30 protein-coding genes and 1 pseudogene (1 of these 31 running past the window's edge) are annotated in these 57,671 nt (G+C 46.9%); 9 read left to right on the top strand and 22 right to left on the bottom strand.

Features of this window, described 5'->3' with window-relative positions; genetic code table 11:
• From nuoG to hexA, 7 genes are all read right to left on the bottom strand, one after another.
• Nucleotides 1-2,245, bottom strand: partial view of an NADH-quinone oxidoreductase subunit NuoG gene (nuoG, locus tag LGZ99_RS13250; protein WP_023045487.1) — the 5' portion only. Its footprint begins 482 nt before the window's first position; 2,245 of the gene's 2,727 nt are visible here — the first part of the coding sequence; the start codon lies at nucleotides 2,243-2,245; the stop codon falls past the left edge of the window.
• 75 nt (nucleotides 2,246-2,320) lie between these two features.
• On the bottom strand, nucleotides 2,321-3,685 hold the full coding sequence (nuoF, locus tag LGZ99_RS13245) for an NADH-quinone oxidoreductase subunit NuoF (RefSeq protein ID WP_036837463.1): 1,365 nt from the start codon (nucleotides 3,683-3,685) through the stop codon (nucleotides 2,321-2,323).
• Entirely contained in the window at nucleotides 3,682-4,230 is a 549-nt protein-coding gene (nuoE, locus tag LGZ99_RS13240) for an NADH-quinone oxidoreductase subunit NuoE (protein ID WP_021325720.1), read from the bottom strand. The genes nuoF and nuoE overlap by 4 nt, the downstream gene beginning before the upstream one ends.
• 2 nt (nucleotides 4,231-4,232) lie before the next feature.
• Nucleotides 4,233-6,032, bottom strand: a complete 1,800-nt coding sequence (nuoC, locus tag LGZ99_RS13235; protein WP_196815169.1) for an NADH-quinone oxidoreductase subunit C/D — start codon at nucleotides 6,030-6,032, stop codon at nucleotides 4,233-4,235.
• A 90-nt stretch (nucleotides 6,033-6,122) separates the two neighbouring features.
• Nucleotides 6,123-6,797, bottom strand: coding sequence for a NuoB/complex I 20 kDa subunit family protein (locus LGZ99_RS13230; RefSeq protein ID WP_036837461.1), 675 nt, complete (start codon nucleotides 6,795-6,797; stop codon nucleotides 6,123-6,125).
• Nucleotides 6,798-6,812: 15 nt separating this feature from the next.
• Nucleotides 6,813-7,262, bottom strand: a complete 450-nt coding sequence (locus LGZ99_RS13225; RefSeq protein WP_023045489.1) for an NADH-quinone oxidoreductase subunit A — start codon at nucleotides 7,260-7,262, stop codon at nucleotides 6,813-6,815.
• A 706-nt stretch (nucleotides 7,263-7,968) separates the two neighbouring features.
• Nucleotides 7,969-8,901 carry a transcriptional regulator HexA gene (gene hexA / locus LGZ99_RS13220; protein WP_021325724.1) on the bottom strand — a complete coding sequence of 311 codons (933 nt, stop codon included), beginning with the start codon at nucleotides 8,899-8,901 and terminating at the stop codon, nucleotides 7,969-7,971.
• Nucleotides 8,902-9,711: 810 nt separating this feature from the next.
• On the opposite strand from hexA, the gene LGZ99_RS13215 reads away from it, so the two are divergent.
• Both LGZ99_RS13215 and yfbR read left to right on the top strand, forming a co-directional pair.
• Entirely contained in the window at nucleotides 9,712-10,926 is a 1,215-nt protein-coding gene (locus tag LGZ99_RS13215; RefSeq protein WP_021325725.1) for a pyridoxal phosphate-dependent aminotransferase, read from the top strand.
• 706 nt (nucleotides 10,927-11,632) lie between these two features.
• Nucleotides 11,633-12,226 carry a 5'-deoxynucleotidase gene (gene yfbR / locus LGZ99_RS13210; RefSeq protein WP_262979189.1) on the top strand — a complete coding sequence of 198 codons (594 nt, stop codon included), beginning with the start codon at nucleotides 11,633-11,635 and terminating at the stop codon, nucleotides 12,224-12,226.
• On the opposite strand, the gene LGZ99_RS13205 is transcribed toward yfbR, so the two are convergent.
• Nucleotides 12,223-14,055: an SLC13 family permease gene (locus LGZ99_RS13205; RefSeq protein WP_262979188.1), complete on the bottom strand. Its 1,833-nt coding sequence runs from the start codon at nucleotides 14,053-14,055 to the stop codon at nucleotides 12,223-12,225. The genes yfbR and LGZ99_RS13205 overlap by 4 nt on opposite strands.
• Before the next feature lie 121 nt (nucleotides 14,056-14,176).
• Complete coding sequence (yfbV, locus tag LGZ99_RS13200) at nucleotides 14,177-14,632, bottom strand: terminus macrodomain insulation protein YfbV (RefSeq protein ID WP_031281206.1); 456 nt, start codon at nucleotides 14,630-14,632, stop codon at nucleotides 14,177-14,179.
• Between the two features lie 392 nt (nucleotides 14,633-15,024).
• Between yfbV and ackA the strand changes: the two genes are divergently transcribed.
• Both ackA and pta read left to right on the top strand, forming a co-directional pair.
• Nucleotides 15,025-16,227, top strand: a complete 1,203-nt coding sequence (gene ackA / locus LGZ99_RS13195; RefSeq protein WP_021325729.1) for an acetate kinase — start codon at nucleotides 15,025-15,027, stop codon at nucleotides 16,225-16,227.
• A gap of 84 nt (nucleotides 16,228-16,311) precedes the next feature.
• Complete coding sequence (gene pta / locus LGZ99_RS13190) at nucleotides 16,312-18,438, top strand: phosphate acetyltransferase (RefSeq protein WP_200875268.1); 2,127 nt, start codon at nucleotides 16,312-16,314, stop codon at nucleotides 18,436-18,438.
• 101 nt (nucleotides 18,439-18,539) lie between these two features.
• Here pta and LGZ99_RS13185 read toward each other — a convergent pair whose 3' ends face one another.
• Together LGZ99_RS13185 and LGZ99_RS13180 are read right to left on the bottom strand one after the other, a co-directional pair.
• Complete coding sequence (locus LGZ99_RS13185) at nucleotides 18,540-19,322, bottom strand: TSUP family transporter (protein ID WP_023045493.1); 783 nt, start codon at nucleotides 19,320-19,322, stop codon at nucleotides 18,540-18,542.
• Nucleotides 19,323-19,576: 254 nt separating this feature from the next.
• Entirely contained in the window at nucleotides 19,577-20,671 is a 1,095-nt protein-coding gene (locus LGZ99_RS13180; RefSeq protein WP_262979187.1) for a hypothetical protein, read from the bottom strand.
• A 296-nt stretch (nucleotides 20,672-20,967) separates the two neighbouring features.
• On the opposite strand from LGZ99_RS13180, the pseudogene LGZ99_RS13175 reads away from it, so the two are divergent.
• The 3 genes and pseudogenes from LGZ99_RS13175 to LGZ99_RS13165 form a co-directional block, all read left to right on the top strand.
• A pseudogene (locus tag LGZ99_RS13175) lies at nucleotides 20,968-21,099 on the top strand (phosphate acyltransferase); the annotation flags it as partial.
• Nucleotides 21,100-21,301: 202 nt separating this feature from the next.
• Nucleotides 21,302-21,529 carry a type II toxin-antitoxin system Phd/YefM family antitoxin gene (locus tag LGZ99_RS13170; protein ID WP_023045495.1) on the top strand — a complete coding sequence of 76 codons (228 nt, stop codon included), beginning with the start codon at nucleotides 21,302-21,304 and terminating at the stop codon, nucleotides 21,527-21,529.
• A 23-nt stretch (nucleotides 21,530-21,552) separates the two neighbouring features.
• Complete coding sequence (locus LGZ99_RS13165) at nucleotides 21,553-21,900, top strand: type II toxin-antitoxin system RelE family toxin (RefSeq protein WP_262979185.1); 348 nt, start codon at nucleotides 21,553-21,555, stop codon at nucleotides 21,898-21,900.
• 151 nt (nucleotides 21,901-22,051) lie between these two features.
• On the opposite strand, the gene LGZ99_RS13160 is transcribed toward LGZ99_RS13165, so the two are convergent.
• From LGZ99_RS13160 to LGZ99_RS13150, 3 genes are all read right to left on the bottom strand, one after another.
• Entirely contained in the window at nucleotides 22,052-22,450 is a 399-nt protein-coding gene (locus LGZ99_RS13160; protein WP_262979184.1) for a hypothetical protein, read from the bottom strand.
• 30 nt (nucleotides 22,451-22,480) lie between these two features.
• The gene (locus LGZ99_RS13155) at nucleotides 22,481-22,732 is read right to left on the bottom strand and encodes a hypothetical protein (protein ID WP_262979183.1); all 252 of its coding nucleotides are present in this window, start codon (nucleotides 22,730-22,732) and stop codon (nucleotides 22,481-22,483) included.
• Nucleotides 22,733-23,192: 460 nt separating this feature from the next.
• Nucleotides 23,193-23,822, bottom strand: coding sequence for a hypothetical protein (locus LGZ99_RS13150; protein WP_023045498.1), 630 nt, complete (start codon nucleotides 23,820-23,822; stop codon nucleotides 23,193-23,195).
• Between the two features lie 643 nt (nucleotides 23,823-24,465).
• Here LGZ99_RS13150 and LGZ99_RS13145 point away from each other — a divergent pair.
• A complete protein-coding gene (locus LGZ99_RS13145; RefSeq protein ID WP_021325733.1) occupies nucleotides 24,466-25,233 on the top strand; it encodes a hypothetical protein in 768 nt (255 codons plus the stop codon).
• 156 nt (nucleotides 25,234-25,389) lie between these two features.
• Nucleotides 25,390-25,731, top strand: coding sequence for a hypothetical protein (locus LGZ99_RS13140; RefSeq protein WP_036837456.1), 342 nt, complete (start codon nucleotides 25,390-25,392; stop codon nucleotides 25,729-25,731).
• A 103-nt stretch (nucleotides 25,732-25,834) separates the two neighbouring features.
• Here the strand turns inward: LGZ99_RS13140 and LGZ99_RS13135 are convergent, their stop codons facing one another.
• The 8 genes from LGZ99_RS13135 to LGZ99_RS13100 all read right to left on the bottom strand — a co-directional run.
• Nucleotides 25,835-27,277, bottom strand: coding sequence for an amino acid permease (locus LGZ99_RS13135; RefSeq protein ID WP_023046084.1), 1,443 nt, complete (start codon nucleotides 27,275-27,277; stop codon nucleotides 25,835-25,837).
• Between the two features lie 100 nt (nucleotides 27,278-27,377).
• On the bottom strand, nucleotides 27,378-28,370 hold the full coding sequence (gene astE, locus LGZ99_RS13130; RefSeq protein WP_051769207.1) for a succinylglutamate desuccinylase: 993 nt from the start codon (nucleotides 28,368-28,370) through the stop codon (nucleotides 27,378-27,380).
• Between the two features lie 12 nt (nucleotides 28,371-28,382).
• Nucleotides 28,383-29,726 carry an N-succinylarginine dihydrolase gene (gene astB, locus LGZ99_RS13125; RefSeq protein ID WP_262979182.1) on the bottom strand — a complete coding sequence of 448 codons (1,344 nt, stop codon included), beginning with the start codon at nucleotides 29,724-29,726 and terminating at the stop codon, nucleotides 28,383-28,385.
• A gap of 26 nt (nucleotides 29,727-29,752) precedes the next feature.
• Nucleotides 29,753-31,228 (bottom strand): succinylglutamate-semialdehyde dehydrogenase, encoded by a 1,476-nt coding sequence (gene astD / locus LGZ99_RS13120; RefSeq protein ID WP_262979181.1) that lies wholly within the window; start codon nucleotides 31,226-31,228, stop codon nucleotides 29,753-29,755.
• A gap of 3 nt (nucleotides 31,229-31,231) precedes the next feature.
• The gene (gene astA, locus LGZ99_RS13115) at nucleotides 31,232-32,263 is read right to left on the bottom strand and encodes an arginine N-succinyltransferase (protein ID WP_023046081.1); all 1,032 of its coding nucleotides are present in this window, start codon (nucleotides 32,261-32,263) and stop codon (nucleotides 31,232-31,234) included.
• Nucleotides 32,264-32,284: 21 nt separating this feature from the next.
• On the bottom strand, nucleotides 32,285-33,493 hold the full coding sequence (locus LGZ99_RS13110; protein ID WP_023046080.1) for an aspartate aminotransferase family protein: 1,209 nt from the start codon (nucleotides 33,491-33,493) through the stop codon (nucleotides 32,285-32,287).
• Nucleotides 33,494-34,332: 839 nt separating this feature from the next.
• Nucleotides 34,333-53,826, bottom strand: a complete 19,494-nt coding sequence (pdtS, locus tag LGZ99_RS13105) for a photoditritide non-ribosomal peptide synthetase (protein ID WP_262979180.1) — start codon at nucleotides 53,824-53,826, stop codon at nucleotides 34,333-34,335.
• Nucleotides 53,827-55,109: 1,283 nt separating this feature from the next.
• Nucleotides 55,110-57,671 (bottom strand): non-ribosomal peptide synthetase (locus tag LGZ99_RS13100; RefSeq protein ID WP_262979179.1); only part of this gene is annotated, 2,562 nt, incomplete at its 5' end.

Genomic DNA, 57,671 nt, shown 5'->3' with positions numbered 1-57,671 from the left:
GACGAAAGGCATCAGGGCTATTGTTGCCTTCCATTGAGAAAGCAAACGGTGAGTCAATATCCTGAGGCTGACGCTGCTCATGGACACTGAGATTCGCCAGCATCGCAGTACGGCCACTGTAACGATGCGGTGAACGCGCCAGTTTCTGACCACGGATGCGGAATGTGGAATCAGGCGCAGCATCAATAATGCCCTTAAGCTGTGGCATCACGTCAACACAGGCATCAATAACATGGTCAAGCTGAGTCCAATCCAAATGACATTCGGTATAAGTCATGTGCAAGGAGTGCAGCCAACGCCAGCTCTCCAGCATCACCACGGATTTGTCGTAGAAAGAGGGCTGGAAAACCTGGAAATAACGCTGCGCCCGGCCTTCCTGATTCACCAGCGTGCCGTCGCTTTCTGCAAAGCTGGCAGCCGGAAGAATCAGATGAGCTTTATCCATGATAGCAGTACGCTGATGGTCAACCACAATCAGGTTTTTCAGCTTGTCCAGTGCGTCATCGACCTTATCGGCTGCCGCATGTCGATAGAGATCATTTTCCATCACGATAGCCGTATCAGATTGACCACTGCTGATACGTTGCAAAGCAACATCCAGTGGCTGGGCCTCCATCATTCCCAATCCAATGCTGTTCGCATAGATCGCGACAAACGACAGGCCGACATCTGAGCCTTTATCTTTCAGCGCCCAGGCAACATTGGCCGCCGCCTGAATGATCGCATCACTACCCACGTTACTGCCGCTGATAATCAGTGGTTTCTTCGCGCCAATCAGTGCCTGCGCAACCATTTCCACTTTCGCTTTCAGTTCGTCAGGTAAATTTTCGACCACCGGCGCAGTGCTATCCAATGCATGAGCGACTGCGAAACCAAAACGAGCCTGATCATCAACTGGCGCACGGTAATTCCACGCCGCGATATCATCCAGATGGGTATCATCCACGTTAGTCACAAACAGGGGATATTTAGCACGCTGGCCGATATTCATCACCGCGGCAATCTGCCAATCAGCGACTTTCTGAGCTGCCGCCATTTCGCGGGCTTTGCCTTTCACCGCCTGACGAACGGACAGTGCCATACGGGCGCCGGTCTGAGTCAGGTCTTCACCTAAAATCAGTACCGCATCATAGCTTTCAATTTCACGCAGCGACGGCGTATAAACGCCACCCTGCTGGAGAATTTCCAGCATCATATCAAGACGTTGCTGTTCAGCAGCAGCAATCCCGCTATAGAAGTTTTCCGCCCCCACCAGTTCACGCAGGGCAAAGTTGCTTTCCAGGCTGGCGCGTGGTGAACCGATACCAATGGCATTTTTGGCCTGACGCAAAATATCCGCCCCACCCTGCATGGCCTGTTCAGCGTTAAGCGAGATCCAATGATCACCGCGCAGTTGCTGTGGTTGACGAGGGCGGTCTTTACGGTTGACATAACCGTAACCAAAACGACCTCGGTCACACATAAAGTAGTGGTTTACCGTACCGTTATACCGGTTTTCAATACGGCGTAATTCACCATAACGCTCCCCCGGGCTGGTGTTACAGCCAATACTGCACTGCTGGCAGATGCTTGGCGCAAACTGCATGTCCCATTTACGGTTATAACGTTCAGAATGGGTTTTGTCCGTGAATACCCCGGTCGGGCAGATTTCGACCAAATTACCGGAGAACTCGCTTTCCAGCGTGCCGCTTTCAGGGCGACCGAAATAGATGTTATCGTTAGCGCCATAGACACCAAAATCCGTGCCGTCAGCGTAGTCTTTGTAGTAGCGCACACAGCGATAACAGGCAATACAGCGGTTCATTTCATGAGAAATAAACGGCCCCAATTCCTGGTTATTATGAGTTCGCTTAGTGAAACGGTATTTACGGAATGTATGGCCGGTCATCACGGTCATATCCTGCAAATGACAGTTGCCCCCTTCTTCACACACGGGACAATCATGCGGATGGTTGGCCATCAGCCACTCAACCACACTCGCACGGAATTGTTTGGCCTCTTCATCATCAATAGCGATGAAAGTGCCATCCGTTGCCGGAGTCATACAGGACATAATCAGACGACCGCGCGTATCATCCGCGTTTTGATATTGCTTTACCGCACATTGGCGGCAAGCGCCAACGCTTCCCAGCGCTGGATGCCAGCAAAAATAAGGAATATCTAGCCCTAAAGAGAGGCAAGCTTGTAACAGGTTATCAGCCCCGTCTACATCATATTTTTTGCCGTCTACATGTATCGTAGCCATAGTCAGCATGCTTCCAAGTGACCTGCTTTTCAGCAAGTGTTAATCAAAAATTCTGCTAATTTCGTGAAGAATCCATTACCAACGCTGCTTTAACAGGTTTGGCTGGATACCCGCAATCAGGCGAGTGTTCCCATAGTCTTGGGTCACAATTCCAGCTTCGAATTCATCACGGAAATATTTGATGGCACTCTGTAAGGGTTCCACAGCCCCGGGTGCGTGAGCACAGAATGTATTACCCGGCCCAAGGAAGCGGCAGAGCTGTTCCAGCGTTTCGATATCCCCTGGCTGCCCTTCGCCACGTTCTAATGCCCGCAGAATTTTCACGCTCCACGGCAGTCCGTCACGGCATGGCGTACACCAACCACAGGATTCACGGGAAAAGAATTCTTCAAGATTACGGGTCAGAGAAACCATGTTGATTTCGTGGTCAACAGCCATTGCCAATGCAGTACCCAGACGGCTGCCCGCTTTAGCGATATTTTCGAAATCCATTGGCAGATCCAGATGTTCAGCGGTCAGGAAGTCTGTCCCTGCGCCCCCCGGTTGCCACGCTTTGAATTTCAGGCCGTCACGCATGCCACCAGCATAATCTTCAAGAATTTCACGGGCAGTCACACCGAATGGCAATTCCCACAACCCCGGATTTTTCACCCGACCAGAGAATCCCATCAGTTTAGTACCGGCATCTTTACTCTTGCCCGCACTCAGGCCGATATACCACTCTTTACCGAATTCAAGAATTGAGGGAACGTTGCATAAGGTTTCAACGTTATTAACACAAGTGGGTTTGCCCCATGCGCCGGAAGTGGCTGGAAATGGCGGTTTTGAGCGAGGGTTAGCCCGGCGGCCTTCCAGGGAATTAATCAGCGCGGTCTCTTCACCACAGATATAACGCCCTGCGCCAGTATGAACAAACAGCTCAAAATCAAAGCCGCTGCCCATAATGTTTTTACCCAGTAAACCTGCCGCTTTAGCTTCTTCAATGGCTTTACGCAGATGCACCGCCGCTTCTACATATTCACCACGCAGGAAGATATAGCCACGATAAGCTTTCAGGGCAAACGCACTGATCAGCATCCCTTCCACCAGCAGGTGAGGAAGTTGCTCCATTAACAGGCGATCTTTGTAAGTACCCGGCTCCATTTCATCTGCGTTACACAGCAGATAACGGATATTCATGCTTTCGTCTTTTGGCATCAGACTCCATTTCAGACCGGTGGAGAAACCGGCGCCTCCACGGCCTTTCAGCCCGGCGTCTTTTACCAGAGAAACCACTTCAGCCGGAGCCATGCCTTTCAGTGCTATTTCAGCACCGCGATAACCACTTTTGCTGCGGTACTCATCCAACCATACCGGCTGTTTGTCATCACGCAGGCGCCAGGTAAGAGGATGGGTTTCCTCAGTACGGATAATTTCTTTTATTCCTGAATGTGCTGTCATGGATACTGCTCCAGTAACTTCTCAATCTCTTCAGGTTTGACCGAACTGTGAGTATCGTCATCGATCATCATGGTCGGACCTCTATCACAGTTACCCAGACAACAGGTTGGCAGCAGCGTAAAACGCCCATCTTGCGTCGTCTGGCCCGGACAGATTTTCAAATGCCTTTCAATAGCGGCCTGGACATCCTGATAACCGGTAATGTGGCAAACCACGCTGTCACAGTAACGGATAATATGGCGGCCCACTGGCTGGCGGTAAATCTGGCTGTAGAACGTCGCCACACCTTCCACATCACTGGCGGGAATACCTAGAACATCAGCAATCGCGTAAATGGCGCCATCCGGCACCCAACCACGATGCTTCTGCACAATTTTCAATGCTTCGATAGAAGCGGCACGCGGGTCTTCATAGTGGTGTTTTTCATGCTCAATCGCATCGTGCTCTTCGGTGCTCAGTACAAAATCTGCTTTTGCCTGAGACTCTGTCACGTTAACCACATCAAGGCGCGCCTGTTGAGCATTCGCGTTAATTTCACTTTGCATAGTTAGCGATCCACATCAGACATAACAAAATCAATACTGCCCAGATACACGATCAGGTCAGAAACCAAGCTACCGCGGATCACCGAAGGAATCTGCTGTAAATGAGGAAAACTCGGTGTACGGACACGGGTACGATAACTCATGGTACTGCCGTCACTGGTCAGATAGTAACTGTTGATACCCTTAGTTGCTTCAATCATCTGGAAAGACTCATTTGCCGGCATTACCGGTCCCCATGACACTTGCAGGAAGTGGTTAATCATGGTTTCAATATGCTGCAAAGTACGTTCTTTCGGTGGCGGTGTCGTCAGTGGGTGATCGGCCTTGAATGGGCCTTCAGGCATATTTTTCAGACATTGTTTCAGGATCCGCATGCTTTGGCGCACTTCTTCAACTTTCAGCATCACACGGTCATAACAGTCGCCGTTATTACCAATCGGCACGTCGAACTCAAAATTTTCATAACCAGAGTATGGGCGCCATTTACGTACATCAAATGCAACACCCGTTGCCCGTAAACCGGCTCCGGTCGTGCCCCAGTCAAGAGCTTGTTTGGAATTATAGGCGGCAACACCAATAGAACGGCCTTTCAGGATGCTGTTTTTCAGCGCTGCTTTCACATAGGAATCAAGGCGTTTCGGCATCCAGTCCAAGAAATCACTCAGCAATTTATCCCAACCACGCGGCAGATCATGCGCCACACCGCCAATACGGAACCAAGCCGGATGCATACGGAAACCGGTTATCGCTTCCACCAGATCATAAATTTTTTGGCGGTCAGTAAAGGCGAAGAACACCGGTGTCATCCCACCGACGTCCTGAATAAAAGTCGAGATATACAACAAGTGGCTATTAATCCGGAACAATTCCGACAACATGACACGAATGGTTTTCACCCGGTCAGGCACCTCAATACCGGCCAGTTTTTCCACCGCCAGCACATAAGGCATTTCGTTGACGCAACCACCAAGGTACTCAATACGGTCTGTATAGGGAATATAGCTGTGCCAGGACTGGCGCTCACCCATTTTTTCCGCACCGCGATGGTGATAGCCGACATCCGGTACACAATCGACAATCTCTTCGCCATCCAATTGAAGAATGATACGGAATGCGCCATGAGAAGAAGGATGGTTAGGACCAAGGTTAAGGAACATAAAGTCCTCATTATCGGTACCCCGTTTCATTCCCCACTCTTCCGGCTTGAAAGTCAACGCTTCCATTTCCAGATCTTCTTTCTGCCGGGTTAGCTCGAAAGGATCGAATTCTGTCGCACGGGCCGGATAGTCCTTACGCAGCGGATGCCCTTCCCAGGTCGGCGGCAACATAATGCGGCGCAGGTTCGGATGGCCGTTAAAGACAATCCCGAACATCTCCCATGTTTCGCGTTCATACCAGTTGGCATTTGGGAACAGAGGAGTTGCAGTCGGAAGATGCAAATCTTTCTCACTGAGCGCGACCTTCAACATAATGTCGCGGTTACGTTCAATAGAAAGTAAATGATAAAACACAGAAAAATCCGCGTCAGGCAGCCCCTGGCGGTGAGTACGCTGGCGTTCATCCATGCCATGCAAATCAAATAGCATGACATAAGGCTTAGGCAGTTTTTTCAGAAAAGTGATTACTTCCAGTAATTGTTCACGCTTCACCCAGACCACCGGTATACCGGTACGGGTTGGCTGAACAGTAAAGGCATCCGGGCCAAAATGGTTACGCAGTTCACTCACGACCGGATCATCAAGATGGTCATGAGTTTGCCACGCAGGCCGGGCGCTTTCTTGCGCTATCTGATCTATCATCATTCTTCACCACAACGCTTTGATCAGTGTTTGTTTTGATCAGGTATTGTTATCGCAACACATTGCTCTGGTTACGCTGTACGGCTAAAAGCCCTAAACTTCGTCTGGTGTACGCAGATTTTTCACTGCGATACGTTCCCCGTGCTTACGTTCTCTTTCTGACTGCATATTGGCACGGTAAACCCCTTGATCGCTCACGACCCAAGACAACGGGCGACGCTCTTTGCCGATCGACTCCTGCAACAACATCAGAGCCTGCATATAAGCTTCAGGACGGGGAGGACAACCAGGGATATAAACATCAACGGGGATAAACTTATCAACCCCCTGAACCACAGAGTAGATATCGTACATACCACCAGAGTTGGCGCAGGCTCCCATTGAGATAACCCATTTCGGCTCAAGCATCTGGTCATAAAGGCGCTGAATAACCGGAGCCATTTTGGTAAAACAGGTTCCAGCGACCACCATAAAATCCGCCTGACGAGGTGACGCACGCAAAACTTCAGCGCCAAAACGAGCGACGTCATGAACAGCAGTAAATGATGTCGCCATTTCCACATAACAGCAGGAAAGACCAAAGTTATAAGGCCACAGGGAGTTTTTACGTCCCCAGTTCACCAAATCATGCAGGGCGTGTTCTAGTTTGCCCATGTAAACACTACGGTGGACATGTTGCTCCAGTGGGTCAGCGACAATTTCCTGTTTTTGCAGGGGATAACGGTCATTCTCACCGTTCGGATCTATGCGGGTGAGCGTATAATCCATCTTTATGCCTCGCTATTACTGCGGATGACTATTGTTAATGTTAATCACAACGCTTGGTTTACTCACCTGACGACTTGATCGGGATGGCGTCCAATTCAGCGCACCAATACGCACCAGGTAAAACAAGCCTGCCAATAACACCAAAATGAAAATACTTGCTTCGATAAAGCCTAACCAGCCACTCTCTTTGATAGAGACTGACCATGCATATAGAAACAGGGCTTCGACATCGAAGATGACAAAGAACATGGCGACCAGATAGAACTTGGCCGACATACGGAGACGAGCACTGCCGACAGAATCAATACCTGATTCATAAGGGATATGTTTTGCCCGGGCTTTAGCTCTCCCGCCCAGAAAAAATGCCCCTAACAGCATCAAAGCACACAGACCGAAAGCACCTAAAAGAAATACCGCGAATGCCCAGTGATGGGCAAAGAGTTCAGTGGATGTTGACATACTCATTGCTTACTCATCAAAAGTGGTGTCAAAAATGTCTGCTCTTTTGTCTGGCAGTGTTGCACCACATCGATTCAAGGGAAGGGGTAACAACCAAATCTGAAACACTGCTAATCAATGATTGATGGAGTGAATCTTCTTGGTTTTTACTCCTCTCAACAATATTTTGTCTGTTATGACAAAATTAATCTAACATTTATTTACAAACAACAAACTTAATCTTAACGGATCGTACTATCGCACTGCTAAAACGTGTCAGTCACTTGACATGCAAACAGCGTCGGAATCTAGTTTAACCGATAACTCGCTTTTACTACATCATTATCTCAGGAAAAACCGGCCTTTCCACTGTTTCATAGGGGGTATTTCTTTGATCAAGTACACAATTCAGCAGAAAAAAATGTTAACGCTGATGATAATTCATTCAAATCTGAGGAAATTATATTTTTCATCCATGAGATAAGAAAAAAATCACGGTTAACTACAGAAACGCTTATTTTATCAATTCTGCAAATTATTACTTTGTTAACAATATAACAATTTGTTAACCAAATCAGGGCGGGGTTAGGAAAAAAGCCACCGTATATTCAATGATCATGATAACGGCAAAATAAGGTGAGTTTAGTTGATGATTACTTATAAATATAACCGGAAAGCTAATACCTCCTTTCATCCATAATGGAGGTATTAGCAAAAGTAAGTCCCTTAGATATTACTCATCAATAATATGTGCGTCATCAGAAAGCGGTTCTTCAGAAACACCCGATATAGTGTATGGGGTTTTCTTATTCTCTATCGCACTAAAAACAGTCAGAACAGATTCATTCTGTTCATTACTATGGCTATATAGAGAGAACTGGGTTTCAGGCAAACGAGGAAGCCCTTCACTCTCGCCTAAAATACGCAGATCAGCATTTTGCATTTCCAAAGGACGGGCAGTAATACCGACTTCTGCATTCACTGCCGTGCGAACAGCCGACAGAGAAGCAGCCTCATAAGCAATACGCCACGATACCCCAGCCTCATCCAGCGTATCCAGCGCCAGCTGACGGAATGGGTTTGTTTCATCCATCACAACCAGCGGCACAGGTTCGTTTGGCTGTAGCTGAAAATCAGGAGCGCAATGCCATAATACCGGTGTCGAGCGCAGAACAGTCCGTGGATGATGACTGATCTTGGCCGTTGTTAACGCCAAATCGATCTCATGGCTATCCAGCATACTTTCAATAAATTGCGTTCGCTTTATACGAACATCTATTGCCATCCGCGGATAAACCGAAGCGATGCGATTTAACAAAAAAGGGAGCAGTGTATCCACAGTATCATCGGATGCACCGATTCTTAACTCGCCTTCTGCATCGCTATAGGTTAATGATGCACTGGCATCATCATTAGCGCGCAGGATCTGTCTTGCATAGCCAAGAAGTTGAAGACCATGCTCTGTAAGAAGCTTATTACGGCCGTGACGGGCAAACAACTCTCTGCCCACCAACTGCTCCAAACGTTGCATTTGCTGACTTACAGCCGATTGCGTTCTGCAGACTGCTGCTGCTGCTGCTGCGAACGTATTTAAATCAGCAACAGCAACAAAAGTTCTTAGCAGATCGAGATCGAGATTCATTATCGGACGATTTGCATTTATCATTGTTTATTCATCACTTTTTTTTGATTTTAATTACTAACTAACCTGGTGTTTTTACGTAAGCACTATCAAATTAAATAACATCGATTAGACAGTACTCTACTCTATTAAATAGGGCAAAGATTTACTGCTGTTTTTTTACCTATTGAACCCATAGTGGGTTTTATTTTCTCCTCTCTCTTAGCAAAAGTTACTCGGATTCCTAAATAAACTAAGGACAATCCCTATTTACAACACCCTATATGTGATTTCTAGTTTGGTTATTTTGTTTTCTGACTCACGTCAAAGAATAACATAAGTTATATCAGAAAAACTAAATATAAAGTAAAAATCTACAATATTACTAATGTTTGATAATCCTATTCAGATAAATTTACACCTAGTTTCTAGAAATGCTCAAAAATATTGTTCGATCTTTCTAAAATATATAGTCCTAAATTGCCAATTCAAGCCAAATCTTATACATAAGAATAAATTATAAAAACACAATAACTTTTATTGGCAAATTGAACCGCGCTCATTTTCCCTCCACAACCACGCGACCACGCCGCTGCGACGTTAAAAATATCTCATATCCACACTAAAAAACAAGAACAATTAAGATTATAAATTCAATATCATGGTAAAATTTAGAATTTAACACTGACATAATTTGCATAAAAAGATACTAGAATAACAACATCCTTACTAAAACAACCATTTTAACCAAATATATCAATGCATCTTCAAAACACCTGGAGGGAAGAGTACATTAAATGTCAGACGCTATATGCCAGGCACCCCCTTTTTACCAAGATTAAGGTAAGACTCTCTATGCTAGCAGTTAAAAAATCCAGCAAATTGGATAATGTTTGTTACGACATCCGCGGCCCCGTACTCAAGGAGGCTAAACGCCTTGAAGAAGAAGGCAACAAAGTCCTCAAATTAAATATCGGTAATCCAGCCCCTTTTGGTTTTGAAGCACCCGATGAAATCCTGGTAGATGTTATCCGCAACTTACCAACAGCACAGGGTTATTCAGATTCAAAAGGTCTGTATTCTGCACGTAAAGCGATCATGCAACATTATCAAGCCCGGAATATGCTGGATGTGAGTGTTGAAGATATTTATATCGGCAATGGTGTTTCTGAATTAATCGTTCAGGCAATGCAAGCATTACTGAATACCGGTGATGAAATGCTGGTTCCTGCCCCCGATTATCCTCTCTGGACCGCTGCGGTTTCACTTTCCAGCGGTAAAGCCGTACATTATATGTGTGATGAAGGGTCGGATTGGTTTCCTGACTTAGATGATATCCGTAACAAAATTACTCCTCGCACGCGTGGGATTGTGATTATTAACCCCAATAATCCAACGGGTGCTGTATATAGCAAGGCGCTGTTATTGGAAATTGTTGAAATAGCCCGTCAGCATAATTTGATTATTTTTGCTGATGAGATTTACGACAAAATCTTATATGACGATGCAGAGCATCATTCCATTGCCGCACTTGCCCCTGACCTGTTAACGGTAACATTTAACGGATTATCTAAAACATATCGGGTTGCCGGTTTTCGTCAGGGCTGGATGGTATTAAACGGTCCGAAGAAGCACGCCAAGAGCTATATTGAAGGTTTGGAGATGCTGGCATCAATGCGTTTATGCGCCAATGTGCCAATGCAACACGCTATTCAAACCGCGTTAGGCGGTTACCAGAGTATCAGTGAATTCATTTTACCTGGTGGTCGTTTGTATGAACAACGTAACCGCGCATGGGAATTAATTAATCAAATCCCTGGCGTTTCCTGTGTGAAACCTAAGGGAGCTTTATATATGTTCCCGAAAATTGATGCGAAGCGTTTTAACGTTCATGATGACCAGAAGATGGTGCTTGATCTCTTATTACAGGAGAAGGTCCTGCTCGTGCAGGGAACTGCATTTAACTGGCCGGAACCTGATCATTTCCGCATCGTAACACTGCCAAGGCTTGATGAACTGGAGATGGCTATTCAGAAATTCGCCCGATTTATTGGCAAATATCATCAGTAAAAATAAGAACCATTCGATAAGCGGATATCACTGATAACAGACATTATTCATACCATGAGTTCTACCGGTATAGAAGAAAACCACTTTCTTCTATACCGATTACACCGATCATACCGATAAATTACTCTGCCCGATTTGTCTTCACTGGTGAAAACGTCACCTGTCAGCCAGAGAAATCCCTGGTAACCATTTCCATTACCTTCTTTATCGATATCAAATGACGACGCTTTACAAAATAAGGTCAGTCAATTTTCATTTTTTACCGGTAACACAGACTGGTTTTTTTTATTTTCACCGGGGAATTTATGGTGATTATATAAGGCATTGGCGGGATATAAAAGAATTAAACATCGCATTTATTAAACTTGATAAAGGAGATCACTTGAAGGAATAATGAACTATTGTAAATTATATGAAATTTTTGTATACGGTTTGTATATGAAATGGAGTGAGAAAATAAATTTCTTTAAAAAAATATACCTATTACGACTATAACATTACCAGTTAATAGTAAATGTAAATTAGTCGATCATATTACTGGCGTTATACGGCCTGGATTCCTGTTGGCAAATATGGTTAATGTGCCGGAGAAACAGAGCGTTCCCTCTGCAACCAAAGGGTAAAAATTAAGGAACGACTTTAAGGTGTTTACTTACCCCTGCCAACCGCTCACAATGAAAACAATTTCCCACTGTAAGAGATGAGTATGAGCCACTTTTTTGCCCACCTTTCCCGTCTGAAACTGATTAACCGTTGGCCTCTTATGCGCAATATGCGTACAGAAAATGTTTCTGAACACAGCCTGCAAGTGGCCTTTGTCGCACACGCTTTAGCGATTATCAAAAACCGCAAATTCAGCGGTAATGTGAATGCTGAACGCATTGCGCTGCTGGCGATGTATCACGATGCCAGCGAAGTTATCACCGGGGATTTGCCCACCCCTATCAAATATCACAACCCGCATATTGCACGGGAATATAAAAAGATAGAAAAAATCGCGCAGAAAAAATTACTGGAAATGCTGCCGGCAGAGTTGCAAGAAGATTTTCGTCCGATATTGGATGACAGCCAGCATACAGAAGAAGAAATTTCTATTGTTAAACAGGCTGATGCCCTGTGCGCTTATCTCAAATGTCTGGAAGAGCTATCAGCAGGTAACAGTGAATTCAATCTGGCGAAAGCCCGGCTTGAAAAAACCCTGGCTGCCCGCCACAGCCAAGAGATGGATTACTTTATGACAGTTTTTGTGCCGGGGTTCAGCCTGTCACTGGACGAGATTAGCCTCAACATCCCAGATTAAAATGGAAACAACCAAGGGATAATCAGCACACTAATCACCATCACTAAAATGGTAAACGGCACGCCCAAACGGACAAAATCAGAGAACTTATAACCGCCTGGACCAAGAACCAGCGTATTCACCGGTGATGAAACCGGGGTCATAAATGCGGCAGAAGCGGCCACACCAATAATCATGGCGAATGGCATAGGCGATACTGCCATTTCACGCGCCGCAGCAATGGCTATCGGCGCCATTAATACCGCCGTTGCCGTGTTGGAAATAAACAAACCGATCATGGCACACAGTACGAACAGACATAACAGCATTACCCTCGGCCCCATATCACCCGCAATATCCATCAGGCCGCGGACAATCAAATCAATCCCGCCGGTTTTCTGTAATGCCAGTGCAAACGGCATCATCCCGACAATCAGGATAATACTGGGCCAATGAATAGAACGGTAAGCGCTTTCCATATCAATACAGCGGAATTTCCCCATCAACAGACAAGCTATCAACGCAGCAATCACATTGGGTACTTCATCGGTAAGCATCATGGCAACCATCAGCGCCAGACTAAAAAGTGCATGTGGAGCCTGAGATGTTGCCGGCGCGACTTCCTCAATCTCAACGGGCAAATTGAGAACAATAAAATCGCGCATTTTAGTTTGCAGAACGCGGATCAGTTTCCAGTCACCAATAACCAGTAAAATATCCCCAAGTTGCAGTGGTTCATCTACCAATTTACCCAACAACGGTTCACCATCACGCCGAATGCCGACAACATTTAAACCGTAGCAGGTACGAAAACCTATTTCCCGCAGGGATTTACCCAATAAATCTGACTCTGGGATCAAAGAGACTTCGGCCATACCCACATTACGGGATTGTTCAGAGAAATATTCCCCGCGCAACACCATCGGCTCCAACAATTGTTCGCTGCAAAATTCACGCAGATCCACCTCACTGTCTGACATATCAATCAGCAAAACATCCCGCTCTCTCAATTCCGTATTGCCGACCGCGCTGACCATAACACGCCGGAAACGCCGCCAGCGCTCAATACCAACGACATTAGCCCCATAGCGGGCACGCAAATTCGATTCATCAAGAGAGAGGCCAATCAGTGGGGAACCTGACCGGATTGCCAGGCGACGGGCACGACCTGATAATTTATAGTCGCGGATAAGGTCACGGAAAGTGCGGCGGTTCCATTTATCATTACCGTTATCAGACTGGTTTCTTGCCAGCCAGTGACGCGCGACCAGCATATAGCCAATGCCAGCAAACAGAATCAAAACACCAATAGGGGTAATGGAGAAGAATTTGAAACCGGGCAGCCCTTCCCTTATCAACTCACTGTTAACAACCATATTAGGCGGCGTCGCGACCAACGTCATCATTCCACTAATAAGCCCGGCAAAACTCAGAGGCATCATCAACCGCCCCGGTGAAATTTTCATTCTGGCCGCAACACTCAGCACCACCGGAATGAAAATCGCCACCACCCCCGTGGAGCTCATAAAAGCACCAAGACCGGCAACTGTCATCATCAGTAACGCCAACATCTTGGTTTCACTGTTTCCGGCAACCCTTACCAGCCAATCCCCCATTTGATAAGCGACACCGGTTCTCACCAGCCCTTCACCGATAACAAACAGAGCGGCTATCAACAAAACATTAGGATCACTGAAACCACTGGTTGCTTCACCCAGCGTCAAAGTTCCACTCATGACAAATGCGATAATCACCAATAACGCGACAATATCCATACGAAGTTTATTGGTAGTGAAAAGAACGATAGCTATCAATAACAGGGTCAACACCCACAAGAGTTCGCTATTCAAAATGGCCTCTATCAACAAATAAAGAAGATATGGTGTCGAAAACGTGATTAGTAGACCATTTTATTGAGGGAAAATCTCCAGTTGCGATCAACAATGCGTCTGTTTTTTCAATTTTTTCCGGTTAAATATCATCAAGAAACGACCGATCGAGTTGCTTAAACGCCCGTTTCAGCAGTTCTGCGAGAGATTGATAAGTCGGCGTTTGTCGCACCGGCGTCATTGCGATACCGGCTTCGGCAAATTTATCACGGATCTCATGAAACCATTTCAGCAACGTCGCGGGCAAAGGTGTTGATGCCCGTTTCCCCAACCACCATAATCCTTGCATAGGTAAACTACACGCAAACAGCGCCGTCGCAACAGCCGGGCCCAGTTGACCGCCTAGTGCGATTTGCCACGTCAGCGTAAAAATAGCCAACGGTGGCATAAACCGGATACCAAAACGGGTTGCTTTAATAATCCGGTTTTCAGGAAACATGGGCGCAAGTTGTTTCTCAATCGGCCAAGTCTTCATATATTGCTGTCCCAGTTGCATCTTTCTTATCCATCCGCTACTGGCAGGAGGCATTGTGCTCATCATGACCTCGATCAATTAAAAACATAATTTTTAAAAAAAGCCTATAAGTGATAAAATATTTTTTGTAGGATTAAGTATATTTTGTCTTTACTGCTGGCTATCGGTATCCTACACCCACTTTTATACTGTCCATAGCAGTAAAGCAGCATATTTTACCTTTTTTATTGCATTTAGGCTCATTTTGTTAACAAATCACCCTATGATTTAACACTAGGCGGGTAAAAAAGGTTCTTAAAAAAATGTAAACCTTATCATCATGCTCTTTACACCTGGCATGATGTTAATCATTTAACGTCATCACTGCTATGCGCTATGCTGATGAGTAATTGACGTTTTATTAATCACATGTCTTATCTGTAAGACACAATGACAAACAAGATATAGGTATTTCCATGTCAAGTAAGCTGGTACTGGTTCTCAATTGCGGTAGCTCTTCTCTGAAATTTGCTATCATCGATCCTACTAACGGTGAAGAATATCTTTCTGGTCTAGCTGAGTGTTTTAACCTGCCTGAAGCCCGTATTAAGTGGAAAATGGATGGCGCAAAACATGAAGCCGCTTTAGGTGCTGGTGCAGCCCACAGTGAAGCATTGAACTTTATTGTTAATACTATTCTGGCGGAAAAACCAGAACTTTCTGCTCAAATCGCCGCCATCGGTCACCGTATTGTTCACGGCGGTGAAAAGTTCACCGCTTCTGTTACCATCAATGATGACGTTATTCAGGGCATTAAAGATGCGGTTCCATTCGCGCCACTGCACAACCCTGCTCACCTGATTGGTATTGAAGAAGCGAAAAAAGGCTTCCCACATCTGACGGACAAAAACGTTGCCGTTTTCGACACCGCGTTCCATCAGACCATGCCGGAAGAAGCTTACCTGTATGCATTGCCATACAATCTGTATAAAGAGCATGGTATCCGTCGCTATGGCGCACATGGAACCAGCCACTTCTTCGTTTCCCGTGAAACAGCGAAAATGCTGAACAAACCGGTTGAAGAGCTGAACGTTATCGTCTGCCATCTGGGTAATGGTGGCTCTATCTCCGCTATCGTTAATGGTCAGTGTGTTGACACTTCCATGGGATTGACACCATTGGAAGGTCTGGTCATGGGCACCCGCAGCGGTGATATCGATCCTGCTATCATTTTCCACCTGCATGACGCTCTGGGCATGAGCGTTGAACAGATCAACAAACTGCTGACTAAAGAATCCGGCCTGCTGGGTCTGACAGAAGTCACCAGCGACTGTCGTTATATAGAAGATAACTACGAAACCAAAGCCGATGCTAAACGTGCAATGGATGTCTACTGCCACCGTCTGGCTAAATACGTCGGTTCGTACTCTGCCCTGATGGAAGGCCGTCTGGATGCCATTATCTTTACCGGTGGTATCGGTGAAAACTCCTCGCTGGTGCGTGAACTGGTGCTGAAAAAACTGGCTCTGTTAGGCTTTGAATATGATCACGAACGCAACCTGGCTGCCCGTTTCGGTAAATCCGGCACCATCACGACTGACAACAGCCGTCCTGCTCTGGTGATCCCGACGAATGAAGAATTAGTCATCGCTCAAGACGCCGCGCGCCTGACTGCGTAATACTTTGCACACCGCCAGCAACTGCTGGCGGTACTATTTTGACCAACGAGCAACCGTAAAGAGGTCTCCGTGTCCCGCACAATTATGTTGATCCCTACCAGCACCAGCGTCGGCCTGACCAGTGTTAGTTTGGGTGTTATCCGCTCAATGGAGCAGAAAGGCGTCAGCCTGAGTGTTTTCAAACCCATCGCCCAATCCCGTTGCTGTGGCGCACAAGACCAAACCACTGCAATCATCCGTTCTCATTCCAGCATTAAAACCGCTGAACCACTGGATATGGCCTATGTGGAGTCTTTACTGACCACGAATCAGAAAGATGTCTTGATGGAAAAGATCGTGGCTCTTTACCACGAAAACACTAAAGACGCAGAAGTTATCCTGATTGAAGGTCTGGTTCCAACCCGCAAACATCCGTTTTCCCAATCGCTGAACTATGAAATCGCCAAGACCCTGAATGCTGAAATTGTGTTCGTACTGGCGCTGGGTAACGATTCCCAGGAGCAGTTGAAAGAACGCGTTGAACTGGCTCGTGCTGAATTTGGCGGCAGCAAAAACCAGAACATTACCGGTGTTATTATTAACAAACTGAATGCGCCAGTTGATGATCAGGGCCGTACCCGTCCTGATCTGTCAGAGATCTTTGATGAATCCTCAAAAGCCATCGTAGCTAACATCGATCCAAACAAACTGGCTAAAAATAGCCCATTGCCAATCCTTGGCTGCATTCCGTGGAATTTTGATCTGATTGCAACGCGTGCAATCGATATGGCAAAACACCTGAACGCCCGCATTATCAACGAAGGCGCAATTAAAACCCGCCGTGTAAAATCCGTGACCTTCTGTGCACGCAGCATTCCACATATGTTGGAACACTTCCGTCCGGGATCCCTGTTGGTGACTTCTGCTGATCGCCCAGATGTTCTGGTTTCAGCTTGTCTGGCGGCCATGAACGGTGTTGAAATCGGTGCGATTCTGCTAACCGGCGGCTATGCCATTGATGAACCTATTAAGCAACTGTGTGAGCGTGCTTTCGGCACTGGCCTGCCCGTCTTTATGGTTGATACCAACACCTGGCAGACTTCCCTGAGCCTGCAAAGTTTCAGCCTGGAAGTACCGGCAGATGACCATGAACGTATCGAAAAACTGCAAAACTACGTCGCACAACACATCAACAAAGAGTGGATCGACTCGCTGACAGCGAACTCTGAACGTCCACACCGCCTGTCGCCGCCGGCATTCCGTTATCAACTCACTGAGCTGGCACGCAAAGCAGGTAAGCGGATTGTTCTACCTGAAGGTGATGAACCTCGTACCGTGAAAGCGGCATCTATCTGTGCTGACCGGGGTATTGCACGCTGTGTACTGCTGGGCGATCCAGAAGAGATCCGCCGTGTTGCGGCTGCTCAGGGAGTAGAACTGGGTACCGGTATTGAAATTGTTGATCCGGTTGCTGTACGTGAGCGCTATGTCCCACGTCTGGTTGAACTGCGTAAAAACAAAGGCATGACCGAAGTCGTCGCACGCGAACAACTGGAAGACAACGTTGTTCTGGGTACATTGATGCTGGAACAGGGCGAAGTTGACGGCCTGGTTTCCGGTGCAGTACACACCACAGCAAACACGATCCGTCCACCATTACAGTTAATCAAAACCGCACCTGGCAGCTCACTGGTATCATCCGTGTTCTTTATGCTGCTGCCAGAACAAGTTCTGGTTTACGGTGACTGTGCGATCAACCCGGATCCGACAGCTGAACAACTGTCTGAAATCGCTATTCAATCGGCGGATTCGGCTAAAGCATTTGGTATCGAACCTCGCGTTGCCATGATCTCCTACTCTACCGGTAACTCCGGTGCGGGCAGCGATGTTGAGAAAGTACGTGAAGCAACCCGTCTGGCGCAAGAAAAACGTCCAGACCTGATCATTGATGGCCCACTGCAATATGATGCCGCTATCATGGCAGATGTGGCGAAATCCAAAGCGCCAAATTCACCGGTTGCCGGTCAAGCCACCGTGTTCATCTTCCCTGATCTGAACACCGGCAACACCACCTATAAAGCGGTACAACGTTCCGCGGATCTGGTTTCTATCGGGCCAATGCTGCAAGGTATGCGTAAACCAGTAAACGACTTGTCCCGTGGCGCTTTGGTAGACGATATTGTTTACACTGTTGCACTGACTGCGATTCAATCTGAACAAGAAAAAGAGTAACTATTCCTTACCCACCCCATTAAATTGATAAGGTCTGACCTCTTTGCAAAGTTCAGACCTTTGAATTTATTCTTCTCGCGCTATAGATGCAGTCACTGCAATTACAGAAGATTAAGGATCGTAACCCGTAATGGGTTGTCTTCAACGCTAATAAGTTTAATCGCTAACACACAACATACCAATATCAGCATCGGTCTTATTAAACGAGGACCTACTTTAACAGCACAACGTGCACCTAACTGTGCTCCGACAAAGGATGCTATGGCCATTGCTAAAGCCAATGGCCATATAATGACGCCTTTAGTGATAAAGATAAATAACGCACCAGTATTACATGAAGCATTTGCTAACTTAGTAAAACTCATTGCCCGCATCATATCGAGGCCACAGAAGAACATAAAACTAATCATGAGAAAAGAACCCGTTCCTGGGCCAAATATGCCATCATAAAAACCAAGTACAGGTGCGATTAAAAATGAAAATAATAATATAGATATTTTTTCCCTATTACTTCTCTTACTAAATTTTGGGGCGAAGATAAAATAAACTGCAACGATGATCAATAATATTGGTACGCAAGCTTCTAATACTCTCTTACTGATAATACTTACAAATAAAGCACCGCTAATGCCTCCTAATGCACTGAAAAGTATTAAAAATACTGATTTTCTCCACTCAATTAATCCCTTACGTGCAAAAGTTACTGTAGCTGATATACTGGCCGAAGTTGCCTGGAATTTATTGGTAGCCATAGCACTAATGGGTTCTATTCCTGCAAGAAATAGAGCGGGTAATGTTATTAATCCTCCGCCACCTGCTATTGCATCAAAAAAACCTGCCAAAAAAGCAATAGTCGCTAGTATTCCTATTAGATCCCAGTCCATAATGATTCCACATATTATTAAACGTTTAAAAATAGCTTGAATTATTAATAATGCAAGCTATTCAAATAGATTTTCATCATTGTGCTTCACATTCAGCCAGCCCTTATACGCCGTAGAATATGATACACTTACAAATCCGATTAAAAAAAGCATCGGTGTAACGCTACTTTAAAATTGCCATTTAATATAATTAGGATACGAAATAATAACTTTATTTTACTGTATTTTGTTGCAACAACATAATGAGCAATGATTTAGCCTTTAAGTAATAAAGGATCATCCGAAATAACAATTCCTTCCGCATATTTTGCAAGACCAAACAACCGTACCAACAATCTACGATTGTCCTTTACTACATCCCGACAATGTAATGCCCGATAGTTATTAATAACAATTGCAGATTCTTGTGTTAATACACATTGGTACGGTACAGCGTCGTTAACTGCCTGACAAAATATTTCATATGCTCGTTTGACAATATTTGAGGATTTTTCATCAACGGAAAAACGGTAGGAATTATAACGGATAGAAAAAAAGAATTTTTCATTAAAATCTATTATAGATACACCCTTACCATCTTCTCCTTCTCCGTCTGCATAAGAATCACTGTATGTAAAATTAAAGCTGTATGACGACAGAGCCAAAACATTAGTTATACCTACTCTTTCTAATACTTCAAGCATTGGAATGACAAGTGTAGGTTCCATTAGAGGATTCCACATTGATGATAAAATCAAAGAAGATGGTGAAGGAGAATGACCATTTTTCGCTTTCACTGTACTCCAATATGGTCCTTCGGTATGAGGGCCAAGAGATAAACCTGAATGAGAACTTAATTCTACTTTACTATTTTCAGAATCAATGTCCTGCAAACCTTTGCCTTTTAAATGAGCAACCAGACGTACTATTTTTCCAGAATTTTCAATATCATATGCAAAAGCTCTATGCTCAACAAGTTCCAGCAAGATTTGATTACGAGCAGCCAAATAAAGGATAGAATATTGATTCTCTAGTGAAGAAAGTGAGGGTAATTTATTAGGGAGTATGTCATTGTCAACTTTTTTCATCCCTTCAAAAATCAGAGCAGACATTAAACCATCAGAATATACTCTAACCACTTCTTGTTGGCTTTCTGAAAATGTTTGTTTTAATTCTACCCCAGCTTGTACCACAATCATTCTAACTCCGCTAACCTGTGGACCACCACGTTTAGCAATATCTTCAGAAAAATAGTGAAGTAGGCTCGCTTGTTGGTCACTGAATATAAATAAATTAATTTCCTTATTTCTTGTTACATCACATGATGAAATCGTTTGTGTATTTTTTTCTATAATTAACTTATATTCCATTTTTTTATACTCTTAGTTATTTTAGTTTCATTAATTACGGTTTTATTCTATCGAGTAAACTATGTTAGCAGTTATTAAAATAATTACGAGTACCCAAACACACTTCGAGATCTAATATCATTATATGCTGTTAATTTCATGAAATTATAAATCAGGGTTATACCCCTCCATTTTTATAATTTCTTGCGCTTGTTAATTACTATTTATAATTTATTAAAAATACAATATAACTGATATACAATAAATCACAAAAAAAATATAAAGTTAAACTTTATTCACAAATCCTCTAGACACATCTGGTTTCTATCGGGCCAATGCTGCAAGATATGCGTAAACCAGTAAACGGCTTGTCCCGTGGCGCTTTAGTAAACGATATTGTTTACACTGTTGTACTGACGGCTATTCAATCAGCACAGGGAGAAGCGTAACCGTTTCTGGCATATCAAACTATCATCAACATAATTCTATAGCGCAAAGTAAAGTGAGATAAAAATTTGCAAGCAGACCAAATAAAAACTATATTTAGACCAATCAGCCAACTTAATCACATCATGGACGGTAGTGACAAGCGCTGACACACCAGACTTGAGGAAGCATACTATTAATTACAAAAATGATTAGAAGGTCACAATGAGAATTGAAACAATCAGCTTTATAAAAAAGAACGCCTCTGCTCTTGAATTATCTGAACCAATTCTGGTCACACAAAATGGTGTACCAGCCTATGTTATTGAATCATTTACAGAAAGAAAACAACGAGATCAAGCAATAGCTTTGCTTAAATTACTCACACTTTCTGAGAAAGATAAAGAACAAGGACGAACCTATACCAGTGATCAGTTATTGGCAAATATATGAGCTGTTAATAACCGGAGAGCTAAATGCCATCAAAAATGTCAGATAATGTTACCGTTCAATATACAGAAACAGCTAAAACCAGCGTAAAAGTTATTTCAGAATTTTTGCGCAGTAAGGAAATAGACCCAAGGCCAATAATTCAAAAACTAGTGAAGGAATTTGAAAATAAAGTTTGCTCTTTTCCTGAGGGGTCACCTATTTCTGCCGAACTCATGAAACTAGGTTGCAGCAAATACCGTGAATGCAATACATCAGGTGGATACCGAATTATTTACTCAATAGATAATGGTAATCAGATCTCAGCACATGTCATCATGGCCCAGAAGCAGGATATTCAGCATTTGTTGTTCACCCGTTTGATTGAAATCTAATTATGTTTGCCAAGTAAAAACATAAGTTACTACAGAAAATTAAGCTACAGAAAAATTTAATTGTGCCGCAGATATGCGGCACTTCGTGTTTATATTTATTTGCACAAATTTAGGGCTAATAATTACATAGTGACAAAATAGATGTTAAAGCCTATTTTAGTGGGTTTTTTGGTAATAATACATAAGAAACTTGAGCTTGTATTTTATGTCCTGATAACCAGTTATTAAATTCAACCCCTACCTTATATCCAGGAACACAGCTACTCACTTTATCACCCGATGTTCCTGTTCTGCCAAGCCCATATGAACCTCCACCTTCCGCTTTAATTTGACACCCATGTCCCCCTTCTTTTACTGGTGTACTGAATTCTTTAAATAACCAACCAACGCCATCTGTGCTGAATTCTATAGCAATTTTTGGCTTTACATTTTTCGGATACGTTTTTGCATAAGTATATTGAGGTGCAATTCCGCAATAGCTTTCTTCTGTAACACAAGGGATTCTATTATATCCATTGTGGTCCAATAATATATATTCCTCTTTGCCCACCCCTCTATACCAATACTTCGCTGTTTCTGCCTAATTATCCTGATTATGAGTAGAAGTATTATTTAGCTCAACATCATTTCTCTTTTCAAAATCTTTTACATTTGCCCTAAGTTTGCAATTTTCATACATAGACATCACTTTGGTTTTTTCCAATCCATTTTTAATTATTGCATCTTTTACCTGATTCCTAATTACCTCCGGATCTTTCATACATGCCATACTAAAACTACTCATAGCGAGTAAGAAAGGGGAAATCAGGAAAATTTTTTTATTCAAATGCATATTTATCTCCTTGCTTGATTTAATCCAAAATGGAATAATATAGACTTCATCTTTATAATTAATAAACACATATCAACTTCATAAGAATATAATTACCTAATACATAACATTGTTATAAAATAAAGATAGATTATTAAATCAAAAAACACAAATTACAGAACAATTAAATTAAAAAATTTTATTTAAATATATGAGATACAAGACAGAGAAAATTTAAAAACAACACAATTTCAATAACATATAAAATAAATTATTTATCAATATTTACATGTTATCTATAATGACGTAATAACTACTGGTTTTTTATATCATAATAATATAAACAACCTCATAAGATTACAATTTATGTATGAATCCATCACCAATAAAAAGCACCGAAATCATGAATGTTCGGTGCTGTATATTTTGAAAATAAACATTTAAAACTAACAATCACAAAACTAAAAAAAGATATAAAATCTTATTTTGATAATAATACATAAGAAATTATAACATCTATTTTTGCTGGTTTTTCAAGCCACTTATTAAATACATTGCCTATTCCAAGTTTCTTGTATTGGTCATCACAACTCGCTGATGTTCCTGTCACACCAAGCCCGTATGTGCCTCCTCCCTCAGCTTTAACTTGACACTTATGTTTAGTTGTAAAGTCATTATATAACCATTTCGGTTCTATTGTACTAAACTCAATAACAACTCCAGGTTTTTTATTTGTCAGATAACTTTGTGAATAGGTATATTGGGGAGCAATGCCACAAAAACTTTCTCCTTTAACACAAGGAAGACTTTTATACTTATTCTGGTGAAATGCTTTATATTCCTTTATTTCCATTCCTCTATACCAGTACATCGCATTTTTTGCTTCATCATCACGTTTTGCCGCTTTCTTATTGACTAATGTCACTTTATTAGGTGTATTTGCCAAGACTGAAAGTGTGCAATTTTTATACATAGACATCACTTTGGTATTTTCCAGTCCATTTTTAGTGATTATTTTTTCTATCTGTGGATCTGTCTTACATGCCATACTAAAACTACTCATCGCGAGTAAGAAAGGGGAAATCAGGAAAACTTTTTTATTCAAAATCATACTTATCTCCTTGCTTTATTTAATTAAGAATTTTAACGTCCAATGGAATAAAAATAAATTTCATTGTTGTTATTAATATATTTATTTTAAAACATATCATTACAGATGACATATGATAAATTAACCGATTACATTATTCTCTCTTGCTACTACCTGACTTAAATAAAGATATGTTATTAAATCATAAAAAACAAAAACAAATTCCAATATGATTAAAATAAAAAATATTCAATTGAAATATATAAAAACAAAATAGTGACAATATGTCAACAATATATGCGATAAAGTGGTTATTGTGCTTATGCCATAATGGCCTAAATAATGTAATCGTAATAAAATCATCTATCTAATTTATATAAATTCCATTTTTATCATAAAGAATAATACCTAACTCATTCAATGTGAGAAAATAATTCAGAGAACACTTACTCAGCTATATTTATTATTACAGTAAAAGGAAAATTGGGTGAGAATCTATTTATTTTTATAAAATGTGACTTTAAACACAAAAGTGAGTTTGCTATTAATAATTAAAGCCTAATACTTATAATAATTAAAGCTCAGTATTGATGTAGTTTTGATGCATTTTGAATTATTAAGATATGTCAATAAAAACATCTTATTAAATTATATGGAGAAAATTATGGTTATCAAAGAAGGCGGATTCCCCTTTAAGCTATACAGTATCACCCCAGATCAAGTCACTGTCGAAAGTTTGAAAGACACATTAACTATCCTTGGTCTTACCTGCGAAGATACAACCCTGGATAAACTTCAGCAATACATCACAGATGTCAGATCACAATTATATAATGGGGCGTACCAAGCATTCGGAATTAATCACCTTCATAACTCTGTCGTCACAATATCCAAGGGGCTTTGGGAGCCTGATGGAGCGCTACATGAAATGAGACAGCTAGATTACATTACCAGAAATGAAGAAATTTTTAACTGGCTTAAAACCCAATACAAGGATTTCCCTGGTCAGGTCTCCGCTGCATCTCATAACAAGTCTTATTATTCAACTGTGGATGCAATCAAAGAGGCATTTGTTAAAGTCGCATATACAACATCTGCAACACTGATTTCTCCACTTGATAAGAAAAGCATGGAGTCTATTATGAGTGGCTGGCTTGCCGGACTGAGCTCGGATGACAAAGCAGACTTCGACTCTGGTCAAAAAGCAACAGCCATCCAAATTGCCCTTAACCCTGATGGCGATAACGTTGATGCTATTGGTGAAGCAGTTGTCGATTGGCGGCTTCGAATTGTAAATTGGACAGGAAAAAGTAAAAAAGATCCAGGGAAGGAGACGTACATTGATATTCAATCAAGATCAGTTAATTACACTGAGACAAGTTTGTTAAAAAAACATTACAATGCCGCTGTTAATCAATTCGGAGGCGTATGAATTAAATATTAAATCAAAAACTCCATTATTTTTTATATACCCATACAAAATTTCCGGCTGGGTATACATAAAGTATAAGGAAGATTTATACCTCAAAATATGCCACTGATTTTCGTACAATAAATTCCGTTGCGTGGGAAAACATATGGAGAATACATGAAAAATACCAATATATTAAAAATAAATGAAAGAGTATCTGGCGTCATTAAAGACTATACTTTTCCTGTTTCTATCGGTGATGGTGAGATATATGTGTCATTCACATTGGTAGACAAAGAAAATAATTATTACCATTTCGTACTTGATGGAGTCACAACTTCTTCAAAAGAACTAACAGGTCTACTTACTATACTCGGCACTGCAATAAATTATGCTCTACAAGTAAGCGTAGATTTTGTCAGAGTATCCAAAAATGGAAAATACAATATTACTTCAAAAATAACCTGTGACCCTCCGGATAAAGATTATCGTAATCATGAAACGAGGAGTGAATCTTAAATATAGGATGGTAATATGTGCACAAATGCTTGGTTCATATATTACCGCCAATATAACTCACGTAAATAATAAAATAATAATCCCAGCCTTTGAGCTGAGATTATTATTTTTGTTGTGAAGAATGACCATGTTCTTCCTGAGCCTCATTTTTCTTCTTTATACGCCATAAAACACTTAACGCAATAAACCATAAAGGGGTGCCACAGAGTGCAACCAGTGTATCCGGATCAAAAACCATGACGACGATGGTCAGGGCGAAAAAAACCAGCGTTATCCAGGTCATTGGTACCCCCAGAGGCATCTTAAATATTGAACGCTGATGCAAATCAGGATGATGTTTACGATAAGCTAAATAAGCAATTAATATCATACACCAACTATAAATAACCATAATAGAGGCAACGGTTGATACAATAGTAAATAATCTCATGACATTCGGCATGATAAATAAAAGTGACGTGCCAACTATCATACAGAAGCAGGAAAATATCAGGCTATGTACAGGAATCGCGGTATTACGGGAAAGAATTTTAAATTTCCAGTGCGCATTTCTTTCAGTTGACAAACCATAAAGCATACGCGTACAAGCGTATAATCCACTGTTAGCGGAGGACATTGCCGATGTTAATGCAACAAAGTTAACAATAGCTGCCGCGGCAGGCAAACCAGCCAAAGCAAATAAGGTCACAAAAGGGCTGGTTTCAGATGAAATTCTCCCCCAGGAAGTCACCGCAATGATGCTTAACATGGAGAAAATATAGAAGATAATGATCCTTATCGGAATATTTTTGACTGCCTTCGGCAATATCTTTTCCGGATTTTTTGTTTCCGCTGTCATGGTACCCACCAGCTCAACACCCGTGAAAGAAAAAATCGCTATCTGGAAACCAGCAAAAAAACCAAAAATACCATTCGGCAGGAATACTGACGGATCAGTCAGATTATTAACCGATGCCGTCATACCATCCGGTGATTGCCAACCTATCATCACCATACCGACACCAACAATAATCAACGCTAAAATCGCAATCACCTTAATAATGGCAAACCAGAATTCAGCTTCGCCAAATAATCGCACAGAAAGAAGATTGCAAGTACAAAGTAAACCCAGAGTCAAAAACGCCGGTACCCAAAGAGAGACGCCAGGGAACCAATATTGAATATATCCACCACAAACAACAACATCAGCAATACAGGATACAATCCAACTCATCCAGTAAGTCCAGCCGAGAAAAAAACTCGCTTTCGTCCCTAAATAATCAGATACGAAATCAGCAAAAGAGCGATAATTTAGTTTGGTGAGAAGTAATTCCCCCATCGCCCGCATCACCATATAGACAAAGAAACCCACAATGGCATAAGTAATAATGATCGATGTACCGGATACGGCAATGGTTTTTCCTGAACCCATAAATAAGCCGGTGCCAATAGCACCGCCAATGGAAATTAATTGAATATGACGTGCACTTAGCCCTCGATGAAGTTCTTGCGAATCAGTAGATTTTTCTGCCGACATGTTTTGTTGATTTTTATTATTTTTTATCATGATAATACCCGTCCGTCATTAAAGCGAAGAAACAGACCGCTGAATCTTTCTGAAGAAGAAGTTGCCACTGCTTCAGAAAGAAAATGGAGTTATGTTTTATTTAATTATTTTTTTCATTTAAAGCAAGTAACAATCCCGCCCGCAATCCATTAGCAACCTCAGCATTAGGAAATAAAATAAATTTTGCCGGGAACTTAATTTCCCAATGGCGATCATGCTGGCTGGCGATTTCAAATCCCTCTGACAATTCAGTGAAATTCATGGTATCTGCGGGAATATGAAGCTGGAAACTTTCATCGCTCTTAATAATGGAATCAATTACCTGGTAATGTTTCAGCTCAGGTTTAACTCGTGAGGCTATTTGTAATGAAGAGATTAAACCATAAAGAGAATCGGCAATTTTTTGGAACCTTGTTAAATCATTTCTACCAAAAGGCATTGCCTTACCCATTTCCATCGTACAGCTATCCGCCCCAAACTTTTCATGCAGAAAATGGCTGAAAGTTCCTCCTTTTGAACGGTGATAAACAAGTGCGTCAATATCGCTGTCATTCAACCATTGCATAAATTCAGCAGAAAATGGACGGCTTTGAGCAGGTAACAACGCAAATTGTTCATGATGAGAAGCGCGTATAGCGGTATGCAGATCAATATGCCAACGCATATTTGCAGAGGACACGGAAGGTTCAGCAAAAAAGCGGCTGACAACATTTTCAAGTTCAGCCGCACGAGATCGCTCATTTCCCAGCGTAAAATCCAGATAACGGCCACCAAACATACGATTCAAATCGTTATGCAGATAACGTCGATTCGTCCGCATAGCCGGCAAGTTACCAAAGATAATCAGCAAGTTATTTTTTAGCGGCAACGTGCCATCTGCCAACTGTGCCAGTAACTGAATCAGTATTTCAATGGGTGCGGTTTCATTACCGTGAATACCGGCAGAAATAACCAGGGACCGGTTTTTTCCTTCATGGGGAACATGGGGAATAAGTTGCAATACCCCTTCTGCCAGCCAGCTCGCATTAATTGTTTCTGGAAATATCAGATGGTCGGCAAGTTTATTTTCAAGCAATAAAGTTAACAGATCCATATCCGCTCCAATTTAGCGTTGAAATTCATAGATCGACCCTAAATTCAGGATCTGCGTAAGCTCATCCAGAGCGGTATAAACTTCACGAAGTAATTGGGGATCAACCAGATCGCCGGCACATAGCTCATCACGATAGTGCTGTTCTATCCATTGAGTCAGGCGCCCATAAAGCCGGGTATTCATTATTGTCGCAGGATTGACCGCGCTAAATTCAGCCTCATTCAACACAACCCTCAGACGCAAACATGCCGGGCCGCCGCCATTACGCATACTTTCCCGCAGATCAAAAACACAGACTTCATTAATGGGTGATGATGTTTGCGCAGTCAGTGACTGTAAATAGGCCCAGACCGTTGCGCTCTGGCGGCACTCTTCAGGCACCACAATCATCATTTTTCCATCGGCTTTACTCAGTAATTGACTATTAAAGAGATAAGAATCAACCGCGTCTTCGATACTGACCTGCTCTGAAGAGACCTCAATGGAGACAAAATCATGTCCCAACACCGCCATTTTCTCTTTAATTTCAGCCAGAACCTGATCCTGATCCAGATAAGCATGCTGATGATGAAAAAGGACATTCCGGTTGCTCACCGCAATCACATCATTGTGGAAAACACCACTGTCAATAGCGACTGGGTTTTGCTGCACAAAAACGGTTTGTGCCGGATTAAGCTGATGCAACCGTGCAATGGCTTCACTTGCTTCCAGTGTTTGTCGTGCGGGATAGCGCTGGGGCACCGGGCTGCCACGAAACGCGCTACGGCCATAGACAAACACTTGTACGCCTTGCATACCATATTCACCACCGAGGCGATTATGGTTTGCCGCTCCTTCATCACCAAAGTTTTCATGCTGCACAAGCGCCTGATGATGAACAAAATGGTTTTGATCAGCAAAAGTGGCTTTTAACGCGGCTGCCGTGGTTTCTGCTTCCAGCGAACGGTGCAGTTTGTTATTTAAATTTGCCACGGTGAAATGTACCCGTTGGTCGGCACTATCCGCCGAAGGTGACACTGTTGCCGCGTTTGCTGTCCACATTGATGAAGCAGAGCTCAGTTTTGATAATAACACTGGAGAATATTTAGCTGCTTTATCAAGTACTTGCTCATCACTGCCCGTAAAACCTAAATTACGTAAGGCTGGAATATTGGGACGTTGTTGTGGCGGCAGCACCCCCTGAACAAACCCCGCATCAGCCAGCGCTTTCATTTTCATCAGCCCTTGAAGCGCGGCTTTGCGTGGGTTAGACACCCGGTCCCGGTTATGTATAGACGCTTTATTGCCGACTGAAAGCCCTGCGTAATGATGAGTCAAACCAACCAAACCATCAAAATTTGCTTCAAAACCGGACATAAATACCTCTGGAAAAATTATGTAAGTTAATCAGGAAAATGGATCCCCGGCGCGAGCGTTTCAGGTAACGCGAGTTTGTCAGTAACTAAAGATGCCATAGGCCAGGCACAGTAATCAGCAGCATAATAAGCACTGGGGCGGAAGTTTCCCGAAGCGCCAATGCCACCAAAAGGCGCTTTACTGGAAGCCCCTGTCAACGGCCTATTCCAGTTCACAATTCCGGCTCTCGCATCTTCCGACAGGCGTTGGAACAACGAAGCATCCGGCGAAATCAAACCCGTAGCCAATCCGAACCGGGTGTTATTCGCTATTGCCAGCGCTTCATCAAACGTGTCATAACGCATAAGAGTGAGTAGCGGACCAAAGTACTCTTCATCAGGCACATCGGCCACCCGGCTAACATCAATAATCCCAGGTGTCAGCAACGTTGATTGAGGATCGCGTTGTTCCAGCGAAACCAGCGAAATCCCACCGAGTTTTTGCAGCCGATCTTGCGCTTCCAACAGATTCTGAACCGCCTGTAGAGAAATAACGCCTCCCATAAAAGGTTGGGGTTGTGCATCCCAATGAGCTGGAACAATCTGTTCAGTCACCGCCACCAGCCGCTTAATCACCGCATCCCCGTGCGCACCCTTTTTTACCAGTAATCTGCGGGCACAAGTGCAACGTTGACCGGCTGAGATAAATGCTGACTGCACAATAGTATAAACGGCAGCATCAATATCATCGCAAGCATCCACAATCAGTGCGTTGTTCCCTCCCATTTCAAGCGCCAGCATTTTCTCTGGCTGACCGCCAAACATGCGGTGAAAGTGAAAGCCAGTATTGGCGCTCCCGGTAAACAGCACACCATCAATCTGCTTGTCCTCCAGCAGCGCCGTGCCGGTATGGCGCGCCCCTTGAATCAGATTAAGCACTCCGGCGGGCAAACCAGCTTTTTCCCATAGTTTTACGGTCTCTTCCGCAGTCATCGGTGTCAGTTCACTCGGTTTAAACACCAGCGTATTACCGGCAATAAGCGCAGGGATAATATGACCATTCGGTAAATGACCAGGAAAATTATACGGACCAAAAACCGCCATCACACCATGAGGGCGATGACGCAACAAGGCCCGGCCATCCGGCATAATGATTTCCGACTCTCCGGTGCGCTGTTCCCATGCTTCGATAGAAATCGCCGCCTTACCTATCATGGATTGTATTTCAGTACGGGCTTCCCATAATGGCTTGCTGGTTTCCTGACTGATAACACGCGCCAAAGACTCTTTCTCGTCATTTAGCAAAACAGCAAACGTCTGGACAATCTTAATTCGCGCTCTAACTGACAAATGTGACCACGAATAAAACGCCTCACGGGCAGACTGGCAAGCAGCTCTAACTTGAGAAGGATCAGCGCTGTTAGCTTGCCACAGAATTTTCTGATCTATCGGGGCGAATTTAGTCATCAACTCACCCTGCCCCTCAACCCATTCGCCCCCAATGTAATGTACTTGATGATTCATATCTTAGTGCTCCCTTGGAAAAAGAGTGACGAGCCGTACCTGATTTCCATCATTGATTTGGAGTGCATCCATTTCCGCTGATGTTAAAAAAATCTCATCACTGTCATACGCAACACTCAGTAACAGCGCACGGAAGTCACTAAAGCGCTGATTAGCAATGATGCAGGGTACCCCATCGGTTCTGGCAACTGACTTAACCCGGCTGACAGGAACAAGCCGGCTCTCTTTTACTGCGCGTATCCGGTCGATCTCGGCCTGTAGTAAAGCGCCTGCATCAAAAATATCGATATGGCCTTCATAGGCCAGACCTTCTTTTTCGAGGATCGTACGAGCCGGTACCGTTTTCTCATGAACCAGCCCTATTACCCGCTGTGCCTCAGCGGGTAATAGGGATATATAAACAGGATGAAGGGGCATCAATTCGGCAATGAAGGTTTTCGATCCAATACCGGTTAAGTAATCTGCCTGGGAAAAAGGAATACCGAAAAAGTGCTGTCCCAAGGCATTCCAAAAAGGTGAATTTCCCTTATCATCCGCGACACCACGCATTTCAGCGAATATTATTTTAGAAAATAGATCCCTGAATGCCGCAATGAAAAGGAAACGCGCTTTAGAAAGAAACGTGCCGTTTTTCCCTTTATGATATTCCGGATCCAGGAACAAGGTACATAATTCGCTGTTACCGGTCTGATCTTGTTCCAGCGATAAGGCTTCAATAACTTTATAAATTCCCAACTCACGTGACGAACGAATGGTTCTTTGTACGCGAAAGTTATAAAACGGCTCTTCCAATCCTACCGCCGCTTCTATGCCGCTGACACCCACGACACGATTCTCGCCGGTATCTTCCAGCACAAAAAGGAATCCCTGCTGGGCCCTGGTCAGTTTTCCATCGAAAGTATCCACGCTACGTGAAATACGTGAACGTAATTGCTCCAGGTTATTTGGCAAAGATGTCAGGCCTATACCAGCGCGTTCAGATAAGGACTGAATACCATTTAAGTCACTATGCCGGACAGTTCGGAAAAGCATCATAACGTCACCTTCAACTTACCATTAACCCACGAACCGCATGATGGCGCTTTCAAGGCGAACCAGACCTTCATCAATATCAGCAAATTTGATATTTAATGCCGGCGCAAAGCGCAACACATCCGGGCCGGCAATCAAGGCAATTAATCCTTCCTCTGCTGCTATATTGGTTAACTGCTTCGCCTTACCCTGCCAGGCTTGATTCAATTCAGCGCCTAAAAGCAGCCCTTTACCCCGCAAACAGCTAAATAATTGATAACGCTGATTCAGTTCCGATAACTTGTCCATGAAGTATTCATGGCGCTGCTGAACTCCAGCGAGGAGTTCCGTCTGATTAACCATTGAAAACACTTTATTGGCAACGGCTGCTGCCAATGGATTACCACCAAACGTCGTGCCGTGTGTTCCAGGTTGAAAAACCTCTGCAATATGTTGTTTTGTCAACATGGCACCGATAGGGAACCCCCCTCCGAGACCTTTAGCACTGGTAAGAATATCAGGCACAACGCCATATTCCTGATAAGCATAAAGATATCCGGTACGGCCCACGCCAGTCTGAATTTCATCAAAAATGAGCAGCGCCTGAAAACGATCACATAACGTACGCAATTCCTGCAAAAATGCAGGGTCGGCGGGAATAACGCCACCTTCACCGATAATCGGCTCGACAATCACCGCACAGGTATTTTCAGAAATGCGTTCTCTGATCGCAGACAAATCGTTATAAGGGAGATGAGTAATTTCTTGAGGAAGAGGAGCATAATCTTGTGAATATTTTGGTTGTCCTCCTACCGTAACAGTAAATAATGTCCTGCCATGAAAAGAATCTTTAAATGAGATAATTTCTCTCTTATTTTTTCCATATTTATCAGCAGCATATTTTCTAGCTAATTTTAATGCCGCCTCGTTAGCTTCTGCCCCTGAATTGCAGAAAAACACCTTATCAGCAAACGTATTTTCCACAAGTTTCTTTGCTAATTTCAAAACCGGCTCATTAGTGTAACCATTTCCTATATGCCATAATTTCTCAATCTGAGAAATTAACGCATCTTTTAATTCCGGATGGGCGTGCCCTAATGAATTCACCGCAATTCCACCAGCAAGATCAATATATTCCTTGCCATCCTGATCCCATACTCTCGAACCTTCAGCCCGAACAGGTATGAACTTAGCCGGAGAAAAACAAGGTACCATATAGTGATCAAACCAACTTCTCTGAATATTTTCTGACATAGATCATTTCCCCTTAAAATAGAGAGTATTCGGACGAGATAAAACAATATGCTCCGCATCATTTTTCATCTCATACTTACACAAATTATTAATGGATGCCGAGGTAAAAATTTAACTCAGGTGAAACTTAAAAAGCCTTAAAAATAATAAAATTACAGGATTTCGTTAATATTATGCTTATTAATCCTCATCACTATTTTCGAAAAATAGTTGCTCAGCCATTAGACAGATACTGTTGCTCATGCTTAACAAAGTCAACACAAGTCATAAACAAAAAAAATACTTTTTGATCTCGTTCAAAATTCCAAAAAGTATTTTTATGCACACTTTATGCACTTATCATGAATAAACAGGGAATAAATGATGAATAAATTAAACCAGCTGCATATAGATGAGAAGAATAAATAAATAATTATTCATTAATAACGTCAGAAACTTATCTCCTTAAATGTAAAATAAAATTTGACGGAATTTAATTTTGCAAAAACCGGGGTAAATCTATAATCAAAATAACAAAATAAGTGAACAATATGACTATAACTTAATACAAAATTAACTATCCCGCCAAGAAGATTAGCGATGTCTGAACTTTGCTAAATTTCAAGTAATAACAACATCACTACCTAGTCGGATTATTTGTAACAAATTGATCGCATTCAGCCTTATCCTGATGATTTACTTGGATAGAGAAACAGATAAGAGACTATCCGAAGACAATTATTTATGGGAATGATTCCTTTCCTCATTCTGTTTTAACATAGAAACAATCCGGTATAAACAATGTATACCGGATTATCACATCAACGTTAAATTATTCAATATTTCTTAATATATCAGTATTATAGTGTCTCCTCATCACAACTGATCGCCAATGCGCTATTCAGGGCCTGAGCTAAAGCAATTCGATGTTCCTTATTCTCCATTAAACTAGTATGGTTACCCGGAACAGCAATTAACTGAAGCAAAGAGTCCGGCATTATCTGTGCCCAACCTAACGATGGGTCTATGGTTAAAGGCTTCGGTTCTTCATCCGAAACAAAAGGGGTAGGAGTGGGAGGTTCCATCGCATAAAACTGATGCAGCGTTACCGTTAATACCTGTGGCTTATAATCTTTGGCCATTTGCGCATAGTTCTCTAACTGTTCCCAACTTTTTGCGATTAAATCAGCGCGCAGATTGGCGGGATATAACGCTAATTCTTGCGCCGCTTCAATAAATTGCACCAAATTCAACTCATCAATTCGCCGGTGCAATATCGCGACCTCTTCTGTGCACTCCTCCCCTGACTGCCTGTCCAATTCAGCCAAGAATAGATGCTTGGATCGCATAGGCTGCTCTTCTAAATAATGAGGAGTCGGAGTATCAATCAACCCCAAGAAGCTCACCGCTTCACCGGCATGTAAAAGCCCCTGAGCTATAGCATGAGCCAATATACCGCCGGAAGAGTAACCACATATCCGATACGGACCTGCCGGTTGCACCGCTTTCATCAAGCCGATCATTCTGACCGCCTGCTCTTCCATCGTCGGTACCGCTTCTTCATTGATGGATGACCAAGACACCGTATAAATCGGATAACCTGACCGGATATGTTGAGCCAGCCCGAAGACATAGGAATAGTCTTCCATTCCACTGGGCACAAAGAACAATGGCAACCCTGTTCCCTCAGATCGCACCGGTATGGCGACGCTTTGCGACTGAGACAGCAAATCTGAAGTGATTTTTGCAGCCAATTCGAACAACACAGGACATTGAAATAGAGCATTCAATGTACAAATCAAGCCCTGACCGGCGGCAAGATTTACCATTCGTATGGCAAGCAGTGAATGACCACCCAATGCGAAGAAATTGTCATGCCGGCTAACCTGCTCAACCCCCAGCAATTCGCACCAAATCGCTGCCAATGCAGTTTCTGTTTCCCCATGCGGTGCGGCGTAAACCTGACGGGCAACCGCTTTTTCGTCCGGGGCAGGTAATGCCTGACGATCCAGCTTACCGTTCGGGGTCAGCGGGAAGGCATCCAAACGCACAAAAGCGCCCGGCACCATATAATCCGGCAGCAAAGCACTCAGGTATTCACGCAAACGGTTAACCAGCCTATCATTGGCCGGCACCACCACATAGGCAACCAGATGTTTATCCAGCCCATCACCCAACGCCAATACCCGCGCTTCACTCACCACTGGGTGTTCAATCAAACGTGCTTCGATTTCTCCCAGTTCAATACGGAAACCGCGGATTTTAACCTGCTGGTCATTACGGCCAACAAACACCAGATTGCCATCCGGCAGATAACGGGCCAAATCCCCGGTACGATACATGCGCGCCCCCGGAACATCGCTAAACGGATCTGTCAGAAAACGTTCAGCCGTCAGCTCAGGGCGGTTCAGATAACCCCGCGTCACACCCACACCACCGATATACAGCTCTCCGACAACCCCCAAAGGCACTGGCTGACCATAAGCATCCAGCAGATAAACCTGCGTGTTGGCTGTCGGGCGCCCGATAGACCCGCCTGTTTCCGTATAGTCTGACGGACAATGCCAGGTAGTGGCGCACACCGTGATTTCTGTCGGGCCATAATCATTGAACAGATTTACCCGGCTGCACAACACCTGAAGCAGCGCTGCGCTGGGGGTTTCACCACCCAGTACCAAGGTTGGCTTTATCGTTAGCGCCGGTAAATCGCTCCCTTCCTGGAGCAAAGCGGGAGTCAGTAAAACATGCGTCATCTTCTGTTCTTCCAGATAATGCCAAAGGCGTACTGGGTCCTGTCGAACCGTGTCGGCAGGAATCACCAGACTGGCCCCACCACTTAGCGCGGTCATCATTTCCGAGACACTGGCATCAAAACTAAAAGAAGCAAACTGCAATACCCGACTGGTTACACTCACGTCAAACCGGGTAATTTGCGCCAGCGCCAGGTTAACCACGCCCCGATGCTCCACCATCACCCCTTTCGGCCTACCGGTCGAGCCGGAGGTGTAAATTACATAAGCCAGATGCCGTGCCGTCAATGCAGGGACCTGCGGGTTACTGTCCGGCTGGTCCGGCAGTGAATTCGGGTCAAGCACCGTCAGGTTCGCAAGCACTTTCTCACCCAACGCCGTACGTCCGGCGTTATCCGCCAGTAAAATAGCCGGCGCGGCATCAAGCAGAATATGCGCCAAACGCTCACCCGGATAGGCCGGGTCCAGCGGTACATAGGCTCCACCGGCTTTCAATACCGCCAACAACCCCACCACCATTGCCGGTGAACGTGCCACACAAATCGCTACCGGCTGGTCGGGTCCCACACCCAACACCATCAGTTGATGGGCCAGGCGATTGGCGCAAGCATTCAGTTCCGCATAACTGAGCGTCTGATCCTCATACACCAGAGCCGTGACATCAGGGTTTTTCTCCGCCTGACACTCGAACAATTGATGAATGCATAACTGCTCAGGATACGCGGTTTCCGTCGCATTCCAGGTTTTTAACAACAACGTACGCTCCGCCGGGGTCAGAATATCAATTTCCCCAATCCGCTGTTGAGAATCATCCACCATCGCTTGCAGTACCGTGTGCAAATACCCCACATAGCGCTCGATTGTCTGTTGATCAAACAAGGCTGTGGCATAACTCAACGCTCCCACAATCCTGCCATTTTCCTCAGACAGTTCCAGTTCCAGATCAAACTTGGCTATGTCAAAAACGGGATCAACAGGTGAAACAGACAACTCGGGTAGTTCCCATTCCGAGCTCTCATTGTTCTGCCAGACAAACATCACCTGGAACAGCGGGGCATGCGCCAGTCTGCGCGGCGGCTGTACAATTTCCACCACCTGTTCAAACGGCAGGTCCTGATACGCCTGTGCTGCCAATGCGGTTTGCCGCACACGCGTAAGCAACTCAGCCACATTCGGCGCACCCGATAAATCAATCCGCAAGGCCAGCGTATTCACAAAGAAGCCAATCAGGGATTCCACTTCCTGGCGACTGCGGCCCGCACTTGAGGTGCCGATAACGACATCCTCCTGACCTGACAGGCGTGACAGAACCGTCGCCCAAGCTGACAACAAGGTCATAAATAACGTGACGCCCTGCTGTTCGCTCAGACGATTAAGAGATGCCGTTAATTCCGCATCCAAATCGATGAACACTACATGCCCCGCAAACGACTGCTGAGGCGGACGTGGCCGATCAATTGGTAAATCAAGCAACACGGGTGCGTCAGCCAGCATCGTACGCCAATAGTTCGATTGGGCCTGAACCCGTTCAGCCGATAGCCACTGACGCTGCCAGGCGGCGTAATCAGGATATTGAATCGCCAACGGTGACAATGGATCCGGTTGCCCGGTCAGAAATGCCGTATAGAGCGTGCTCAATTCACTTATCAGCACACCTACAGACCAGCCGTCTGACACAATGTGATGCTGGGTAAGCAGGAACCGGTATTCCTCATCCGTGAGCCGGATAAGCGAAGCACGGATAAGCGGGCCATGACTGAGATCAAATGACGTGCGGGCTTCGGTGCTCAGATGTTCAAGCACAGTTTCGGCATCCGCTATCCCACGCAGGTCATACTGAAACAACGGTAACCCTCTGTCCGCAGCTAACAGTTGTACTTGTGGCTGACCGTCAACGGAGACGAAGACGGAACGTAACGCTTCATGACGAGCAAACAACGTGTCGAGCGCCTGCTGCCAGGCAACAATATCCAACTGACCACATAAGCGCAGTGCCATCGGGATATGATAGGTATCACTGCCCCCCTCAAACTGGGCAAGAAGCCACAGACGCTGTTGAGCGAATGACAACGGCAACGCTCCCTCACGGGATATCGGCAGAATGGCGGGTAAAATCCTGCCCTGTTCATCAAACCGAGCACACATTGCCTCAGCAAAGGCGATTAACACCGGAGCTTCAAACAACGTACTCAGTGGCAGTTCGAAACCTAACGCCGCTATCCGGTTCATCATCCGCACCGCCAACAGCGAATGACCACCCAGCGCAAAGAAGTTATCATGCCGGCTGATTCGTTCTATCCCCAGGACTTCACACCAGATAGCCGCCAGCGCAATTTCAGCTTCCCCTTGCGGGGCCTCATAGACCTGACGGGCAAAGGCCTCCTCTCCTGGCGCCGGTAATGCCCGGCGATCCAGCTTGCCATTCGGAGTTAACGGGAAGGTATCCAAACGAACAAAGGCTGCCGGCACCATATAGTCAGGCAAAACGACACTCAGGTGAGCACGCAGGCTGTTAACCAGCCCCTCATCCTCGGGTGCCGCCACATAGGCAACCAGTCGTTTATTCAGCCCATCACCCAACGCCAACACCCGCGCGTCACTCACCGCCAGGTGTTCAGTTAAATGTGTCTCGATTTCCCCCGGCTCAATCCGGAATCCCCGGATTTTAACCTGTTGGTCATTACGGCCAACAAATATCAGATTACCGTCCGGCAGGTAACAGGCTAAATCCCCGGTGCGGTACATCCGCTCATCCGCTTTATGACTAAATGGATCAGTCAGGAAACGTTCAGCAGTCAATTCAGGACGGTTCAGATAACCCCGCGCCACCCCGACGCCACCAATATATATTTCACCCACGCAGCCTAATGGCACCGGTTGACCATGATCATCCAGCAGATAGATCCGCGTGTTGGCCGTCGGACGCCCGATAGAAACCCCGGTTTTCATATGGTCTGACAGACAATGCCAAGTTGTAGCGCAAACTGTGATTTCTGTCGGGCCATAGTCATTGAACAGATTTACCCGGCCATACAACACCCGAAGCAGCGCCGTACTGGGTGCTTCACCCGCCAGTATCAATGTCGGTTTTATCGTTAACGCCGGTAAATCAGCGCCGTCCTGAAGCAAAGCTGGGGTCAGGAAAGCATGCGTCACCCTCCGTTCTTCCAAGTAATGCCAAAGACGTAATGGATCCTGACGAACCGTGTTGTCAGGAATAACCAGACTGGCCCCACGACTCAGCGCGGTCATCATTTCCGAGACACTGGCATCAAAACTAAAGGAAGCAAACTGCAATATCCGGCTAGTCACCCTCACATCAAACCGGGTAATTTGCGCCAAAGCCAGATTGACCACACTACGATGCTCCACCATTACCCCTTTTGGCATACCAGTCGAGCCAGAGGTATAAATCACATACGCCAGATGCTGTGAAGTCAATGCCGGTATCTGCGGGTTACTGTCTGGCCGGTCAAACAGAATATTCGGGTCGAGTACGATCAATCCCGAAAGCGCCTCCTCACCCAATGCCTCCCGTCCGATATTATCCGCCAGCACAATAGCCGGCGCGGCATCAATTAAAATATGCGCCAGACGCTCGCTCGGATAAGCGGGATCCAACGGCACATAAGCGCCACCAGCTTTCAAAACTGCCAACAACCCCACTATCATCGCGGGTGAGCGAGACACGCAAATCGCCACCTGCTGATCCGGTACGACACCCAGCGCAATCAGTTGATACGCCAGCCGGTTAGCCCGGGCATTCAATTCTGCATAGCTGACGGTCTGGTCTTCATATACCAGAGCTATAGCGTCCGGGTTTTCCTCCACTTGCTGTTCAAATAACTGATGAATACATAGCTGCTCAGGATACGCGGTTTCCGTCGCATTCCAGGTTTTTAACAGCAACGTACACTCCGTTTCAGGCAGGATGTTCAGTGCTCGTACCGGCGTCTCCGGGGCCTGTTCCAGCGCCTCAACCAAACTCTCCAGCGCCTGCTGCATGTACCCGCATATCCTGTCCGGATCAAACGGTTGAACAATTTGAGCCGTCAAACCCAGTGCTTCACCAAAATCCTCTACCGATAACGCTAACGGATAGTTGGTCCGCTCCTGTCCGCCAATAAATTCAGTACCGCTGATAAGTTCATCCGACGTCTCCAGTTGGCTATTATGCCGATAATTCAACAGACTATTAAAGAGTGAGATATCACCCCGCACACCGCTGCAACGCTGGGCCAGCGCCAATGAAGCGTGCTCATGTGCTAATAATCCGGCGAGTCGGGTATGGGCGGCCTGCACACTGTCGCGTACCGGGGTATCATCAACATCCAGCCGCAACGGCAGCGTATTGATAAACAACCCCATGCCACTGTCAGCGCCGTCTCCCGCCTGCATCCGTCCAAACAGCACTGTGCCGAACACCACTTTTTCCTGACCGCTGGTACGCGACAGGACCTGCGCCCAGGCCAGATGACACAGCGAAGCCAAACTGACACCTAAACGCCGGGCCTGACTACGCAAACGGTCATTCAGTGTGCCCGTCAGCATCCGGCGAAATTCCACCACCTGCGAACCATCACGATGCACCTCCGTCAGGCCGAACGGCAGTGTGGGCTCATCCACCTCTGCCAGCATATCGGTAAAGAAGCGGGCATGCGCTTCCTGACTCACACCCAACCGGGCCTGCGCCACCAGATTGCGAAACGGCGCCGGCGCCGGCAGGCTGTCTTCCTGACCGGTAAGATACGCCTGTACTTCGCGGTTCATCACTTCCAGCGTGGTATGGTCACCAGTCAAATGATGCTGATATTCCAGCAGGATCCAGCGACCTTCTGCGCCTTCCTGCGCAATCACAAAATGCAACAAAGGCGCCCGGCCTAAATCGAGACGATGATGACGCGGATTAAAACGCTCGGCTAACTGGTCACTTATCGGCCCATCAGCCAGATCCAGCGTCAATTCAGTGACTGGCAATTGGGCCTGACGCCAAACCACCTGAACTGGCACTGACAATCCTTGCCAGATAAAGGCAGTACGTAAAATGTCGTGCCGATCAATTATCCGTTGGACTGCCGCTAAATAATTATCCAACAGCGTCCGATCAGTAAAAGCCATCTGACTAATCGACAGATACGGGTCACCTTCATTTGCCAACAGATGATGAAACAAAATCCCATCCTGCAACGGCGACAACGCGTAGATATCCTGAATATTAGCGATCCCCCCGGGCACCAGCCCAATGATTCGATCAATCTCAGACTGGGTCAGGTCAATCAATGGCAACAAGTCCGGGGTCAATGCCACCGTATCCGGTGTAATACGGTTTTCAGGCACCTGAATTTCATCATGCTGAACCAGAGACTGAGCCAGAACACAGAGGGTTGGATGCTGGAACAGGGTTTGTACCGATATACCCAGACCGATACGCCGCAATCGTTCAATCATCCGTACAACGAGCAGTGAATGGCCGCCCAAGGCAAAGAAGCTGTCATGCCGGCTGATCTGCTCAATGCCCAGCAACTCACACCAGACAGCCGCCAGCATCGTTTCTCTCTTCCCTTGCGGGGCTTCATAGACCTGACGGGCAAACGCCTCCTCATCTGGCGCCGGTAATGCCCGGCGATCCAGCTTGCCATTCGGGGTCAACGGGAAAGCATCCAAACGGACAAAGGCTGCCGGTACCATATAGTCAGGCAAAATGGCACTCAGGTGGACACGCAAACTGTTAACCAGCCCCTCCTGCGCTTCCGCTGCTACATAGGCGATCAAACGCTTATCCTGCCCGTCACCCAGCGCCAGTACCATCACCTCACGCACCGCCGGGTGTGCTGCCAGGCGCGTCTCAATTTCCCCCGGTTCAATCCGGAAACCACGAATTTTCACCTGTTGATCGTTACGGCCAACATACACCAGATTGCCATCCGGCAAGTAACGGGCTAAATCCCCGGTTCGGTACATCCGCGCATCCAATGCAGGACTAAACGGGTCAGCCAAGAAACATTCAGCGGTTAATTCAGCGTGATTAAGATAACCCCGCGCCACACCAACCCCGCCAATATACAGTTCCCCCACAGCCCCTAACGGCACCGGCTGACCATCAGCATCCAACAAATAAAGCCGTGTGTTGGCCGTCGGTCGGCCAATAGAAACCAGCTCACCCGAATAGTCTGACGGGCAACGCCAACTAGTAGCACACACCGTGATTTCCGTCGGACCGTAATCATTGAATAGCGTTACCCGGTCACTCAGAGCCTGAAACAACGCGGTACTGGGAGCCTCTCCGCCCAATATCAACGTTGGTTTTATCGTCATCACCGGCAAACCTGCACCGTCCTGGAGCAAAGCCGGAGTCAAGCAGGCATGCGTTATTGCCTGTTCCTCCAGATAATGCCAGAAGCGGTTTAGGTCCTGACGGACTGTATCTGCGGGGATAACCAAAGTCGCCCCACCAGCCAACGCCATCATAATTTCCTGGACACTGACATCAAATCCCAATGAGATAAACTGCAATATCCGGCTATCAGCGCCAATGCCAAACTGAGCAATTTTATCCAGAGTCAAGTTGACAAGCCCACGATGTTCAACCATCACCCCTTTTGGGGTGCCGGTGGAGCCGGAAGTGTAAATCACATACGCCAGATGCTGTGAAGTCAATGCGGTTATCTGCGGGTTACTGTCCGGTTGCTCAGGCAGGATATTCGGGTCGAGTACAGTCAGCCCCGAAAGCGTCTCCTCACCCAATACCTCCCGTCCGATATTATCTGCCAGCACAATAGCCGGCGCGGCATCATTCAGGATATGCGCCAGACGTTCACCCGGATAAGCCGGATCCAATGGCACATAAGCGCCACCGGCTTTCAATATTGACAACACCCCCACCACCATCGCCAGGGAACGTGACACGCAAATCACCACTCGCTGGTCCGGTGCGATCCCCTGCATCATCAGTTGATGGGCCAGTTGATTAGCGCGGGCATTCAGTTCCGCATAACTGAGCGTTTGCTCTTGATACCTCAGAGCCACCGCATCCGGGGTTTTCTCCACCTGCTGTTCAAACAACTGATGGATACACAACGCCTCAGGATACACAGTTTCAGTGGCATTCCAGGTCTTCAGCAACAATGTACGCTCCGCTGCCGGCAAAATTTCCAACTGCCGTACCGGCGTTTCCGGGGCCTGCTCCAGTGCCTCGACCAAACTCTCCAGCGCTTGCTGCATATACCCACATATCCGTTCCGGATCAAACGGCTGGACAATTTGCGCAGTCAGGCCCAGAGCGTTACCAAAATCTTCCACTGACAGGGCAAATGGATAGCTGGTCCGCTCCTGTCCGCCCAAGAATTCAATGCCACTGATAAGTTCATCCGCAGCGTCCGGCGGCAAATTGTGCCGGTAGTTCAGTAATGCATTGAACAGCGGTATCCCACTGGCAACCCCACTGCAATGTTGAACCTGCGCCAGTGAAGCATGTTCATGCCCCAACAATCCCGCTAACCGGGTATGAGCGGCCTGTACGCTGTCCCGTACCGGGGTTTCATCCATATCCAACCGCAATGGCAGAGTATTAATAAACAACCCCATGCCATTGTCCGCACCTTCACCCGCCGCCATGCGCCCAAACAGCACGGTGCCGAACACCACTTTTTCCTGACCGCTGGTGCGCGATAATACTTGCGCCCAGGCCAGATGACACAGCGATGCTAAACTGACCCCCAGACTCCGGGCCTGACGACGTAAACGGTGATTCAACTCAGACGTCAACATCCGATAGGATTCCGTCACCTGTGAACCATTGTTGTGTACTTCCGTCAACCCGAATGATAGCGTCGGTTCATCCACCTCCGCTAACATGTCGGTAAAGAAACGGGTATGCGCTTCCTGACTGATACCCAATCGGGCATGAGCCACTAAATTGCGGAACGGTACCGGCGCAGGCAGGCTGTCCCCCTGGCCCGTAAGATACGCCTGTACTTCACGGTTCATCACTTCCAGCGTCGTATGGTCACCGATCAGATGATGCTGATATTCCAGCAGGATCCAACGCCCCTCTGCGCCTTCCTGCGCAATCACAAAGTGCAGCAAAGGCGCCCGGCCCAAATCGAGACGATGATGACGTGGGTTAAAATGCCCGGTTAACTGGCCACTAATCGGGCCGTCGGCCGGATCCAGTGTCAGTTCAGTAACGGATAATTGAGCCTGACGCCAAACTACCTGCGCCGGGACCGACAATCCTTGCCAGATAAAGGCAGTACGTAAAATGTCGTGCCGATCAATCACCCGTTGCACCGCCGCTAAATAACGATCCAACAGAGTCCGGTCAGCAAAAGCCATCTGACTGATCGACAGATACGGATCATATTCATTCTCCAGCAGATGGTGGAACAAAATACCATCCTGCAACGGCGACAGCGCATAGATATCCTGAATATTAGCGATCCCACCCGGCACCAGACCGACGATGCAATCAATCTCCGGCTGAGTCAGGTCAATTAACGGTAACAGATCCGGCGTCAACGCCACTGTATTCGGTGTAATACCGTTGTCAGGCACCTGAATTTCATCATGCTGCATCAGGGATTGTGCCAGAACACAGAGTACTGGATGTTGGAATAATGTTTGTACCGATAAACCCAGACCAATACGCCGCAATCGTTCAATCATACTCACAGCGAGTAATGAATGACCACCCAGCGCAAAGAAGCTGTCATGCCGGCTGATCTGCTCAATGCCCAGCAACTCACACCAGACAGCCGCCAGCATCGTTTCTCTCTTCCCTTGCGGGGCTTCATAGACCTGACGGGCAAACGCCCCTTCACCTGGCGCCGGTAATGCCCGGCGATCCAGCTTGCCATTCGGGGTTAACGGGAAGGACTCCAAACGAACAAAAGCCTCCGGCACCATATAGTCAGGCAATACGGCACTCAGGTGGGCACGCAGGCTGTTAACCAGCCCCTGATCCTCGCGCGCCACCACATAAGCAATCAGCCGTTTGCCCTGACCGTTACTCAGCGCTAATACCAGAGCTTCACGTACCGCCGGGTGCGCTGTTAGCCGTGCTTCGATTTCTCCCGGTTCAATCCGGAATCCCCGGATTTTAACCTGTTGGTCATTACGGCCAACAAACTCCAGATTACCGTCCGGCAGGTAACGGGCTAAATCCCCGGTGCGGTACATCCGCGCATCCGCTTTATAACTAAATGGATCAGTCAGGAAACGTTCAGCTGTCAATTCAGGCTGGTTCAGATAACCCCGCGCCACCCCGACGCCACCAATATACATTTCACCCACGCAGCCTAATGGCACCGGTTGACCATGATCATCCAGCAGATAGATCCGCGTGTTGGCCGTCGGACGCCCGATAGAAACCCCTGTCTCCATATGGTCTGACTGACAACGCCAAGTTGTAGCGCAAACTGTGATTTCTGTCGGGCCATAGTCATTGAACAGATTTACCCGGCCACACAACACCTGAAGCAGCGCCGCGCTGGGTGCTTCACCCGCCAGTATCAATGTCGGTTTTATCGTTAGCGCCGGTAAATCAGCCCCTTCTCGAAGCAAAGCTGGAGTCAGGAAAGCATGTGTCACCCTACGTTCTTCCAGATAATGCCAAAGACGTAATGGATCCTGACGAACCGTGTCGGCAGGAATAACCAGACTGGCCCCACCACTCAGCGCGGTCATCATTTCCGAGACACTGGCATCAAAACTAAAGGAAGCAAACTGCAATATCCGGCTGGTTACCCTCACATCAAACCGGGTAATTTGCGCCAAAGCCAGATTGACCACACTACGATGCTCCACCATCACCCCTTTTGGCATACCAGTCGAGCCAGAGGTATAAATCACATACGCCAGATGCTGTGAAGTCAATGTCGGTATCTGCGGGTTACTGTCCGGTCGTTCTGACAGGATATTCGGATCGAGTACGGTCAATCCCGAAAGCGCCTCCTCACCCAATGCCTCCCGTCCGATATTATCCGCCAGCACAATAGCCGGCGCGGCATCAATCAAAATATGCGCCAGACGCTCACCAGAATAGGCAGGGTCCAGCGGCACATAAGCGCCTCCAGCTTTCAAAACCGCCAACAGTCCCACTATCATCGCGGGTGAGCGAGGCACGCAAATCGCTACCCGCTGATCCGGTACGACACCCAGCGCAATCAGTTGATGCGCCAGCCGGTTAACCCGGGCATTTAATTCCGCATAGCTGACAGTCTGGTCTTCATACACCAGAGCCGTAGCGTCCGGGTTTTCTTCTACTTGCTGTTCAAACAATTGATGAATACACAACTGGTCAGGATACGCAGTTTCCGTCGCATTCCAGGTCCTTAACAACAACGTACACTCCGTTTCAGGCAGAATGTTCAGTGCCCGGATCGGCGTCTCCGGGGCCTGTTCCAGCGCCTCAACCAAACTCTCCAGCGCCTGTTGCATGTATCCGCATATCCTGTCCGGATCAAACGGCTGCACTACATGAGCGATCAGCTCCAGCGTGGCGCCACCATCCTCCACCGACAACCCAAAGGGGTAATTAGTGCGCTCCTGTTCACTCAGGAATTCGATACCCTCCATCGTTTTATCCGACGTCACCGGCTGATCACTATGCCGGTAATTCAACAAAGCACTAAAGAGAGGCGTACCACTGGCAACCCCACTGCACCGCTGGGCCAGCGCCAGTGAGGCATGTTCATGGGCCAGCAACCCAGCCAGCCGCAAATGTACCGCCCGCACACTGTCCCGTACCGGGGTATCATCGATATCCAGCCGCAGCGGCAGGGTATTGATAAACAATCCCATGCCATTGCCGGCGCCTTCACCTGCCGCCATGCGTCCAAACAGCACAGTGCCGAACACCACTTTCTCCTGCCCGCTGGTTCGAGACAATACTTGTGCCCAGGCCAGATGACACAGCGCCGCCAGACTGACACCCGAACGCCGGGCCTGATGGCGAAGACGGTCATTCAACCCAGTCGTCAGCATCCGGTGGGATGCCGTCTCCTGAGATCCATCAAGATGCACCTCCGTCAGCCCGAATGGCAACGTGGGTTCATCCACCTCCGCTAACATGTCGGTAAAGAAACGGCTATGCGCTGCCTGACTCACCCCCAGCCGGGCCTCCGCCACCAGATTGCGGAATGGCACCGGGTCAGGCAGACAATCTTCCTGTATGAAAAAATACGCCTGCACTTCACGGTTCATCACTTTCATTGTGGTATAGTCGCCAAGCAAGTGATGTTGCAACTCCAGTAAAAACCAGCGGCCATCGGTCTCCTGTGCCACGACAAAACGCAGCAGAGGGGCCTGACCCAAATCAATACGACAATGACGGGGATTAAAACGTTGCGCCAGTTGATCACCAACCGGCCCATCAACCGAGTCCAACGTCAATTCAGTGACTGACAACGGAGCCCGGCGCCAGACCACCTGAGCCGGTACAGACAATCCTTCCCAAATAAACGCGGTACGCAAAATATCATGGCGATCAACCACCTGTTGCACCGCCGCCAGATAACGATCCAGCAGAGTCCGGTCAGCAAAAACCATCTGGCTGGCTAACAAATAGGGATCACCTTCGTTTGCCAGTAAGTGGTGGAATAAAATGCCGTCCTGTAACGGCGACAGCGCATAGATATCCTGAATATTCGCCATCCCGCCCGGTACCTGTTCAACGATACGGTCAATCTCCGCCTGAGTCAGATCAATCAGCGGCAACATCGCCGGTGTTAACGCCGTGGTGGCCGGCGTAATCACATTGGCCGGCACCCTCACAGCCTGATGCTGTCCCAATGTTTGCGCCAGTGCCGACAATACCGGCGACTGGAACAGATCACGCGCCGCCAGTGTCAATCCCTGGTGACGCAGGCGTTCAATCATCCGCACCGCGAGCAATGAATGGCCGCCCAGAGCAAAGAAGCTGTCATGTCGGCTGATTTGATCAATGCCCAATAACTCACACCAGATAGCCGCCAGGGCAATCTCAGTCTCTCCCTGCGGAGCTTCATAAATCTGACGGGCAAATGCCTCCTCCCCCGGTGCCGGTAATGCCCGGTGATCCAGCTTGCCATTCGGGGTCTGCGGGAAGGACTCCAGACGCACAAATGCCGCCGGGACCATATAGTCGGGTAAAACGGCACTCAGGTGTTCGCGCAAACGAGCAGCTAATCCCTCCTCCTCCGACACCACATAGGCGACCAGCCGTCTATCCCGTCCTTCATCCAGCGTCAGCACCACAGCTTCCTGCACCGCAGGGTGTTCCACCAGCCGGGTTTCAATTTCCCCCAGCTCAACACGGAAGCCACGGATTTTTACCTGCTGGTCGTTACGGCCCAAGAACTCCAGGTCACCGTCCGGCAGATAGCGGGCCAAATCCCCAGAGCGATACATCCGCGCACCGGCTACCGGGCTAAAAGGATCCGGCATAAAACGTTCTGCGCTCAGTTCCGGCTGGTTAAGATAACCGCGCGCTACCCCGACGCCGCCAATATACATTTCGCCAACACAGCCTGTGGGTACCGGTTGACCATATTTATCCAGCAGGTAGATGCGGGCATTTTTCGCTGGCCGGCCGATAGAACGGGCATCTTCCGGGGATAACACATCCTTATAAGTCACCGTCACAACATTTTCAGTCGGGCCATAACCGTTCAACAGCCGGGGCCGGTGGGTTTCATGAGTAAACCAGTCCTGAACGGCGTTCTTTTTCACCGCTTCACCGCCAATGATGATAAGCCGGAGGCAATCCGGCAGCAGTAATCCGTTGTCTCTGGCCGCCAGTTCAGACCAGAACAAGGTCGGTAGTGACATCACCGTAATACGATATTGCCGGGTTAAAGCAATAAATTCCGCCACCGACGCCAACCAACTGTCATCCCGCATCACCAACGTAGCCCCGTTACATAGTGACGAGAAGAAATCTTCCACTGAAACATCAAAAGCAAACGCGGCGAATTGCAACACCCGGTCTTGTGCGGTGACAGCATAGGTATCATTAAAGCCCAGATAACGTTGATAAATTGCCTGATGTTCTACCATCACCCCTTTAGGCTGTCCGGTTGAGCCGGAGGTATAGATGACATACGCCAGATGCTGGGGCGTCAACGCCGGCACCTGCGGGTTGTTGTCCGGCTGGTCTGGCTGCGTATTTGGGTCCAGTACCGTCAACCAGGTCAGCGCGTCCTCGCCCAACACCGCCCGACCTGTCACATCAGCCAATACCACCGACGGCGCTGTATCATTCAGGATATATGCCAGACGTTCCTGCGGATAGGTTGAGTCCAGCGGCACATAAGCGCTGCCGGCTTTCAGTACAGCTAACAACGCCACCACCATCGCCGGGGAACGCGCCACACAAATTGCCACCCGCTGGTCGGGTGTGACACCCAGCGCAATCAGTTGATGGGCCAGGCGGTTGGCGCCAGCATTTAATTCGGCATAACTAAGCGTCTGTTCCTGATACACCAGTGCTGTGGCATGCGGATTTTGCTCCGCCTGTTGCTCAAACAGTTGATGAATACATAGCGGATCAGGGTACCGGGTTTCCGTGGTATTCCAGGTTTCCAGCAACAGCGTGCGTTCCGTTTCCGGCAGGATATTCAGCGTTCGTACCGGGGTCTCTGAGGCCTGCTCCAAAGCTTCCACCAGACTTTCCAACGCCTGCTGCATATAATCGCATATCCTGTCCGGATCAAACGGCTGCACCACATTAGCGGTCAGCCCCAACGTGGCGCCCCCGTCCTCTACCGACAGCACAAACGGATAGTTGGTCCGCTCCTGTTCGCCCAGGAATTCAATCCCGGCCATCGTTTCATCCAGCGGATCCGGCTGCTCATTATGCCGGTAGTTCAACAAGGCACTAAAGAGTGGCGTACCGCTGGCAACCCCGCTGCACTGTTGAGCCAGCGCCAGTGAGGCATGCTCATGCTCCAGCAACCCAGCCAGCCGCAGATGTACCTCCCGCACACTGTCCCGTACCGGGGTATCATCGATATCCAACCGCAACGGCAGAGTATTAATAAACAACCCCATTCCATTGTCAGCCCCTTCTCCCGCCGCCATGCGCCCAAATAGCACGGTGCCGAACACCACTTTCTCCTGCCCACTGGTACGCGACAATACCTGTGCCCAGGCCAGATGACACAACGCCGCCAGACTGACACCCAAATTCCGGGCCTGATAACGCAGGCGGTCATTCAACCCGGCCGTCAGCATCCGGTAGGATTCCATCTCCTGAGATCCATTGTGATGCACATTCACCAGCCCGAACGGCAACGTCGGCTCATCCACCTCCGCTAACATGTCGGTAAAGAAACGGGTATGCGCGGCCTGATTCATTCCCAGCCGGGCCTGCGCTACCAGATTGCGGAACGGCACCGGGTCAGGCAGGTTCTCCTCTTGCCCGGAAAAATAGGCTTGAACTTCGTGTTTCATCACTTCCACCGTTTCATGGTCGCCGATCAAGTGATGATGCAATTCCAATAAGAACCAGCGACCGTCAGTTTCCTGAGCGATGACAAAATGCAATAGCGGGGCCTGACTCAGATCAAGACGATACTGGCCCGGATCAAAACGCCGGGTTAACTGGTCAATAACAGAGCCGTCAGCTGGGTTCAACGTCAGTTCAGTCACCGGTAAGGTCGCCTGACGCCAGACAACCTGCGCTGGCCCAGACAATCCTTCCCAAAGAAAAGAAGTACGCAGGATGTCATGGCGATCAACCACCTGCTGCACTGCCGCCAGATAACGGTCCAGCAAAGCGCGGTTTGCAAAAGCCACCGGATAGAGCACCAGATACGGGTCGCCTTCGCTCTCCAGCAGATGATGAAACAAAATGCCATCCTGCAACGGTGACAAGGCATAGATATCCTGAATATTATCGATTCCGCCCGGCACCTGTTCAACGATACGGTCAATCTCCGGTTGAGTCAGATCAATCAGCGGCAACATCGCTGGTGTTAACGCCGTGGTAGCTGGCGTAATCACATTAGGCGGCACCATCACCGCCCGGCTGCGCCCCAATGTTTGCGCCAGGTCTGACAGCACCGGCGACTGGAACAGATCACGCGCCGTCAGTGTCAATCCCTGGTGACGCAGACGTTCAATCATCTGCACGCCAAGTAGTGAATGGCCGCCCAAGGCAAAGAAGCTGTCATGCCGGCTTATCTGCTCAATGCCCAATAACTCACGCCAGAGAGCAGCCAGGGCTATCTCTGCTTCCCCTTGCGGGGCCTCATAAATCTGACGGACAAAATCATCCTCGCCCGGCGCCGGTAATGCCCGGCGATCCAGCTTACCATTCGGAGTTTGTGGGAAAGTCTCCAGACGCACAAAGGCCACCGGTATCATATAGTCAGGTAAAATGGCCCTCAGGTATTCACGTAAACGGGCTGCCAATCCCTCCTGCACTTGCGCTGCCACATAAGCGACCAATCGTTTGCTCTGTCCATCATCCAGCGCCAGCACCGCGGCCTCTTGCACCGCTGGGTGTTCCACCAACCGGGTTTCAATTTCCCCCAGTTCAACCCGGAAACCCCGAATTTTAACCTGCTGGTCGTTACGACCAATGAATTCCAGGTCACCATCCGGCAGGTAGCGGGCCAAATCCCCGGAACGATACATCCGCGCACCGGGTTCCGGGCTAAAAGGATCTAGTATAAAACGTTCTGCACTCAGTTCCGGCCGGTTCAGATAACCGCGCGCCACTCCGACGCCGCCAATATACATTTCACCCACGCAGCCTAATGGCACGGGTTGACTATATTGATCCAGCAGGTAAATGCGGGCATTTTTGGCTGGCCGACCGATAGAACGGGCATCGTCCGGGGATAGAACATCCTTATAAGTCGCCGTCACGACATTTTCAGTCGGGCCATAACCGTTCAACAGCCGGGGCCGGTGGGTTTCATGAGTAAACCAATCCTGAACGGCGTTCTTTTTCACCGCCTCACCGCCAATGATGATCAGCCGGAGGCAATCCGGCAGCGGTAATCCATTGTCTCTGGCCGCCAGTTCAGACCAGAATAAGGTCGGCAGTGACATTACCGTAATACGATATTGCCGGGCTAAGGCAATAAATTCCGCCACCGACGCCAACCAACTGTCATCGCGAAGAACCAACGTAGCCCCGTTGCATAACGACGAGAAGAAATCTTCCACTGACACATCAAAGGCAAACGCGGCAAATTGCAGTACCCGGTCTTGCGCGGTGACAGCATAAGTCTCATTAAAACCCAGATACCGTTGATATATCGCCTGATGCTCTACCATTACCCCCTTCGGCTGCCCGGTTGAGCCGGAGGTGTAAATCACATAAGCCAGATGCTGAGGCGTCAACGCCGGAACCTGCGGATTGTTGTCCGGCCGGTCTGGCTGCGTATTTGGGTCCAGTACCGTCAACCCGGTCAACACTTCTTCGCCCAGCACCGCCCGACCGGCCACATCAGCCAATACAACCGACGGCGCCGTATCATTCAGGATATACGCCAGACGTTCCTGCGGATAGGTTGAGTCCAGCGGCACATAAGCGCCGCCGGCTTTCAGCACGGCTAACAGCGCCACCACCATCGCCGGAGAGCGGGCCACGCAAATCACCACCGGCTGGTCGGGGGTAACACCCAACGCCATCAATTGATGGGCCAGGCGGTTGGCGCTGGCATTTAATTCCGCATAACTGAGCATCTGCTCTTGATACACCAGCGCAATAGCGCCTGGGGATTGCGCTGCCTGTTGCTCAAATAACTGATGAATACATAACGGGTCAGGATACGGAGTTTCCGTGGCATTCCGGGTTTCCAGCAACAACCTGCGTTCAGCCTCGGACAACAAATTCAGTTGCCCGACAGGGATGCCATCACCGTTCCTTTTCGACAATGCCAGCATCTGTAAATGTTCACTCATCCGTTGAACCACTTCCGCGCTCAAACGGTTTGTATCGTATACCCAGCGAAAACCGCCCTGTGCATTCACCTGGAGCGTCAGCAATTCACCAGATACCTTATGATCACACGGTGTGTCATCTTGTATCACCGAGACGGCGATCTGCCACGGCCGGCGGGTCGCCAACGCCGGAATAGCCTGCAATGAAGGAAAACGGATGAAAAGATCGCGACTAAATGTCCAGTGCCGCATCAACTGGACAAGTTCGTTATCAATCCAATCAGCTACCGCTCTCCACGGCTTATCAAACGCCACCTCAATGGTCATCGGCACCATAGGCGCCAGATCGGCCAGATTATCGTTTGCCTTCACGCCCCAACCGATTTGGAATTCAGTCTGCTGGGTCAAGCGCGCAAGATAGATAGCGAATGCCTGTAATAATGTCCGCAATGGCTCCTCTTCTCCGTTTTTCGGCAACGAGGACTGCCAAAGACTCATGGCCCATTTGGGCTCCGCTTGCTCTGCGGCGGTCTCGAAAGGTAACTGGAGCGGTTGCAAAGCAGCAAGGCGTTCATACCAAAATGATTCACTGGGTATGAGCGCCTGGGGGATATGATGTGTATTTTGAGTCTGTGGTGAGGTGTCATTTGTGTTGGTTATGTATTCTGACGTCTGAGAGAGGAATTCAGCGCTAAGAGCACTTCCTGCTTCAGCAATGCTATCTTTCATTTACGACCTCAACGAATCTGTTAAGAATTTGAAAACTGTCATTCCTGACAGCCATCACCAATATTTTCTTCTTACCTTCAGGAAATAAAAACCGGCACATCCGATATCAATTCAAGATAATCAGATACTGGATGCCATAACCCGGTTAATAGCCGTATCATTAAAACACTACGATACTAATTACCCTGATAACGGAATAAATCATTCACTTTATGATCCAGAATAAGCTATTCCATTTCCACTCCTGTTTTTTAGATAAATTTAATTAATTTTCTACAATTTTCATTGACTGACATCAAATTAAATAATTAAAGATTAACCCATCCAATGAATTCATTATCATATTAAGCAAAAATATAATTTCAGATCAAAAACAATCTCATTTAAATTTAACAACAAAAGAATCACCAATAACGTGAATACGACAAACAGACCGGCACTACCTCACCTCATTACATATTGTTTTATAAAAACCAAGTCGCATTGCGAATAGAAATGTTATTTAATCCAATAATACCAAGAAATAATTAAAATTTACAATTAACTACACCACATATTACCCCGCAATAAAATAATGTGACAGGAATAATTATTAATTGTTTATGATATTGATTAAAAAGATAAAAATTACAGAAAGATCGTTCTTTGATGTGATTTTCCGAACATCCTGCGATATTGAACTGCACCGTGGCGCAAGCAGGAACACAGTTTAAAGACACCGATTAACACATACATTGAGACTGTCCCTTACCGTTCTTTCATTCCTATTATCACGAGTCATTTAAAATAAAAACAATATATACCCTTCATCTTTCAAGTTGCTGCTTTGTTAGCTGCGTTCACTTACCCCAGTCACATAGTTATCTATGCTCCTGGGGATGCGTTCACTTGCCGCCGCGCTGCAACTTGAAATCTATTGGGTATAAAAAAAAGTGAGGTAATGAAATCAAAACTGATTAAATCAGCCTATATCACCACCAGAAAACACATTATCAAAACTTCGGCTATTGTTTATCAAAAAAACATTTTCAACAATGACTCCACAACCAAATACAGGATTAAAATACCCAGAAAATCAAAAAAATAGAATAAAATTAATAATAAAACCCGACTTAGATCACATAATAGGGAACAAAAACAATAACGGAGAAATGTAATTAAGAAAATTATTAATAAAATTATCCGTTTTATTATTTTTTTAATATAAAAATGATCCGGTATAAAAATATATACCGGATCATACATCAACATCAAATTATTCTATATTGATTAATGTGTCAGTATTACAGCGCCTCCCCATCACAATGCATTGCCAACACCCTATTCAGAGCCTGAGCTAAAGCGATTCTATGTTCCTTATTCTCCATCAAACTCGCATGGTTACCTGGAACAGCAATCAACTGAAGTAAAGAGTCAGGCATTATCTGTGCCCAGCCTAACGATGGGTCCATAGTTAAAGATTTCGGTTCTTCATCCGCAACAAAAGGATTAGGCGGACAAGGTTCCATCGCATAAAACTGATGCAGCGTTACCGCTAATGCCTGCGGCTCATACTCTTCGACTATTTGTATATAATGCTCTCCCTGCTCCCAACGTTTGGCGACTAAATCAGGGCGAAGACTGGCGGGATATAACGCCAATTCCTGTGCCGCTTCAATAAACTGCACCAAATTCAGCTCATCAATTCGCCGGTACAATGCCGCAATCTCTTCTGTGTGTTCCCCCCCAAACTGCTTTATTAACACAGCAAAGAACAGATGGTTGAGTTGCACAGGCTCCTCACTGACATCATGAGGAGCCGGCGTATCAATCAATCCCAGGAAGTTAACCTCCTCCCCGGCATGTAAAAGCCACTGGGCAATGGCATAAGCCAATATGCCGCCGGAAGAGTAACCCGCTATCCGGTACGGGCCTGCCGGTTGAACCGCTTTCATCAAGTTGATCATTCTGGCCGCATGCTCTTTCATCGTCGCCATCGGTTCTTCACTGATGGACGGCCAGGGCAGCGTATAAACCGGATAGTCTGACCGGATATGTTGAGCCAGCCCGTAAACATAGGAATAGTCTTCCATTCCACTGGGCACAAAGAACAATGGCAGCGCCGTTCCACCCGGTCGCACCGGTATGGCGCTGGTCTGCGGCTGAGACAGCAAATCTGAGGTGATTTTTGCTGCCAGTTCAGACAACACAGGGAATTGGAACAAGGCGTTCAAGGTACAAATCAAACCCTGACCGGCGATAAGATTGACCATTCGAATGGCAAGCAGTGAATGGCCGCCCAGAGCGAAGAAGTTGTCATGCCGGCTGACCTGTTCAATCCCCAGCAATTCACGCCAGATGTCCGCCAATGCGATTTCTGTTTCTCCTCGCGGTGCGGCGTAAATCTGACGGGCAACCGCTTTTTCGTCCGGTGCGGGTAATGTCCGGCGATCCAATTTACCGTTCCGGGTCAACGGGAAAGCACCCAGCCGGACAAACGCCGACGGTATCATATATTCAGGTAATCGAGTTGACAGATGCGAACGCAAATGTTGAGCCAGTCCTTCCTCATCATCCGCGACCACATAAGCGACCAGACGCTTATCCTCCCCTTTACCATCAGTGACCACCAGTGACTCCCGAACGGCAGGGTATTCCATCAGACGCGCTTCTATCTCTCCGGGTTCTATACGGAATCCCCGGATTTTCACCTGCTGATCATTGCGCCCCACATAAACCAGGTTACCCTCCGACAAATAACGGGCAAGGTCACCTGTCCGATACATACGGGCACCCGGCATCACTGAGAATGGGTCATCCAGGAAACGCTCTGCGGTCAGATCCGGCCTGTTCAGATAACCACGGGCGACACCCGCCCCCCCGATATAGAGTTCACCCACCGCGCCCCGCGGCACTGGCTGACCCTGCGCATCAAGCAGGTAGATACGTGTATTGTTTATTGGACGGCCGATAGGGATCTCCTCCCCCTGATAATCGGGTGGACAATGCCATGCCATGACCGCAACGGTGGCTTCGGTCGGGCCATAAATATTAAAGGTGTTATACCTGCCGGCTAACGATTGCAATAACGCAGAACCCAGCGCCTCCCCTGCAAATATCAAGGTTAAATGCGTTTGTAACGGGGGCAGTTCGTGAGCATTCTGAAGGACGGCAGGCGGCAAAGTCAGATGAGTAATACGCTGTTCATCCAGATAATTCCACAAGGCATTCCTGTCATAGCGGATATCGTCTGCCAGAATATGGAGGGCGGCGCCCGCGCCATAGGCCATCATAATGTCCGCAACGCTGGCGTCAAAACTAATGGAGGCAAATTGCAAAACCCGGCTATCCGGTTTAACACCCAGGCGATCAATATGGTCGATTGCCAAATTTATGACGCCACGATGTTCCACCATCACCCCTTTGGGCATACCGGTGGTACCTGAGGTATAAATCACATAGGCCAGCTGTCTTGAATGCAGTGATAATCCCTGCGGGTTGCTGTCCGGTTGTTCCCCATCCGTATCCGGCTCTAACACCTTCAGCCCTTTCAGTACATCCTGACCCAAAGCCGTACGCCCCACCGCATCCGCCACCACCATGACCGGAGTGGCATCACTTAAAATCCCCCTCAAACGGTCACTCGAATAGGCAGGATCAAGCGGGACGTAAGCACCTCCGGCCTTCAATATAGCCAGCAACCCTATCATCATCGACGCAGAACGGGAGACACAAAGCGCAACACGTTGCTCCGGTATCACGCCCTGTGCAATAAGCTCATGGGCCAACCGGTTTGCCCGCCTGTTCAGTTCAGCATAGCTCAGCGTCTCAGCCCCACACACAAGTGCGGTTGCATTCGGTGCCTT

Source organism: Photorhabdus temperata (assembly GCF_025384845.1).
Taxonomy (GTDB): domain Bacteria; phylum Pseudomonadota; class Gammaproteobacteria; order Enterobacterales; family Enterobacteriaceae; genus Photorhabdus; species Photorhabdus temperata.
Note: the sequence above shows the minus strand (reverse complement) of the source record. Positions and strands in the feature narration are given on the sequence as shown.

What these genes read in the sequence shown, in the direction of transcription:
- nuoF (WP_036837463.1), bottom strand. Translation starts at nt 3,685, where the DNA reads ATGACAGCACATTCAGGAATAAAAGAAATTATCCGTACTGAGGAAACC.
- nuoE (WP_021325720.1), bottom strand. Translation starts at nt 4,230, where the DNA reads ATGCAAAGTGAAATTAACGCGAATGCTCAACAGGCGCGCCTTGATGTG.
- nuoC (WP_196815169.1), bottom strand. Translation starts at nt 6,032, where the DNA reads ATGATGATAGATCAGATAGCGCAAGAAAGCGCCCGGCCTGCGTGGCAA.
- LGZ99_RS13230 (WP_036837461.1), bottom strand. Translation starts at nt 6,797, where the DNA reads ATGGATTATACGCTCACCCGCATAGATCCGAACGGTGAGAATGACCGT.
- LGZ99_RS13225 (WP_023045489.1), bottom strand. Translation starts at nt 7,262, where the DNA reads ATGAGTATGTCAACATCCACTGAACTCTTTGCCCATCACTGGGCATTC.
- hexA (WP_021325724.1), bottom strand. Translation starts at nt 8,901, where the DNA reads ATGATAAATGCAAATCGTCCGATAATGAATCTCGATCTCGATCTGCTA.
- LGZ99_RS13215 (WP_021325725.1), top strand. Translation starts at nt 9,712, where the DNA reads ATGCTAGCAGTTAAAAAATCCAGCAAATTGGATAATGTTTGTTACGAC.
- yfbR (WP_262979189.1), top strand. Translation starts at nt 11,633, where the DNA reads ATGAGCCACTTTTTTGCCCACCTTTCCCGTCTGAAACTGATTAACCGT.
- yfbV (WP_031281206.1), bottom strand. Translation starts at nt 14,632, where the DNA reads ATGAGCACAATGCCTCCTGCCAGTAGCGGATGGATAAGAAAGATGCAA.
- ackA (WP_021325729.1), top strand. Translation starts at nt 15,025, where the DNA reads ATGTCAAGTAAGCTGGTACTGGTTCTCAATTGCGGTAGCTCTTCTCTG.
- pta (WP_200875268.1), top strand. Translation starts at nt 16,312, where the DNA reads ATGTTGATCCCTACCAGCACCAGCGTCGGCCTGACCAGTGTTAGTTTG.
- LGZ99_RS13185 (WP_023045493.1), bottom strand. Translation starts at nt 19,322, where the DNA reads ATGGACTGGGATCTAATAGGAATACTAGCGACTATTGCTTTTTTGGCA.
- LGZ99_RS13180 (WP_262979187.1), bottom strand. Translation starts at nt 20,671, where the DNA reads ATGGAATATAAGTTAATTATAGAAAAAAATACACAAACGATTTCATCA.
- LGZ99_RS13170 (WP_023045495.1), top strand. Translation starts at nt 21,302, where the DNA reads ATGAGAATTGAAACAATCAGCTTTATAAAAAAGAACGCCTCTGCTCTT.
- LGZ99_RS13165 (WP_262979185.1), top strand. Translation starts at nt 21,553, where the DNA reads ATGCCATCAAAAATGTCAGATAATGTTACCGTTCAATATACAGAAACA.
- LGZ99_RS13155 (WP_262979183.1), bottom strand. Translation starts at nt 22,732, where the DNA reads ATGCATTTGAATAAAAAAATTTTCCTGATTTCCCCTTTCTTACTCGCT.
- LGZ99_RS13150 (WP_023045498.1), bottom strand. Translation starts at nt 23,822, where the DNA reads ATGATTTTGAATAAAAAAGTTTTCCTGATTTCCCCTTTCTTACTCGCG.
- LGZ99_RS13145 (WP_021325733.1), top strand. Translation starts at nt 24,466, where the DNA reads ATGGTTATCAAAGAAGGCGGATTCCCCTTTAAGCTATACAGTATCACC.
- LGZ99_RS13140 (WP_036837456.1), top strand. Translation starts at nt 25,390, where the DNA reads ATGAAAAATACCAATATATTAAAAATAAATGAAAGAGTATCTGGCGTC.
- LGZ99_RS13135 (WP_023046084.1), bottom strand. Translation starts at nt 27,277, where the DNA reads ATGATAAAAAATAATAAAAATCAACAAAACATGTCGGCAGAAAAATCT.
- astE (WP_051769207.1), bottom strand. Translation starts at nt 28,370, where the DNA reads ATGGATCTGTTAACTTTATTGCTTGAAAATAAACTTGCCGACCATCTG.
- astB (WP_262979182.1), bottom strand. Translation starts at nt 29,726, where the DNA reads ATGTCCGGTTTTGAAGCAAATTTTGATGGTTTGGTTGGTTTGACTCAT.
- astD (WP_262979181.1), bottom strand. Translation starts at nt 31,228, where the DNA reads ATGAATCATCAAGTACATTACATTGGGGGCGAATGGGTTGAGGGGCAG.
- astA (WP_023046081.1), bottom strand. Translation starts at nt 32,263, where the DNA reads ATGATGCTTTTCCGAACTGTCCGGCATAGTGACTTAAATGGTATTCAG.
- LGZ99_RS13110 (WP_023046080.1), bottom strand. Translation starts at nt 33,493, where the DNA reads ATGTCAGAAAATATTCAGAGAAGTTGGTTTGATCACTATATGGTACCT.
- pdtS (WP_262979180.1), bottom strand. Translation starts at nt 53,826, where the DNA reads ATGAAAGATAGCATTGCTGAAGCAGGAAGTGCTCTTAGCGCTGAATTC.